The sequence below is a fragment of the Sneathiella sp. genome (genome assembly GCF_036844445.1).
Taxonomy (GTDB): domain Bacteria; phylum Pseudomonadota; class Alphaproteobacteria; order Sneathiellales; family Sneathiellaceae; genus Sneathiella.
The window spans coordinates 112055-169068 of sequence record NZ_DAIUFV010000005.1; the positions used below are offsets into that span (position 1 = coordinate 112055).

A 57014-nucleotide genomic window follows, 5' to 3' on the forward strand; every position below is an offset into this window, starting at 1 on the left:
TGGCCCGCTTGACGAACTCCTGCAAGCCGGGCAGTCGCTGATCGTGCTTGGCGATACGGCAACGCTGGCGGACAGCGCAACGCTCGCCCTCTCCGACTGGGTCAGGAAAGGCGGCGTGCTGATCCGTTTTGCGGGCCCAAAGCTCGCCCATGCGAGCGGGGAGCTGGTTCCCGTTGAACTCCGCTCCGGCAATCGCGATCTGCAGGGCGCGATGTCGTGGGACCAGCCGATGTCGCTCGGCCCGATCCCGCCGTCAAGTCCGTTCGCCGGCCTCACCATCCCGAAGGAAGTGACCGTCACCCGGCAGGTTCTCGCCAACCCCTCCCCCGATCTGATGGGCAAGACCTGGGCGCAGCTTGAAGATGGCACGCCGCTTGTCACGGCCGCCGCGACGGGCGCCGGCTGGATCGTGCTTTTTCATACGACGGCAACGCCCGACTGGTCGAACCTCGCGTTGTCGGGCCTGTTCGTTGAAATGCTCCGCGAAATCGGCAATTTCGGCCAGTATGTCGGCGGCAGTCTGGCGGAGCAGCGGCGGCTGCCCCCCTATCAGCTCATGACCGGCTTCGGCCGTCTGGGCGCGGAGATATCGCTCGCCGAGCCGCTGAATACCGCGGAAATCGCGACGCTCCCGCTTGATCGCTTTCATCCCGCCGGCTATTACGGCGATGAAAACTTCAATATCGCACTCAACATCGGCGCCTCCGATGCCAGCTACTCGCGCTTCGACCCCGCCGGCTGGCCCGGCACGCTGCGGACATTTGATGTTTCGGCCCTCGTCGATCTGATGCCGCCGCTGCTGCTGGCGGCGCTTGCGCTCGTGCTGATCGACCAGCTGATATCGCTCTATCTACAGGGCCGTCTTCCCACCTTCAGGCGGGCGGCGGCGGCCTCTGCTATTCTGCTCGCGGTCGGCCTCGTCTCGCTGGGGCATCCGGAGGTCACGGCCGCCCAGACGCGTACGCTTGAGAGCGACGAGCGGATACTCGCGGCGACGCTCGATACCCGCCTCGGCTACATACTGACGAAGGATTTCGAGATCGACACGATGAGCCATAACGGCCTTGTCGGGCTCAGCCGGCAACTTCGCAACCGCACCGCGGTTGAGGCGGAAGAGCCGCTTCCCGTCGATATCGAGCGCGATGAACTGATTTTCTATCCGTTCCTTTACTGGCCCGTGACGCCCGATTTTCCGGCACTGTCCGAGCAGGCGATCCGCAAGCTGAACGACTATCTGCGCGGCGGCGGCACCGTCCTTTTCGATACGCGCAACCAGAATACCACCAGCCTCTATGGCGATCTTTACAACAGCCCCGAAAATATCCGCCTGCGCGAGCTGACGGCGCGGCTCGATACCCCGCGCATCCATCAGGTGCCGGCCGATCACGTCCTCACCCGCGCCTTCTACCTGATGCAGACATTTCCCGGGCGCTATGACGGCGGCGATCTCTGGGTCGAGGATACGAGCGAAAATCAGGGCAACGACGGCGTCGCCTCCATCGTGATCGGCAGCAATGACTGGGCCGCCGCCTGGGCGGTCGATGCGGACGGGCGCTATCAGGCGGCAACCCTCCCCGGCAACGAACGCCAGCGCGAACTTGCCTATCGGTTCGGCATCAACCTTGTCATGTACACCCTGACCGGCAACTACAAAGCGGATCAGGTGCATGTCCCGGCGATACTCGAAAGACTTGGGCAATGAGAGAGGAAAGCTTCTTCTCGACCCTCACCTTCGATCCGTATCTGCCGGCCGGCTGGCTGCTGGCGCTCGCCCTCCTCTGCGCGCTTGTTGTTGTCTTTTCGCTGTGGCGGCGGGGGCGGGGCAGCCTGCTCCGCGGCGTCCTGATGGCGCTGCTGCTCCTGATGATCGCGAACCCCGTCCTGCTGACAGAGAAGCGCAAGTTTCTCGACGATATTGCGCTCATCATCCTTGATGAAACCGCAAGCCAGAAAATCGGCGGGCGGGCCGAGACCGCGCGCACGGCCTTCACCCAGCTACGCGACCGCCTGGAAGCGCTCGATCGCCTGCAGGTGGAGAGCGTCACGCTTCGCAACCAGACCACATCGCTGATCGGCGAGGAGGACGGCAGCAATGCCTTCGCCCGCCGCGACGAGGCGTTTCGCAATATCTCGCCCGACCGCGTCGCTGCGACCTTCTTCATCACCGACGGGCAGATCCATGATGTCCCCGCAAGCGGAGATATCCGGACCGGCGAAGGACCGCTCCATTTCCTGCTGACGGGGGAGCCCGATGAGAAGGATCGCGTACTGCGGGTCGTCACTGCGCCCTCCTTCGGGATCGTCGATCAGCCGGTCCAGATCGTCGTGAAAGTTGAGGATTTCGGCGTTTCGGAGGTCGCGGAGGGAACACGCGTCTCCATCAGCCTGAACGGCGAGCCGATCGGCGCAACGCTTGCCCGTCCGGGACAGGAGATCCCCGTCGATATCACCCTCCGTCACGGCGGCGCCAATTTTGTCGAGATATCAACCGAGCCGCTGCCGGGCGAGCTGACCGAGAAAAACAACACCGCCTATGTCACCATCAACGGCATCCGCGACCAGCTCAAGGTGCTGCTGGTCTCGGGCGAGCCGCATATGGGCGAGCGCGGCTGGCGGAATATCCTGAAATCGGACCCGTCGGTGCAGCTTGTGCATTTCACCATCCTCCGCCCGCCAGAGAAGCAGGACGGCACGCCGATCAATGAGCTGTCGCTGATCCCCTTTCCGATCCGCGATCTCTTCGAGAAAAAGCTGAACGAGTTCGATCTCATTATCTTCGATCGCTATCGGCGGCGCGGCGTGCTGCCAACCAGCTATCTCACCAATATTGTCAATTATGTGAAGGGCGGCGGCGCCCTTCTGGAAGCGGCGGGGCCGGCCTATGCGACCTCGCTCAGCCTCTATCAGACGCCGCTTGCCGATGTGCTGCCGGGGCGGCCGACGGGGACGGTTTTCACGCAAGGCTATGTCCCGGAAATCAGCGAGATCGGCTGGCGGCATCCGGTCACCGGTCTCCTGCGCGCCAATATGAAAGAGGATGAAACTTGGGGCCGCTGGTTTCGCATGATCGGAACGGAAGCCGATGGCGGCGAGATCCTGATGACCGGCCCGGAGCAGCAGCCACTGCTGATCCTCGAGCGTCAGGGTGACGGGCGCATCGCGCAGCTGCTTTCGGATCACGCCTGGCTTTGGGGGCGCGGTTTTGAAGGCGGCGGCCCGCAATCGGAACTGCTGCGCCGGATCGCCCACTGGCTGATGAAGGAGCCGGAGCTGGAGGAGGAACAGCTTAAAGGCACCGTCTCCGGCAGCCAGCTTGTCATTTCCCGCCGCTCGCTCACAACGGGGGTGGAGACGGTCCGCGTCACGGATCCGGACGGCAATGTGACGGACGTCCGCTTGAGTGAGGCAAATAAAGGCGTGCAGCGCGGCGTCATGGAACTTGGCGCAAGCGGCCTGCACACGCTCGATGATGGCACCCGGACGTCGCTCGTCGCGGTCGGCGCGCTTAACCCGAAAGAGCTGCATGACATCCGCGCGAGCGAGGAGAACGTCCGGCCGGCGGCCCGCGCGACCGATGGCGGCGTCCGCTGGATCAACCGCGACGGCCTGCCGGATCTTCGCCGCACCAAGCCCGACAACCGGCAGTCGAGCGCCTACTGGTTCGGCCTTCGCGCCAATGAGAATTACGAGGTCACCGGCTATAACCGTCAGGCCATGCTGCCGCCGCTGCTTGCCCTCGCCCTCCTGCTGCTCGTGCTATGTGCGACCTGGTGGCGGGAAGGACGATAGCGTCGCGATGAGCCTCGATGTCTCGGCCGCGCGGGCGACGCGCCCCGGCGCCTCTTTTGGGGCTTTCGCGCCGGCGACCATGCCGCTTACTGTCTGAAGCGCGCCCGGCACGCATTCCCTGACGAGAAAGCGCCGCGCCTCGACCGGGCCGGGGAGCGTGAAGCCGAGTTCGGCGGCATTCCTGAAACCGAACTGGACGTAATATTCCGGATCTCCCACCAGCACGATGAGACGGTGCCCCAGCTCTTCCGCGATCCGGATGCTCTCGCGGATCAGCCGCACGCCGATGCCCTTGCCCTGCAACTCGGGCTCGACCGCGATCGGCCCGAGCAGAATGGCCGGGGTTTGACCGCCGATGGTGATCGGCCAGTAGCGAATGGTCGCCACGAGCTGATCGCCGGCAAGCGTCACAAAGCTCAGTTCCGGGATGGGCTGGATGTTACGGCGCACTTCATACGCCGTTTTCTGAAACCGGTCGGGCCCGAAGCATTTATCGAGCAGCGGTTCAATAAACCGGTCATCGCCGGGCCGTTCGTGAAAAATCTGATACATGACGGGTTCCATTCAACATACAGAAAAACAGACATGCTTCTTGCCGAAGCCCTGTCCCGTCATGAAATCAGCTAGACCAAAACAAAGGCGAGTTAAGAAGCGGCGCACACAGAAGCGGCAGCTTGTCGTCGTCGGAGATTTTTGGTCATGGTTCTGGTCATAAGGCGCAGATAGCACAACATTACCGGCAGGGAAAGCGAATAAATCTTTCTTGCCCGGCAAATTGACTGCGCATAACGTGGATGACATGCTTCCGACCTCCTTTGCCTTGAAAATTACCTATCGGAGAAACTGGTATGTTTTATAAAGCGTCCGAACATCACGGCCTGAAACACAACCCGTTCAAGGCATTGGTCGCCCCCCGCCCGATCGGCTGGGTCAGCAGCCAGGCGAAAGACGGCACCATCAACCTTGCGCCGTTCAGCTTCTTCAACGCCATGGCGGATGCCCCGCCGATGGTCGTGCTTGGCATCAACGGCAGCCACCGCGAGGGCGGTCCCAAAGATTCGCTCGCAAATATCGAGGCGACGAAGGAATTTGTCTGCAACATGGTGACCTATGAGCTGCACCAGCAGATGAATTTGAGCGCCGCGATGCTGCCACGCGACGTCGATGAGTTCGACTATGCGGGCCTCACGAAGCAGCCCTCGGAGCTGGTCAAGCCGCCGCGCGTAAAAGAAAGTCTCGCGCATCTCGAATGCATCCATTTCGACACCATCGTGCTGCCCTCGACGCACCCCGAGGTCGTTAATTCGATGGTCATCGGCGAGGTGATTGGCATCCATATCAATGATTCGATCATCAAGGACGGGCGGGTCAATATGGAGAAATTCCGCCCCCTCGCCCGGCTCGGCTATATGGATTACTGCTACGTCGAGAGTGTTTTCGAGATGTTCCGTCCGAAAGTCTGAAAACACTCCCACAACGCTACACGCCTTGCCAGAGCCCGCGGATTTCGCGGGCCAGCTTCTCGGTGATGGCGCGGGCGAAATCCTCATAACTCTCGGCCGGCTCGACGAAGGAACCTATCCCCCCGACCACCTTTTCGCGGTAATAGACATCGAGCGCGGGCTCATCGGTCAGGATTGGCAGACCGTTAATGACCACGCCCGCCGCAACGATCCTGTCGCGCACCGCTTCCGGCGAGGGACCGATGGAGACAACGCCGTCCCCCGAAATGTCAATGACCTGCCGGCTCGACTGGTTGGGGTCGCGGGCAAACAGCGAGTAAGCATGTTCGAGCGCCCCGGCAATGGCGGTTCCGCCAAAGGGGAAGCTGCGCGGCGCCGCGTCGAGCAGGGAGGCGAAATTCTCCGCATCCGCCTCATTGGCGATTATCTGCCAGCCGATAATCGTCTGCTGTTCCTCGAACCCCGCCCAGTGGGTCGCGGCGACGCTGATGCGGCCGTTTTGCCCGGCCTCGATGGCCTCAATCACCATGGCATCGCGAAAGGCGGCCGCATAGCCGCGCATCTGCAGATTATACTCATCATAATTGACGCTTGAGGAAACGTCGATCGCGAGCACGAGCTGCATATCGATCTCTTCGGCCGCCGCGTGACCATCCGGCAGCAGATAAAGAACCATGACCAATGCGGATATCAGAAATTTCATCTGCTTTCTTCGCGCGCCCCGTTTTCATTCCTTTGCACTCTTATGATACTTCACGGCAAAAGTATGACCCTCGCCGGAAACACCCATGACCCCCGGCGGCAATTGTGGCATGATCAAAAAAATGCCGTAATATATCGGGAGACTAAGAGTATGAAAAAAGCAATCATCGCATTAATCGTTATTCTTGTCCTTCTCGTCGGAGCCGTTGTCGCGCTTCCGTTCCTTATTCCAACCGACCGCATCAAACAGGAACTGATTGCCGCAACGCGGGATGCGACGGGGCGGGAACTCACGATTGAAGGCGACTTCAGCCTGTCGATTTTCCCGACCCTCGGGGTGAAGGCGGAGACCGTCACCTTCTCGAATGCGGAGGGCGCCGCAACGCCTCATATGGCGACGCTGGACAGCCTTGCGATCAAGCTTGCCCTGCTGCCGCTGATCACCGGGAAAGTGCAGATCGACGAATTCGTGCTCAACAAGCCGATCATCAATCTCGAAGTTGACGAGGCGGGTAAGGGCAACTGGGTTTTTGAGGGCGCCGACGCCGCTGAAAAGCCGACCGAGAGCACGGCTGAAACCGCCGACGGCTCCGGCCTCGGGATTTCCGACCTCAATCTTGGCGACGTGCGGATCGTCGATGGCATCGTGAACTTTGTCGACGCGAAGGCCGGCACGACTATCAACCTTTCCGACATCGATGTCGTCCTCACCCTGCAGGGGCTGGACCAGCCCTTCACGGCGGACGGCAGTGCGATCTGGAACAATGAAACGGTCGAGGTCGACGTCAATGTGGCGACGCTCCGCGCACTTCTCGATAACACGGAGACGGGCGCAACGGTCAGCCTCGAATCGACCCATCTCAATGCCAAGTTTGAAGGCGCGGTCCAGAGCACGCAGCCACTCCGGCTTGGCGGAACGACAAGCGTCGATATCCCGTCTGTTCGCGAGCTTGCCGCCTGGACCGGCACCCCGCTTGAAGTGGAAGGCACCGGCTTTGGCCCCCTCTCCATCAGCGGGACACTCGGTGTCGATGATACGAAATACAGTTTCTCCAACGCGCAGATTTCTTTTGACGCCATCAAGGGCGTCGGCGATTTCAGCGTCGATCTCGGCAGCAAGGTGCCCGACATCAACGGCAAGCTGGCGCTTGAGGCCCTCGATCTCAACCCCTACCTGCCGCCTGAGCAGAGCGAGGCTGCAGGCAGTGGCGGCACAGCATCCGATAAACCCGCTTCCGCAGAGAAATGGGATACGACGCCCATTGACCTTGAAGTTCTGAAAACGGTGAACGCGAAGTTCGATCTCTCGGTCCAACAGATTCTTGTTCGCGACATCAAGATCGGCGCAAGCGCCCTCGCGCTGAATTTGCGCGATGCCATACTGAATGTCGATCTCACGGAGATGAACCTCTATGACGGCACCGGGGTTGCGAGCATCGCAGTGAATGCGCAGCAGCCCGTTCTGCAGTTCACCAAATCCGTCACCATAGAGAATATCCAGTTGAAGCCGCTTCTTTCCGATGCGGCGGATTTCGACAAGCTCGAAGGCAAGGGATTGATCCAGGCGAATGTTGCGAGCAGCGGCAAGTCGCAGGCCGAACTTGTGGGCGCGCTGGATGGCGAGGGCCAGATCCTGTTCCAGGACGGCTCCATTTCAGGCATCAATCTCGCCGCGATGGCCCGCAATCTGACGAGCGCCTTCACCGAAAGCGGGACATTGCAGAAAACCGATTTCGCGGAACTTTCCGGAACGTTCAATATTACGAACGGCATCGTTCAGAATAATGATCTGAAAATGCTGAACCCGTTTATCCGTCTCGCCGGCGCGGGTAAAGTTGATCTGCCCCAAAAGACCGTCGACTACCGGATTGAACCCGAACTCGTGGCGTCAACCGAAGGTCAGGGCGGGAGCGAGGCGGCCGGTATCGGCGTCCCCATTCTCGTCACGGGCCCGTGGGATAACCTCAGCTACGCACCCGATCTCGCCGGCGCCCTCAAGAATGTCGGCACCGAGGATGTCAAGAAAATCATCGACGATGCCAAGGGGGCCGGCGGCAATCTGAAAGATAGCCTCAAAGACAGCCTGAAAGGCGGTAAAAGCGAAGGGGGCAGCGAAGGCTCGGGCGATACGAAGAAAAACCTGCTGGATGCAGCCGGCGGCCTTCTTGGCGGGAAGAAGAACTGACCGGCCACACGCAGCTGGATTACTGAACTGAAGGCGCGGGAAGGTCAGCTTTCCCGCGCTTTGCGTTCCTCGACAGGCGCGCCGGATTTCTTCCAGGCGCCGAAACCGCCGTCGATATGGCAGACATTCTCAAGCCCCATATCCTGCACCGCTTTGGTGGCGAGTGCCGAACGCCAGCCTGCCGCACAGAAAAAGACGAAGCGGTTGCCGGTCGCGAACGCTTCCTTGTGATAGGGGCTGTCGGGATCGACCCAGAACTCCAGCATACCGCGCGGCGCATGGAGCGCGCCCGGCACCTGTCCATCGCGTTCCAGCTCTCGCACGTCGCGAATATCAACGAACGTGACGCCTTCTTTTCCGTGAAGCGCCCGCGCTTCGTCAACGGAGAGTGTTTTAATCTGGCTGTTTGCTTCCTCGACGAGTTGCTTGATGCCTTTTTTCATTTCAATTCATCCTTCCGATCCGTTATCGTGTAGAGAAAATCGTGTTCTATTCGCCCGTTAAGCTGATATCCCAGCATATCACAACGGCGAGGGCGCACGTTGGATAAATCAGGGAGCGGAACATGAATCTTTCTTTCACGGAGCAGGACATCGCCTTTCGCGATGAAGTCCGGCAGTTTATTGCCGCAGAGCTCGACGACGATCTGAAAAAGAAAATGGCGGAAAACCGCAATAACTACCTGCCGAAAGCGGATCATGTGCGCTGGCAGGATGCGCTCGCGAAGAAAGGCTGGCTGACCCCTAACTGGCCGGTGGAATATGGCGGGCCGGGCTGGTCGACGACGCAAAAATATATTTTTGAGACCGAGATGGCCAAGGCTAATGCCCCGAGCATCATGCCGTTTGGCGTCAGCATGGTCGCGCCTGTTATCATGAAATTCGGAACGGACGAACAGAAGCAGCGCTTTCTCCCCGATATCCGCGAGAATAAAGTGTGGTGGTGTCAGGGGTATTCCGAGCCCGGCTCCGGCTCCGATCTCGCCAGCCTGCAAATGAAAGCCGAGGACAAGGGCGATCATTTCCTCTGCAACGGATCGAAGATCTGGACCACCCTTGCCCAATATGCGGACTGGATTTTCTGCCTCGTACGCACCTCGACGAGTGGCAAGCCGCAGGAGGGCATTTCGTTCCTGCTGATCGATATGAAATCCGACGGCATCAGCGTCGATCCGATCCCGACGCTCGATCTCCCCATCAAGGGTGCGCAGGAAGTCAACCAGGTCTTTTTCAATGACGTGAAGGTGCCGAAAGAGAATCTCATCGGCGAGATGAACAAGGGCTGGACCTGCGCCAAATACCTGCTGGAATTTGAACGCGGCAATGCCTATGCCGGACGCCTGAAGCGCGGCATCGAGAAAGTCCGCGCCATTGCCGCGAAGGAAGTGGATGGCAACGCGCCGGTGATCGAAAACGCGGCCTTCCGCGCCAAACTCGCCCGGCTTGAGATTGCCATTCAGGCGCTTGAAATGACCGAGCTTCGCATTCTCTCCAAGCTCACCTCCGGCCAGAATATGGGCCCCGAATCATCGCTGATGAAATGCCGCGGCACCGATCTCTATCAGGAAGTCGCGGCGCTCGCGCTCGAGGCGGTTGGAACCTACGCCATGCCGTTCATCCCGCTTTATCCCGGCCAGAATGAGGAGCCGATCGGCGGCGACTATGCAAGCGGCGTTGCCCCCCGCTATTTCAATGCCCGCAAGGTATCGATTTACGGTGGCTCCAACGAAATTCAGCGCAACATTATGGCGAAGCTGATACTCGGCCTCTAGGACGCGGCCCGCGGGAGAGAGAAGTTTGGCGGAGACGGGAGAGACAGTCCGCATTTCCATGTGGTCGGGTCCGCGCAACATCTCGACGGCGATGATGCGCGCCTTCGCCCAACGGCCGGGCGCGCGCGTCGTTGATGAGCCCTTCTATGCCTATTACCTGACAGAAACCGGCCTGCCGCATCCGATGCATCGCGAAATTATTGCGAGCCAGCCGACCGATTGGCGCGTTGCCCTCGCCGATCTCAATGCGCCGCGCGCGGCGCGCGAGCTCTATATCAAGCATATGACCCACCATATTCTGGACGAGGTCGACATCGCGGCGTTCAGAACGCATCGCAACTGCTTTCTCATTCGCGATCCGCGGCGGGTCATCGCCTCCTACGCACAGAAGTGGGAGCGGATCACGACGGCCGATATCGGCATCCGGCGGCAGGTCGAGATATTCGCGGCACTGAGCGAGATCACCGGCATCGCCCCGCTCGTGATCGAGGCGGAAGATATCCTGAAAAACCCCGCCGCAGCGCTGGAAAAGCTCTGCGCGGCGCTCGGCATTGCCTGGCATCCCGAAATGCTCGCCTGGCCGAAAGGACGGCATCCGGATGATGGCGTCTGGGCGCCGCACTGGTATGCCGCCGTCGAGGCGTCGACCGGCTTTGCGCCTTATACCGAGCCCGCGATAAACCTGACGTCCGAGCTTGAGGATCTTGCCGCCCTGCAGCAGGCCGACTACGACCTTCTCCGCGCCCATAAGATTACTGTCTGACGCCGTGCTCCGGCGCGCACTAGCCGAGATCCGTTCAGAAAAATCCCGGCGGCGCTCTGGACTTTGCCGCTCTTTTTCGCCACCATCAGGGAGAGCCGCAACCGACGCCGAAGGGACATACCCCGTTGCGGCCGCGAAACCTGTGCGGAGAAGCGCAACAAAGATGCTGGTGCGAGAGGAACTGACCCGGGAACGGATCGACAAGCTGGTACGGGAGGCCGAGAAGCACGGCCTTTTCAAGGCCCTCAGCCATGACGAGCGGGAGGCGACCCGGCAGGCGTTTCTGCGTCAGATCGACCCCGCGAACGGGCTCTGGGTCTTTGGCTACGGATCGCTCCTCTGGAACCCGGCGTTTCATTATACCGAATGGCAGCCCGCGCGACTGCACGGCTTTCGCCGCCGCTTCTGCCTCAGCGCCTCGATCGGCCGTGGCAGCCCGGAAAAGCCCGGCCTGATGCTCGCGCTCGATCATGGCGGCTCCTGCAACGGGCGAGCGTTCCACATTGCGCCGGAGGAAATCGACAGCGAGACGGACATCCTCTGGATGCGGGAGATGATCTCGGGCGCCTATCATGCGCGGCTGGTCAATATCCATCTGCGCGGGCGCATTGTGAAAGGCCTCACCTTCGTCATCAATCGCCGCCATTCGCGCTATCTTCGCGACATCACGCTGGAGGAAAAGATCCGCCTTCTCTCCACCGGCGAGGGACATCTCGGAAGTTGCCGCGAATATCTCAACAACACCGTTGCCAACCTCGATGCGATGAATGTGAAGGATCGCTACCTTCATGAATTGCAGCAAAGACTACGCGCGCTTGATCGCGGCGGCGACTTGGCCTAACAATCCGCAGCAATGGAAACAACGCGCGGATGCAGCCAGTGACCCCTGACCAGAACAGCGCCCTGCCGCCGATTTTTGTGATCAACCGGCCGGTGGATACGGGCCGGCGCGCCGACATGACGGAGCGCCTCGGCAAAATCGGCCTCACCCCGCAATTTTTCCCTGCCGTTGATGGCTATCAGCTCGATATCGCAAGCCTCGCCGCCTATGATGGCCGGAAGCGCCGGCGATATTTCGGCAAGGATCTGAAGGCGGGCGAGATCGGCTGCCTGCTGTCGCATCGCGCTGTTTATGAAAAAATGCTGGCGGAGGATATTGCCGCCGCCGTCGTTCTGGAAGACGATGTATTCTTTTCCCCGGATTTTGGCGCCGTCCTCGAAGATCTGATGAGAACGGACGTCGCGTGGGATCTCGTCCGCTTCGTCGGCCACGGCAAGGTATTCGATCTTGGCTATCGCACGCTCGCACCGCTCCGTAACGGCTACAGCCTCACCCGCGTCCCGACCTCGCCGAGCGGCGCCTATGCCTATCTTCTGACAAAACGGGCGGCGGCGCGGCTGCTGTCGCTGATGCAGCGCAACTGGGTGCCCGTTGATATTGTACACAGCCGCGCCTGGGAGACCGGGCTCGAGACACTCCTGATCCATCCCTCTCCCGCGATCCCGGACCTTGACGGACCGTCAACCATCGGCGATGAGCGCTTTGAAAAAGGCCACGGGCTGTCCGGTCTCGACCGCGCGCTCCATCCCCTTTATCGCTTCTGGTACAAAGTGAGCAACAGCGCCGGAAAGCGCGCGCTTTATCTCAAGAGCTGGTTCCGCGACCGCAAGCACCCCCGCCCCTGATCCTGCAAACCGGGCTTTCGTGCGAATAAAGGCCAATACTCGCACTCGCACGTGATATGGCTTTTCACTTTTATTTACAGAAAACTAATTAATCTCAATTATTAAGCATAATATACGATCATAAAGTAATTTTATTCATTTATCATTTAATAAATTCGTAACAATATAATAATTTGTATATTTTTATTAATTACGTTACGAAGTAATTTTATTATTACTTTAATATTTTCTATTTTAATTTATAAGTTAACCATAATTTAAGAGAAATATATAATAATATCGCCATTATATCGGAAATCGACCTTAACAGGGACCAAGTCGATGTCGTTATTATTTCCGGTATCTGTTTAATCAAGGGAGAGATTGAATGGATTATCCAGGCACAGAAGTATTCTTCGATAAAAACGACCTGATCGTCAGCAAAACGGATCTCAAGGGTCGTATCACCTACGCAAATCACACCTTTCTCGAAATCGCCAACTATGACGAGAGCGAGGTGATGGGGAAGGCCCATAACATGATCCGCCATCGCAACATGCCGCGCGGCATCTTCGAGATGCTTTGGAACAGGATACCAAATGGCGATGAGGTCTTTGCCTATATCGTCAATTCGACGAAGGGCGGCGATCATTACTGGGTGCTCGGCCATGTGACGCCGAGCTATGAGAATGGCGAGATCACCGGCTATCATTCGACCCGGCGCGTTCCGTCCGCGCGCATCATCCGCGACGTGATCGAGCCGCTCTATTGCGAGCTCAACCATATCGAGGCGTCGACCGCCAATCGCAAGGAAGGCATACGCAAATCGGCAGAGCATCTCGACAATCTGCTGTCAGAGCGGGGGCTCAGCTATGACGAATTTATGGCATCACTGATGAGGGAGGCGTAAGTCCGATGGAAATACCTGTCACACCCACGACCGCGGAGGCCGGCGTCTCCATCGACCGGCTGAAGCAGATCCTTCAGGTCGCCATCGATGTCGGCCGCGGCAATTTTGAAAGCCGCCTCAAGAATATCCCGAGCGAGGCCGGGCTGGAGCGCGAGCTCTGCCTGCGCATCAATGAAATGATCGATCGAAGCGATGCATATTTGCGCGAATCCACAGCCTGCCTCGGCTTTATCGCGGAGAACCAGTATTTCCGACGCATCTCGCCTGAGGGGCTGCGCGGCGATTTCGGCACGGCGGTCACCCGGATCAATCGGGCCGCCGACGGGGTTGAGCGGAAAATCGCGCGGTTTCAGGAAGCGGTGAACGCCATCTCGGACGCGGCGACCCGGCTCAATGACAGCGCCCAGTCGATGGGCGATACAATCCGCCACACGCATGAGAAAACGGCGACGGTCGCCGCCGCCGCGGAGGAAGCGGGGCAGAACACCCAGACCGTCGCCTCGGCGGCGGAGGAACTCAATTCCTCGATCCAGGAGATCAATCGCCAGGTTGTCATCTCCACCGACATGTCGGAGGCGGCGGTCGGTCAGTCCCAGACAGCCAATGAGATGGTGGCGAACCTTTCGGCGGCGTCGACCGAGATCGGAAATGTCATCAAGCTGATCAACAATATCGCGGGGCAAACGAAACTGCTCGCGCTCAACGCGACGATCGAAGCCGCCCGCGCCGGCGATGCCGGCAAGGGGTTTGCGGTCGTGGCGAGCGAGGTGAAGTCACTCTCGGCCGAAACCGAAAGGGCAACGGAGGGCATTCGCCTGCAGATCGAGGCGATCCAGAAGGCCGCAGCGTCGGCCGTGGACTCGATCACCGGCATCGGCAAATCCATTTCCGCGATCAATGAAGTCTCCTCAGCGATTGCTTCTGCGGTTGAAGAACAGGGCGCTGCAACGCAGGAGATCAGCCGCAATGTCCAGGAAGCCGCGAGCGGCGTCAATAACGTCACGATCAATGTCGGGATCGTCAACGAGCATATGCAGACCGTGAATGATAACTCGGCGCAGCTCACGGACGTTGCCGGAGAGCTCGCGCGCCAGGCTGAAATCCTGACAGCGACATTGAACAGTTAAGTCCAGGCCTTCTCAGACGGCCGCGCGATCAGTCCGTTAAAAATCCGGTAATCAGCAGCATCACGCTGAGGAGCAGCCCCGCCGCGGGGACCCATATGGGGACGGCAAAAACGCCGCCTGAGGGGGCCGCCTCCGATCTCTTCATTCGGATCAGGGCAAGGTTGACCAGGCAGAAGACGACCAGAATAAGCGTCGAGGTCGCTTCTGCCAGTTCCGCGATCGGCAGCAAGGTCGCAAAGATGAGAACGAGCGCGACGACGACAACCGTCGCGACCACTGGCGTCCGCGTCACCGGATTAACCGCAGTAAGAAAGGCGGGCAGGTTCTTCTGCTTCGCAAGGCCATAGATCACCCGCGACGCCATGATGATCTGGATCAGGACACCGTTCGTTGTCGCGATAATAGAGATGCCGTGAAAAATCCCGCTGGTCGTCGACCCCGCCTCGTCGAACACGAAGGCGAGCGGCGCGGCGGTGTCCGCAAGCTGCGACATCGGCACGACAAGCACAACGACGGACACGACAAGAAAATAGAGAACGGCCGTGATCGCAAGGGTCAGCAGGATGCCGCGCGGCAGTGTCTTGTGCGGTTCAACCACCTCCTCGGCCACATTGGCGATATCCTCGAACCCCACAAAGGCAAAGAAGGCGAGCAGGCTGGCCGACAGGATCCCGCCCCAGACCGAAAGCTCCAGGGGCGGGAGCAGCGTCAGGGATTTGGCGAGAATGCCAGGATCGGCCTTGATGCCAAAGAAGATCACAAGACCCAGCCCGCCGATCTCGAGCAGCGTGAAAATCGCGGCAATCGTCACCGATTCCAGAATACCCCAGGCAGCGATTGCACCAATAATCAGGATCACGACAATCGCGAGGAAGGTTTGCGGCAGGGCGATAACGTCAGCGATATAGGCCGCCGCGCCGAGAGAGACCGCCGCCGAGGAGACGATGCCCGATGCCGCCACCAGCAAGCCGACAGTGAGCGTTAGAGGGGGAGACCTGAAGCCCGCATCCACATAGGCGGCCGCCCCGGCGCTAACCGGATGACGGGTGGCGAGCTCGGCATAGGAAAATCCGGTAAAGGCCACAACAACGGCCGCAACGAGAAAGGAGATGGGCGCGTATATTCCCGCCTCGGCAGCCGTCGCGCCCACCAGCACATAGATCCCTGCGCCGATCGTAACGCCGAGCCCGTAAAGCACGAGCAGCGGCAAGGTCAATTTTCGGGCGAGGTCAACCGGCTGCTGCGACATCATCGCACACTCGCTTTGCTGCCCGCAGGCATCCTGCCGCCGTCCGCACCGATCAATGCAGGAGCAGCAGCGGATGGCGGCTCGTCAGGAGCTGCTGCAGATTTTTGGGATCCCTCAGATAGAGGCCGTCCGCCGCCGCGATGACGAGCATTTCCTGGGCGAGGATCTCCTTGAGGAGATGTGCATTCTCCGCCGAGAGCGGCGGCAGGACACGCACCGTCTCACCTTCGCTCTCGCGGAGCGATGTTGCAAATTCCACAAGCCTCGCCCGCGCATCTTCCTCAAGGCCGAGCGGCAACAAGGTGATATTCGAAAGCGGGATCGAGAGCAGTTGCCTCGCCGTGCGCACACCGATCTCCGCCACAGATACGGAATCGCAGATAATCAGCGCCTCCGCGCTCAGGCTCTTCGCCCCCTTCAGAAGCAGTGTCGGCCGTGGCAGCTTGCTCGGGCCGCCGCGCCGGGCAATCTCGTCGCGCAGGTTTCTCGACTGAAGGCGTCCCGTTGTCTCAATGATCACGAGATCGGCATCGTCGAGGTCGCTTTCAGACGCCGGCCACGCGCCCCGTACCGCGCGAAATCCGACGGCGACCTGGCGCTGGCGGGCGGCCTGCTCGAGCTGGCGCTGCATGCTTCGCGCCATCGCCCGGAACTGCGCTTCCAGCGTCGGACGATCCAGCCGGTGCGCCCCCGGCGATAAAAACCGGTATTCGCGGACAAACCCGAGATCGCTTACCGTCGCGAGGTCGCTGTCTTCGACAAAAACACCCTGCAGTTCGCCGCCAAGGCGTGCCGCAATCTCGATGGCGGCGACCATCGTGTGACGGCTGTGCATTGACGAATCAATCTGCAACAGGATCCGGCGGTATTTTCGTCTCGGCGCGTCAGACATCGGCGTTCCCCGCGGATTTGTCATCGCGCCCCGATCGCGCATAGCGCACGGCCGCCTCGGCGTAGCTTTCAAGCCGCGCCTGCACCCGCCCATTGATGGTATCGCGCGGGAAGTTGCCATCGTCATCCGCCGTGCCTGCCGGCACGCCCGTCAGGATTTCAATTCCCTGATCGATGCTGGAAACGGCATAGATATGGAAGCGCCCTGTTTCGGCCGCTTTCACCACCTCGTCTTTCAGCATCAGGTTTTTCACGTTCGATTCCGGAACGAGAACGCCCTGATCGCCGGTCAGCCCGCGGTAATTGCAAAGATCGAAAAAGCCTTCGATCTTCTCATTCACCCCGCCGATCGCCTGCACCTCGCCGAACTGATTGACCGATCCGGTGACCGCCAGCGACTGGCGAATGGGCACGTCTGCGAGTGCGGAGAGGAGCGCATAAAGCTCGGTTGACGAGGCGCTGTCCCCGTCAACACCGCCATAGGACTGCTCGAAAACGAGGCTGGCGGTGAGAGAGAGCGGCTTGTCCCGGGTATAGCGCGCGGCAAGGAAATTCGAGAGGATCAGGACGCCCTTGGAATGGAGCGGCCCGCCAAGGTCGACCTCGCGCTCGATATCGATCACGCGGCCGCGGCCAAGATGCACCCGGGCGGTGATCCGGCTCGGCCGGCCGAAGGCGAAATTGCCGAGCTGCAAAACCGAGAGGGCGTTGATCTGGCCGATCCGCTCCCCAGAGGTGTCGAGAATCATCGTGCCGCGACGGAACTGCTCCTGCGTGCGTTCGCGCATCCGGTCGGAGCGGCGGATATGTGCGGCAATCGCCGTTTCCACATCCGCAGCCGTGATTGTCGCGCCGCCGCGCGCCGTCGCCCAGTGATCGGCCTCGCAGATCAGGTCGTTGAGCGCCCGGGAATGGCTGAGCAGCCGCTCCTTGTCGCTGGTCAGGCGCGTCATCCGCTCCATGACCTTTTCCACCGCGCCCCGCTCCAGCGGCAGCAGGTTCTTCTTGCGCGCCTGCGTCGCAATGAAGCGGGCGTAAAGCTGAATGGCGTCGTCGGTGACCGGCAGCAGGTCTTCAAAATCAACGGGCACCTTGAAGAGATTGAAAAAATCCGGATCATTCTGGCTCAGCAGGTAATAAACGACCGGCTCGCCGATCAGGATGACCTTGACATCGAGCGGAATGGGCTCCGGCTGCAAGGTGGTGATACTGCCAAGCGACATTATCTGCGACAGGCCTTCAATGCGGATCTCCCGCCCGCGGATCGAACGCTTCAGCGCTTCCCAGGCATAAGGCTGCATCAACAGCCGCCGGGCATCGAGCAGCAGGTAGCCGCCATTTGCCCGATGCATGGCACCCGGCTTGATCAGCCTGAAATCGGTGACGAGCGATCCGAATTCGGAGCGATGCTCGATCCGGCCGAGCAGATTTTCAACGGTCGGATTATCCTCGTAAACGATGGGCGCGCCGCCATTCACGTCATGCGTCACCAGAACATTCACCTGACAGTTATTGATGACCATTTCCTGCTGGCGGATGAAGTTCGCCGCCATCTGGGGCGGAATGGTCTCGACAGCTTCGTCCTTGGTCAGGCGGAAAACATCGCTGTGGTCGATCAGATATTCCTTCACCGCATCGAGAAATTCGAGCACCGCCGGGCAATCACGCCAACGCTCACGGTCCTCATCGATCAGGTGATCGACGGCGAAGCTGGTGATTTCGCGGTTCAGCTGAATGATTTCGCGGCGCTGCGCACGTTCGAGTTCGGGCATCGTGCGAACGACCGCCTGCAGTTCCCCTTCCAGCTCGCCAATATCCTTCTTGATCTGCTCCTGCTCCTCCACTGAGAGCTTGGAGAAGGTTTCCGGATCGATCACCCGCCCCTCGCGGGACGGCGCGAGCGCAAGGCCCGTCGGCGTGCGGACGAGCGCAATATTCTTCGCCTCCCCCTTCTTCTGGACGCCGTCGAACGCCTCTTCCTGTTTCAGCTTGTACTGCTCGACGATGACATCGAGCCGGGTGCGGTAATCCTCGCTTTCATAGGCCGCAGAAATAACGATCCGCACCTCCTCGCCGAGGCTTTCCATCTGCTTCGCCAGCTCCTGCCCGCGGCCCGCCGGCAGCTCCAGCATTTTCGGATGATCGGGCATGGCGAAGTTATTGACGTAACACCAGTCCTCGGGGCAGCATTTCGCCGCCGCTTCCGGCTCCAGGTAACGCAGGATCGTTTCGGTTTTCCCGCCGCCAGAGGCGCCGAACGCAAAGAGATTGAACCCCTCATGGCGCACGCCAATACCGAAACGGATTGCCTCAACCGCCCGCTCCTGCCCCAGCGGCTCGCGCAGATCCTCGATCTCTCTCGTGTCGGAAAAACCCAACGCGCCAAGATCATAGGTCCGGCGCAGCTCGGAAGCAGGGAGTGCCTTGTGGTCGGCCATTAACGCTTCTCCTTAAATCACACTGTTTTTCATCATAGTATCAATAGTGGGAGGGGAGGGAAATCCATGCGTCAAAGATTGCGAGAATTATTTTGCCTCCGCCTTGCCCTGACCTATCTCGAAAGTTACAGGGAACACTGGCAGTCGATCAGGCAGCATGACGGAATTATCAAGAAAAAGCCATGAGCAAAGGATCATCGCGTTTCTCTCCGACCCGGCGAGCTATCCGGATCGGCCGCTGAATATCGACATCCGCGAGACGCATGGCGCCCGCGTGTTTCTTGCCGGCGACTATGCCTACAAGGTCAAGAAGCCCATCCGGCTCCCCTATCTCGACTTCTCGACGCTGGAGAAGCGGGCTGAATTCTGCCGGCGCGAGCTTGAGATCAATCGCCCGGCCGCGCCCGATCTTTATCTCGGCGTGATCCCGATTACCCGCGAGGGCGACGGACGCCTTGCGTTCGCGGGCGCCGGACCGGTCATTGAGTGGGTCCTGCAGATGAAGCGTTTCCCGCAGGAGATGCTTTTCGATCAGCTGCCGCGCGAAATCATCGGCGAGAGAGCGACGATAGAAAGCCTCGCGGACGCCGTTATATCCAGCCACCTGGCCGCAACGCCTGTGAAAACCGGCGACGGGCCACGCCGGATCGAGATGCTGATCCGTCAGCTTTCGGCAAGCTTCACCGCCGCGCCCGATATATTTGACGCGGCGGATGCAGACCGCTTCACGTTTGAGGCGAGCGCGCAGCTCACGGCGGCGCGCCTTTGCCTCAGATTTCGCGGCCGCGCCGGCTATATCCGCCGCTGCCACGGTGATCTGCACCTTCGCAATATCCTGCTGCTCGATGGGCGCGCGGTACTTTTCGATGCGCTCGAGTTTGATGAGGAGCTTGCGACCATCGACACGCTTTATGATCTCGCCTTCCTTCTGATGGATTTTCATCATCGGGACATGGCGGCGATCGCCGTGCGCCTGCTCAACCGCTATCTGTATCTTTCGGGCGCGAAAGCGGACATTTACGGGCTGAAAGCGCTCGCGCTCTTTCTCGCGCTCCGCGCCGGGATCCGGGCGATGGTGAACGCCGATCTCGCCCGCCAGAAAACGGGGGATGAGCGGGAGGCGGCGGTTGATCGAGCGCGCGGCTATTTTCAGGCTGCACTTCAATATCTCCACCCGCCCGCACCCTTTCTTATCGCAGTCGGCGGCTTTTCCGGCACCGGCAAGACGACCCTCGCGGCCGCGCTTGCCGAACGCCTTGCCCTCCCCTTCGGCTGCCTCCACTTCCGGACCGATCTTGAGCGCAAAGCGATGTTCAATGTCACGGAGACCGAAAGGCTGCCGGCCGACAGCTACACGCAGGAGACAAGCGATAAGGTCTATGCCCGCGTCTTTGACAAGGCCCGCATCGCGCTGAAATCGGGCCAGCGGGTGGTGGTCGATGCGGTCTTTTCCACCGAAGCGGAGCGCGAGGCCGTTGAAAAGATCGCCCGTCGTCTCAACATCCCTTTTACGGGCCTTTGGCTTGACGCCGATGAAGCGACGCTCGCAGCGCGCGTCACCGGGCGGCGAAATGATGCCTCCGATGCGACCGCCGATGTCGTCCGCCAACAACTCGCGCGGGGTGCCGGGACGATGCAGTGGCGCAAAATCAACGCCGGCGGCTCACCGCAGCATACGCTCGATCAGGCGCTGAGCGCGCCGTTCCGCTGATTTGATGCAGGTCAATGCCTGCACTTCCCGCTCCTGCTATAAGGGGAGCGGCATTATAGCTCGAAAGGACAGAGGATGAGTGGCAAAAGCACAGAGACGCGAAACGCCCCCCCGTTTCGCTATATGTATCCCAGCGATATCGAAACAGTTATCGAACAGAATGAAAAATTCGCCCAGTTGATCCAGAACTGGGGTGAAGAGATGCTGAGTTTCGGCACCTGCCGCCTGAAAGAGAACATCGCCGTTCCGCGCCAGCTCGCGGGCTGCACCACGCCCGAAGAGGTCGTGAATGTTTATATGAATTTCTTCAACACGGCGTTTCGGCAGTATTCGGAGGAAGCGGTACGGCTCGGCGGTCTCTATGACTTCGATCCGGCCGACGGGAAGCGGGTCGCGGTGAAGCCGGAGAAAGGGAACGGCGCGGAGTAAGCTCCGTCCGTTACGCGCTCAGGCGGGCAGCTGGATGCCGTCAAGCCCGCTTTTCTCCGCGGCGGAAAGCTCAACGAGCGGGGGAAGGACGCGCTCCCATTCGCGATCGCCAAAGCGCCGGGCGACAAGATATTTGACGGCCGCAATAAGCGGGACAGCGGATGCCGCACTTCGGATGCGGGCGACTTCTGCCGCATCGCCGGGCTGCGCCGCGCCGTTCCAGATTTTTCCGCAAAGCGGCGCGGAAATATTTACCGTTGCCGAAATGCAACCCGCAAACCCGTCGCCCCGCGCGCCTTCAAGAACTGTTTCACTGCTCGGGAAGACTTTAAATCCGGGGATCGCCGCGACAATCTCGCGGCAGTAGGGAATATCCCCGGACGAATCCTTGATGCCGCAAATCCGCCCCGCCGTCTCCTCGGCAAGCCGGCGGACCAGATCAACCGAAAAGGGCACGCCCGTCAGCGCCGGGAAATTATAAAGATAAATCGGGATCGGAGTATCATCTGTCGCACCGGCAAGCGCAGTGAAATAGCGGAGAAGCCCCGCATCGCTCACCCCTTTGTAGTAGAAAGGCGGCAGGACAAGCGCTGCGCCATAGCCAAGCTCCGCCGCGCTATTAGTGAGCGCCGCCGTGGTCTCAAGATCGGGTGTTCCGGTTCCCACCATCAGCTTTTGGCCGGGCAGCGCGGCGGTGGCCGCAGCCATGATCTGCCGGCGCGCCGCCGCCGAAAAGGAATTCGCCTCCCCGGTCGTGCCGAGGATATTGAGCCCGTCGCAGCCATTCGCCAGCGCCCATTCGGAGTGCCTTAGAACCCGCGCGAGATCGGGCGCGCCCATCCGGCCAACCGGTGTTGGAACCGCAGCAATCACGCCCTGCAACGCGCTATCCCCGCGCGGTGTCTCAGTCATCGGCTAACGCCTCCATCGCATCGGCGGCGATCTCTAGCGCACGCAGCCGGGCCTTGTGGTCATAAATCTGCGCGCTGAGGATAATTTCATCCGCCGCCGTTTCCTTCTTGAATTTCAGCAGGCTGTCGCGAACATCCGTCCGATCGCCAAGCGCAATACAGGTCATGAAGCGGGAAATCGCCGCATGCTCCTGCGGGCTCAAGCCGTCGGCGAAGCCTTTCACGGGCGGCGGCAGCTTGACCGGCGCGCCCCGCACCAGCGCCAGCACCGTCTGCATCATCGAGGTGGCGATCAGCTCCGCTTCCTCGCGCGTGTCGGCGGCCATAAGGTTCATCGCCACCATCACATAGGGCCGGTCGAGTTGCGCGGACGGCCTGAAATTCTGCCGGTAGACGAAGAGCGCCTGGCGCAGATCGGCGGGCGCGAAATGCGATGCGAAGGCGTAAGGCAGGCCGAAATGCGCCGCCAGCTCCGCCCCGTAAAGGCTGGAGCCGAGTATCCAGATCGGCACATTGAGACCGGCGCCCGGCACCGCCACCACCTTCTGCCCCGGCGCCGGATCGGCGAAATACTGCTGCAATTCCATCACGTCGCGGGGGAACATATCGACGCTGCCGCTCAATGTCCGGCGCAGCGCCTGCGCCGTCAGGCCATCGGTCCCCGGCGCGCGGCCAAGACCGAGGTCGATCCGGCCGGGATAAAGCGAGGCAAGCGTGCCAAACTGTTCGGCAATGATCAGCGGGGCATGGTTCGGCAGCATGACGCCGCCCGAGCCGATCCGGATGGAGCGCGTATGGGCGCCGACATGGGCGAGCAGAACCGCCGTCGCCGCGCTCGCAATTCCCGGAATATTGTGATGTTCCGCCAGCCAGTAACGCTCATAGCCGAGCTTCTCTGCCGTTTGCGCCACCTCAACTGAATTTTTAAAGGACTGCCCGGCATCGCTTCCCTCGGTTATCGGGGCGAGATCCAGCACGGATAGTTTTGTCATAAAAATACTGCTCCTGTTGTTGCATGCGCCCGCAAGCTGCGGCCGAAGGCAGGGGGAAACGCACGCCTCCACCGTCCGGCCGATAACCCGGGCAGCTTAGCAACAAGCTGCTCCCGCATGCCAACAAATTCTCCGCTGACCGCTTGCCGCTTTCAGCGTCTTGCAGGTCGCGCATTATTCTGTTGCGATTATCTGCATATGCAGATATATAGGGGCATGTCACAGACACCGCAGCGCAATTTCCGCTCGACCTGCAGCGCCCTTCGCTTTCGCAAGGCCGCACGACGGGTGACGCAGATCTACGATCATGAGCTAGAACCCTTCGGCCTGACAATCACCCAGTATGGCATCCTCGGGCATCTCTTTCACTTCGGTGGCATCAATGTCGGCGCCCTCGCGCGAAAGCTGGTGATGGACCCGACGACGCTGACCCGCAACCTTCGCCCGCTGGAGCGACAGGGCTATGTGACGCTCACCCCCGACAACGACGACCGGCGCGGCCGCAAGCTCGATCTTACGGAGGCGGGCAGAGCCCGCTATAAAGCCGCCCGTCCCGGCTGGCAGGCGGCGCAGGATCGCATCGCAGCGACACTCGGCCCGGAGAATGGCGCCATTCTGGCAGACATCATTGACGGCATGATCGAGAATCTTCGTGACTGATTTTTCTCCCAGATAGCTGTATATACATATAATAAGGAATAATAATCAATGACCGAGCTGTCTTCTGCGCCTGCCGCGCCTCCGTCCGATCCGCTGCTCACCGCGCCAATCTTCGGAACACTGCTACGCCTCAGCCTGCCGAACGCCGTTGCGATGGTTGCGGCCGCCCTCGTCGCGATTGCGGAGACGGGCTATGTCGGCCAGATCGGCATTTCCGCGCTCGCCGGTCTTGCGCTCGTCTTTCCGATGGTGATGCTGCAACAGATGATGTCGGCGGGCGCCATGGGCGGCGGCGTCTCCTCTTCCATCAGCCGCGCGCTCGGGGCGGGAAACAGCGTCCGGGCGCGGCAGCTTGCCATTCATGCGCTGGTTATCGGCGCACTCGCCGGAGTCTTTTTCTGTGTCTTTTTCCGGCTTCTCGGGGACAGCATTTACACTCTTCTTGGCGGGTCGGGAGACGTCCTGAAGGAAGCCCTGGCCTATTCCGATATCGCCTTCACAGGGGCGATCGGAATCTGGCTGACGAATACGCTTGCCTCCATCATTCGCGGCTGCGGCGAGATGAAGATCCCATCGGTCACCCTCCTTGTCATCGCGGTTGCCCAGTTCCTGCTCGCCGGCCTCTTCGGGCTGGGATGGGGCCCCATGCCCGCCCTCGGCATGGCCGGCGTCGCGCTTGGTTTCGTCATCGCCTATAGCTCGGGGGCAATTTTTCTCTTTCTCTACCTGATTTCAGGACGCGCGCGCCTCACCCTCACCTTCCGGGGGATCCGCCTGAACGGGGAAATGTTCCGCGACATCCTCAAAGTCGGCGCCGTCTCCTGCGCGTCTCCGCTGCAGACTGTGCTGACCGTCCTGATCCTGACACGCGTGGTTTCCGAGTTTGGCGTCACCGCCCTCGCCGGCTACGGGATCGGCGCGCGGCTTGAGTTTCTCCTGATCCCCATCGTATTTGCCATTGGCGTCGCCTGCGTTCCCATGGTTGGCATGGCGATCGGCGCCCGCAATCTGGAGCGGGCGCGGAAAATTGCCTGGACGGGCAGCTTTACCGCCGCCGCCTTTCTCGGCGTTATCGGCGTTATCGCCTCTCTCTTCCCCAATCTCTGGTCCGGCATGTTCACGGCGGATCCGGCGGTCCTTCATGCCAGCGCCCTCTATTTCGCCTGGGTTGGTCCCTTCTACGGCTTCTTCGGCCTCGGGCTATGCCTTTATTTCTCGTCGCAAGGGTCGGGCAAAATGATTGGCCCGGTGCTGGCCGCAACGGCGCGGCTGGTGGTTGTTGCGATCGGCGGCTGGATCCTGACGGTCTACAGCGCGCCCGACTGGACAGTGTTTGCCCTTATCGGCGGCGCCATGGCGGTTTACGGAATTGCCACCGCGCTCGCGGTCTATCGCGTCCGCTGGTAGAGACAGGCGCGGCGGCCGTGCCCCCTCAAAGGGGATCAGAGCCAGCGCGCGCATCGGAACAGGCGCGCAAAATAGCGGCGCGGACATCCTCATGTTGCGTCTCGATGGCCCGGGCCAGCGACTTCAGCTCGAACCTGAGGCCGTGGATCTGGTCGATCAGCGAGAGAACGATGGGAATCGCTTCGTTATTGACGGCAAGATCGACCTTGAGCTGGCGGATCAGTTCGAGGCGCGCCATGTCGATTTCCCGGAAATGATAGCCGGCTTCGGTTTCTTCCGGGATCACCCAGCCGCGTTTCACCCAGATGCGAAGCCGCGTCAGGCTGACGCCGGTCAGCTGACGGAGAACTTCCTGCTCACTGATCATCCCCTCGCTCCTTCCACTTCCTGCCGGACCTCGTAGCTGTTCTTCGCCCGCCACTTCTCCATGAATTCCTTGAGGTCGGGATCAATTTTCTTTGGCAGAACGACTTTGAGCCGCACCAGCTGATCGCCGGCGGGAGCCGACTTTCCGCCCGCAATCCCCTTCCCCTTCAGCCGCAGGGTCTGGCCCGAACTGGCGCCGGCAGGGACGCTCATGTTGATTTTACCGTGGATCGTCGGTACCGCCACCTTGCCGCCGAGCACCGCTTCATCAAGCGTGATCGGCAGATCGATCAGTATATCCCTGCCCTCGCGGCGGAAGAGGGGGTGCGGCCGGACCTCGATGCGGACATAGGCATCGCCCGCGGGCCCGCCATTCAACCCCGGGCTGCCCTTGCCCTTCAGCCGGATATTCTGCCCGTCGCGGATGCCGACGGGCACGGTGACGTCAAGCGTGGCCCCGTCCGGCATCGTGAGGCGCTTCTTCGCGCCGCACGCCGCTTCCAGGAAATCGATGGCCAGGTGATAATGCGCATCCTCCCCGCGGATGGGGCCTGAGAAGCCGCGCCCGCCACCGCCGAAATCGGTGCGCGTTCGGCGAAAAAGCTCCGCGAACAGGTCGCTTTCATCGGCGAAATCATCAAAGCCGCCGCTGGAATAGTAATGCGTCCGCGGCCCTTCCCCGGCATAGGAGCGATAATATTGCTCCGTCGGTCGCTCCTGCCCGGTGGCGTCGATCTCACCGCGATCGAATCGCGCCCGCTGGTCCTTGTCGCCAAGGATGGCATAGGCGGCCGAAACCGCCTTGAAGCGCTCTTCCGCCGATGCATCGCCGGGGTTCAGATCCGGGTGCAGTTCCTTCGCGAGCTTGCGGTACGCCGACTTGATTTCCTTGTCCGTCGCGGTCGGCTCCACGCCGAGAATTTTATATGGATTGTCAGTAGTCACCATCCGACCCATCCTTCAGTCAATGTCACGGCAGATGCACCAGCCGTCAGTTACGTCCACCCCGTTTAAATATGGAAATAATTTTCTGCGGCTGCAAGCCCCGCCCCCGCACTCGAACGGCCATCAATACAGCCCTGAAACTCTTTTCCCTGCCGTCAGTTGCAGTATTTTCTAATATACACTTCCCGCCACAGTCGCGAATGCCGGCTATTATCCCTTTTTTAACTACCTCCGCCTAGACTGCCCCGCAGTGAGAGGCAATATTGGAAAGAGCTGATATTAGCACTTTGCAAATAAAGCAAAGTATTCAGTACCGGTCGCAAGGTCAGTTCTACACCAGAATATTCTGGAGAGATAAAAATGGAAGTAAATCCAATACCTGTAGATGAAGAAATAAAGTTCTCGACGGACGAGATCATCGTCTCCAAGACCGACCTGAAAGGCCGTATCACCTACGCCAACGACGTTTTCTGTCGGGTCGCCGAACGAACAACCGCCGAAACGATCGGCAAATCGCACAATATCATCCGGCATCCTGATATGCCGCGCGCCATCTTCAAGCTGCTCTGGACAACCTTGCAGCGCGGCGAGGAAATGTTCGTCTATATCAAGAACATGTCGGCGACCGGAAAATACTATTGGGTCCTCGCTCATGTGACGCCGTCCTATGACAGCGCGAACAATATCATCGGCTATCACTCCAACCGCCGCCTTCCCGACATGGCGGGCGTGCGAAGCGTCCTGCCGCTTTATGAGCGCTTGAAGGCGGAAGAGCAGCGCCATGCAAGCCCGAAGGAGGCGCTCGAGAAAGGCGTCGCGCTGCTTGAGAATATGATCCGCGAGAGCGGCAGAAGCTATGACGAGTTCATTTGGGGACTGGTAAATAAAAATGCTTAAGTTTTTCAGAAACAAGGACGCCGCCGCAACGGAGCCCGGCGGAAAATCCGCGCCCGACGAGCTAGCGGCGCTGCGCGAAGAGCTGGCCGTTTACAAAACCGCCTTCGCCGCGCTTTCGGAAGTGACGGCGCGCGTCAATCGGGGCGACATGGAAGCGCGCATCATTGATTGGGATCAGCATGGGCCGTTGAGCGAGTCCCTCGCGGGTCTCAACCGCGCGCTCGATCTGACAGATTCCTTTATCCGCGAATCAACCGCATCGCTGAGCGCCGCGACCTCCGGCCGCTTCTATCGCAAGTTTCTGACAACCGGAATGGCCGGCAGCTTTGCCGATGGCGCCCGCTTCATAAACAGAACAAGCGAGGAGCTGCAACGGCGCGAGGAAGAGCGGGTCGCCGCCCGCCTCGCCATCGCGCGCACCTTCGAAGCCAATGTCGGCGAAGTCGTCTCGGCGCTTGGCGACGCGCTTCACAAGGTTGCGGACATTTCCGTTCAGCTCAAAAGCTATGCCGCCAACAACCAGAGCCTTGCCGCGACGGTCGCGGCGGCGGCGGAGCAGGCAACGGTCAATGTGCAGACCGTCAGCACCGCGGCCGAGCAGCTTTATGCGTCCGTGCAGGAGATTACCCGTCAGGTCACCTCCTCCACGGCGATGACCATTGAAGCCTCGGGCGAAGCCGAGACGACGACACACACCATCCTGTCGCTGAAGGAAGCCTCAGACACCATCGGGCAGGTTGTCGACCTCATCAAGGACATTGCGGGCAAGACGAACCTGCTCGCTCTCAACGCGACGATCGAGGCCGCGCGCGCGGGCGAAGCCGGCAAGGGGTTCGCGGTTGTCGCCTCGGAGGTGAAGTCGCTTGCGCTGCAAACAACGAATGCGACCGGAGAAATCGGATCGCAGGTCGAATCGATCCAGCTCAGCACCGATACCACCGTCCAGGCTGCCGCGCGCATCACCCAGACGATTAACCAGCTCAACGAAGTTTCTTCGGCCATCGCCTCGGCAACGGAGGAACAGGCTGCGGCGACCATGGAGATCAGCCGCAACATCCAGGAAGCCTCGCAAGGCACCCAAGAGGTCGCCTCCAGCATCAACAAGGTGAATGAAACCTCGCTGCAAACCGTAAAATCGGCGGATGATCTCGACCACTCCGTACAGGAGCTGACCGCCATGGTGCAGAAACTGCGCTCGGAAGCCGACACTTTTGTTACGGCCGTAAAGACCGGCTGATCCTCCGCCTCTTGCAAAGCCCGTCTGTCCCGGACAGCCGGGCTTTTTATCCGCAGCGCGCAAAAGCAAGGGGACCTTCGCGATGCGGCCCCGTCCGTCCTTCCGCAAACGGCGCCCACCGCGCTCTCGCGCCTCATTCCGCTTTATCGTCCTGGCGCTTGTACCCGCAGCTCACAAGCGCCGCCAGATGAATCATTCCGGCTATTCAATCACTGACAAAAGGTCAGCATTTCTGCGCCATCCATGATGAGGGCGCTTTGGCGTAACATATCGATTTTTTTACGCTTTTTTGATGCCAGAATGAAATCGATGCCAAAATTTTGCCCTATTTCAGTCGCTAATTATGCGCCGTGCGAGCGCGTACCAATTTCGCCACATTCGATACCTAGTTCTTTCATATCCTTTTAGAAACGTTTCAACATGTCTCCGTCGAGGAGGTGAAGTCGAATGCATGTAGCGGTTCTCTGGGGCGATTGGACAGTCTCGTCGTAGCAGTAGATGAAAATATAGGCAGATGGACAAAAAATTCTATTCGACTCTTCCGGCGAATGTTGTCGCCCTCTTCGGATTTCTCGTACTGACCCCCGCCCTCGCCTGGGGGGAACAACCATCGGCCCAGAGCAATGTGGCGACGGAAGTTCCTGCTGAGCCTGCGCCCGAGGCGGCTGCGGAAACAGTGACGCCCGACGCGCTATTCAGCGCCGTCGTCGAAAAGGCGCGCGCTCTTGCAAGCGAAGCTTATCTCCCGCCGCAGCAGATCGCCGAGGATAAACTCAATACCCTCAGCTATGAGGATTTTCAGAAGATCAGGTTCCGCAAAGAAGCGGCACTTTGGCACGACGAAGCACTCTTTGAAGTGCAATTTTTTCATCCCGGCTTTCTGTTCAACGCGCCGGTCGCGATCAACGTCCTTGAAGACGGCAAGGTCACGCATCTGCCGTTTGACAAGTCATCCTTCCGCTATGATGGCCACGGGGTGGAGGACAAGGTGCCGGGCGACCTCGGCTATGCCGGGTTTCGCATCCATTTCCCGCTCAATAATCCGGAATACAAGGACGAACTCGCCGTGTTCCTCGGCGCCTCCTACTTCCGCCTGCTCGCGCGCGACCAGTTTTATGGCCTCTCCGCGCGCGGCCTTGCTGTTGACACCGCGCTTCCCAAAGGCGAGGAATTCCCGTCCTTTCGCGAATTCTGGCTGGTCAAGCCGGCCGCCGACGCCACCAGCATGACGCTGTTCGCACTTCTTGACAGCCCATCGATCGCGGGCGCCTACCAGTTCGTCATCACGCCCGGCACGCGCACAGTGGTGGATGTGGCGACCGTGCTGTTTCCGCGCGAAAGCGGCCATCAGATCGGCATAGCCCCGCTGACCAGCATGTTTCTCTACGGCGAGAACAGCACGCAGCATTACGATGATTTCCGCCCCGAAGTGCATGATTCGGATGGTCTTTTGATGCACACCGGCAGCGGCGAATGGATCTGGCGGCCGATCAACAATCCCCGTCAGCTCAGCGTCAGCGCCTTCATCGATGAGAACCCGAAGGGGTTTGGCCTGATGCAGCGCGATCGCGACTACAACAACTACATGGATTTCGAAACCCATTATCACCAGCGCCCGAGCCTTTGGATCGAACCGCTGGGCGGCGGATGGGGCAAGGGCAGCGTCCGGCTTGTCGAAATTCCCTCGGCTGAAGAGGTAAACGACAACATCGTTGCGTTCTGGGTATTCGACGCGCCCTTCGAAAAAGGCACCCCGATGCATCTCGCGTATCGGATGACCAGCCTGAACAATCTCGACCCGGCCGATCACCTGGCGCAGGTTCTGCGCACGCGGACCGGCTGGGGCGGCATTCCCGGGGCCGTACCGCCCCAACCAAAAAGCGTAAGACGTTTCATGATTGATTTCCGGGGCGGGGATCTCTCCACCCTGCATCCGGAGCAGCCTGTAGAAGCCGATGTACAAACGACACGGGGCAAGATTGACGATCTGGTGCTGCATAAGCTGCCGGGTTCCGATATCTGGCGCTTGTCCTTTCGGCTGCAAGGCGCCGGCGACCAACCCGCAGACATGCGCGTGTTCCTCACCCTGCGAGGGCAGCGTCTGACAGAAACCTGGAGTTATCTCTATGAGCCGACTGATGCCCGATAAGCTGAAAATGCGCCGCGCCGCCGCAACGGCGGAAAGACGGCGCGGCCGCTTCTCCACCCCCTTGAGCTGGGAGCGCCGACTCGTGTTTTTTGCACTGGTGGTGCTCACCGCTGGCCTCGCCTGTGACATGATGTTCGATATTCTCGTCGCGAACGGCATGACGAAGGTCGAACTGATGATCCTTGGCCTCTTTACGATCACCTTCTCGTGGCTGGTGATTTCTTTCTGGTCAGCGGTTGCAGGGTTTCTCTGCCATGTGTTCAACCTCGATCCGCTCTCGCTGCGCCGTCGCATCCGGGCGGAAGATCTCGACAACCGGCCCCTCACAAGCCGCACCGCCGTCGTCATGCCCGTCTATAACGAGGATCCCGAGCGCGTGCTCGCAGGATTGGAGGCAACCTATCGCTCGATCATGGCGACGGGCGAAGGCAAGGCGTTTCATTTCTTTCTTCTCAGCGACACGCGAAACGACGAGATCGCCCGCGAGGAGGAAGCCGGCATCGCCCGCCTCATTGTGCGCCTTGGCGGCGAAGGGCGAATTTTCTACCGCCGCCGCGAGGACAACAGCGGCAAGAAGGCCGGCAATATCGCCGACTTCTGCCGCCGCTGGGGCCGCGCCTATGACCACATGCTGGTGCTTGATGCCGACAGCCTGATGAGCGGAGAGACCGTTGTCACCCTCGCACGCGCAATGGATGCAAACCCGGAAGCGGGAATTATCCAGACTGTGCCGATGCCGGTGCGCCAGAAGACTTTCTTCGGCCGCTACGTCCAGTTCGCCTCGCGCCTTTACAGCCCGATGCTGGCAAGTGGTCTCAGCTTCTGGCAGATGGGCGAATGCAACTACTGGGGCCATAACGCGATTATTCGCCTGCAGGCCTTCATCAACCATTGCGCCCTCCCCGCACTGCCCGGCAAGGCGCCGCTCGGCGGGGATATTCTCTCCCATGACTTTGTCGAAGCCGCCTTTATCCGCCGCGGCAACTGGCGCGTCTATCTGATGCCGGAACTGCTCGGCTCCTATGAAGAGCTGCCCGGCAACCTCCTGGACTACGCCAAGCGGGACAAGCGCTGGGCGCAGGGCAATCTGCAGCACCTCAAGCTGCTCGGCGTTCGCGGCCTGCATGGCATCAACCGCCTGCATTTCATCCTGGGCGCGCTCGCCTATGTGTCATCGCTGCTCTGGCTGCTGCTTCTGGTGCTGACCACGATTGACGGCGTGATGCGCGCGGTGATCCCGCATAATTTCTTCGGCAACGGGCCGCAGCTTTTCCCCGACTGGCCGGTGATCGAATATAACAAGATCGTCTCGCTCTTTACGCTGACGGTGATCATGCTGGTCGGGCCGAAGGTGTTCGGACTGCTGCTGACGCTCTTCAACGGCCAGGAACGCCGCGGCTTTGGCGGCGGCATCCGCCTCGTCCTCAGCGCCGTACTGGAGACCGCCTTCTCGATCTTCCTCGCGCCGGTCATGATGTGTCTGCACGCCTATTTCGTGCTGACCACCCTGTCGGGCCATGTGGTGACGTGGGATGCGCAAAATCGCGACAGTCTCTATCTGCCGATAAAAGATGCGGCGGCGAGCCTCTGGGTCCCGACCGTCGCCGGTATCATCTGGGCGGCGATAACCTGGGTCTGGGTGCCGAGCCTTTTCTACTGGCTACTGCCGGTGACGCTTGGCATGACGATCGCTGTTCCCCTTGCCGTCGGATCCTCCTGTGTCTGGCTTGGTAACGGCCTTCGCCGCCTCGGCTTTCTGGTGACGCCCGAGGAGACGGATCCGCCCGCGGTTCTCAACGCACTGGAACGCGCGCTTGGCGATCCGGTCGCTGACACCGACTATGACACGGTGCCTGCGCTCGCCGCGCCGCCGGAGACGCAAGGCGAGATGGTGCCGCAGCCGCTCGCCTACTACAGCCGCGATTTCATCAACTGGATGGCGCAGCTCGTCCCCGGCCACCGTCGCGGCCAGACAGGCTAGCACAACTTCTCAATATCCCGCCCGGACGCTGCGTTTCGGGCGGGATCAGAAGTGCAGGCCCGCCCCGAGTGCGGCAAGCGCCGCTTCCTGAAACGCCTCACCCTGCGTTGGATGCGCATGGATGGTCGCCGCGATATCTTCGGCGGTGCTGCCCATTTCAAGGGCGAGGGAAAAGGCGGCGGAAAGCTCCGAGACTTCATGGCCAACCGCCTGGATGCCGACGATCTCGCCGCTCTCCGCAACCGACAAAAGGCGCACAAAGCCGTCCTCACGTTCCCGCGTCATGGCGCGACCGTTTGCCGCCAGCGGAAAGGTCGAGACTTTGACCGATAGCCCTGCCTCCTTCGCCTGCTCCGGCGACAGCCCGACGCTCACGATCTCAGGGTCGGTAAAGCAGATTGCCGGGATCGCGCGGTTGTCCCAGTGACGCTTCCTGCCGGCAAGTATCTCGGCGACCAGCACCCCTTGCGCCATGGCCCGGTGCGCAAGCATGGGCTCCCCCGTCACATCGCCGATGGCATAGACGCCCCGCATCGACGTGCGGCAATGCTCATCGATGGCGATAAAGAGCTCGGCACGATCAAGGCCGAGTTCAGCGATGCCAATGGCGTCGACACGGGGGCGGCGGCCAACGGTGACGAGCACGCGCGAAACCTCCAGCCGCTCCGTCCCGCCGTCCTGCGACGTCAGAACAAGCTCGGCGCGCTCATCCGCCGCGCCGGGATCCTGCCCGAGGCGCGCGGTCGTCGAGGTTACAATCTTCACGCCAAGCGCTTTCAGGCGGTCCACGACCGGCTTCACCAGTGCCGTATCATACTGCGGCAGGACGCGATCGGCCGCCTCGACAATCGTCACGCGAGAGCCGAGTTTCGCGAATGCCGTGCCGAGTTCGAGGCCGATGTAGCCACCGCCGACTACCGCCAGCGTTTCGGGAACATGGCGCAGCGCAAGCGCCCCTGTCGAGGAGAGGACCGGCCCGCCGAAGGGGAGTGAGGGGAGTTCCACCGGCGCCGACCCGGTCGCGATCACGACATTATCGGCATGGATGCGAAACGGCTCGCCGTCGCCTTCGACGGTGACGGTCTTGCCATCCAGGAACCGCGCCCGCCCCTTGACGACGCGCACACCAGATTTTTTAAGCAGGCTTGCGACGCCGCGATTGAGACGCCCAACAATGCCGTCCCGCCACGCCGCGCTTTTCGCAAAATCGAGATCAACGCCACTGACCGAAAGGCCGATCGCCGAGCCATTAGCGGCGGCGTGAAGATCATGAAACTTCTCGGCGACATGTATCAGGGCTTTCGATGGGATGCAGCCGACATTGAGGCAGGTCCCGCCAAGCGCATCGGCTTCGACAAGGATGGTATCAATCCCAAGCTGGCCCGCCCGAATGGCGCACACATAGCCCCCCGGGCCGCCGCCAATAACAAGCAGGGCAGAGTTCAAATCCGTCATTCTTCCATTCCCGCGAAAAGCAGCGCCGGCTCCTCGAGCTGCTGTTTGAGATGTTGCACGAAAACCGCCGCGTTCCAGCCGTCGATCACGCGATGATCGAAGCTGCAGGAGATATTCATCATCTTGCGCGGCTCAAACATACTACCGTTCCAGTGCGGACGGACCGCCATCCGGTTGATGCCGACAATTGCCACCTCGGGATGGTTGATGATCGGCGTCGTGGCAAGGGCGCCGAGCGCGCCGAGCGAGCTGATGGTGATGGTCGATCCCGTAAGCTCATCCCGCGTCGCCGAGCCGTCCCGCGCCGCGTCGGCAAGCCGTTTCACCTCGGCCGCCGCCGCCCAGATGGAGAGCGCTTCCGCATGACGGACGACCGGCGCCATCAGGCCGCTCTCTGTCTGCGTCGCAATACCGATGTGAACACCGCCCGAGCGCGTGATGACCCCGGCCGCGTCATCAAAAGTCGCGTTCATCTCTGGTTGCTCACGGACGGCAAGGACGATCGAGCGGATAATGAAGGGCAGGATCGTCAGCTTCACCTGCCCGCGATGACGGTTGCCGTTCATGCTGGCGCGAAGCTCTTCGAGCTTTGTGACGTCCACCTCCTCGACGATGGTGATATGCGGAATATGCGACCAGCTTAGCGACATCTTTTCGGAGATGCGGCGGCGAAGGCCGGTGACTTTCACCGTCTGCGAGGTGAGATTGCGGACGGGCCGCGCGCCGGCCTTCTGTTCCGCACCCCTCGCCAACAGCTTCTCGACATCCGCGCGCAAGACGCGGCCCGCAGGGCCTGTTCCGCGAATTTCGCCAAGATCGATCCCCGCTTCCATGGCGAGACGGCGCACAGACGGCGCGGCGAGAACCCGGCGCGACGACGTCGTAGAACGCGGCGTCTCAGGTTGCGCGACTTTGTCTTCCGGCGGCGCGGGCTTTTCCTCTGGCCGGGCAGGCGGCGGCGCGGCGCGGCGCTCTTCGGCAGGCTTTTGGCTGGGCGGCGGCGCGGCTTCCTCCGCCGGAGACGCTGCCGCCTCCTCACCCGCCACCTCGATATGCACAAGTTCCGCCCCGACGGGGAGAACGTCGCCAACCTCACCGCCGAGCCAGGTGATGCGGCCCGCAACGGCGGAGGGGATTTCGACCGTCGCCTTGTCTGTCATGACGGCGGCAAGGACGTCATCTTCCGCCACATAATCACCGACCTTCACCGACCACTCGACAAGCTCGGCTTCGGCAACCCCTTCCCCGACATCGGGAAGCTTGAGGATATAGCGTCCCATCACACCGTCTCCATGATATTTTTGAGCGCTTCACCAACCCGCACCGGGCCCGGGAAATAATACCACTCCTGCGCATGCGGATAGGGCGTATCCCAGCCGGTCACGCGCTGGATCGGCGCTTCCAGATGATAGAAGCACGCCTCCTGCACAAGCGCGGCAAGCTCCGCCCCAAAGCCTGAGGTCAGCGTCGCCTCATGCACGATCACACAGCGACCGGTACGGCGGACGGAGGCGAAGATCGTCTCGGTATCAAGTGGCAGCAGCGTGCGAAGATCGATGATTTCCGCGTCTATCCCCGTCTCCTCTGCGGCTTTAAGCGCAACGTGAACCATTGTGCCATAGGCGAGAACCGTGACATCACTCCCGGCGCGAACGATCTTCGCTTTGCCGAGCGGGATTTCCTCCGCCACCTCCGGCATTTCGCCAAGCTCGTGCTTCTTCCACGAAACAACCGGGCGGTCGTGATGCCCGTCAAACGGGCCGTTATAAAGCCGCTTCGGCTCAAGAAATATTACCGGGTCCGGATCGGCGATCGCCGCCATCAGAAGGCCGCGCGCATCCGCCGGGGTCGACGGGATCACGGTTTTAAGGCCGGTCACATGGGTGAAGAGCGCTTCCGGGCTCTGGCTGTGGGTCTGCGCTCCGAAAATGCCGCCGCCGGTCGGCATACGGATGACCATCGGACAGGTGAATTCCCCGGCCGAACGATAGCGCAAGCGCGCCGCTTCCGAGACGATCTGGTCATAGGCCGGATACATGTAATCGGCGAACTGGATCTCGACGCAGGGACGCAGACCCGCCGCCGCCATGCCGATGCCGGCGCCGACGATACCGGATTCGCTGATCGGCGTATCGAAGCAGCGGCTTTTGCCGTATTTCTTCTGAAGCCCTGCCGTGCAACGGAAGACGCCCCCGAAATAGCCGACATCCTGGCCGAACACGATGACGGTTGGATCCCGCTCCATCATGATATCAAGCGCGTTCTGCACCGCTTCGATCATCGTCATTTTTGCCATGATCAGAACCCCGCCTGCTGACGCTGCCGCATCAGATGCGGCGGCATGGTGGCGTATACATCTTCAAACATGTCGCGCGGCGAGGGGCGGCGGCCGTCATGCAGCGTGCCGATTGCCTCGGCCTCCTTCTGCGCCTCGACAACCCGCGCGGTGATTTCCGCCTCGGCCTGCGCATGACGCTCCTCCGACCAGATGCCTTTGGCGATAAGATGCCCCTTCAGCCGCAGGATCGGATCGCCGAGCGGCCAGACGCTGCTTTCCTCCTTCGGGCGGTACGCGGAGGGATCGTCCGAGGTGGAATGGCCGCCCGCCCGGTAGGTTACATATTCAACGATCGTCGGGCCGAGATTGCGCCGCGCCCGCTCCGCCGCCCATTTCGCGACCGCATAGACAGCGAGGTAATCATTGCCATCGACCCGGAGCGAGGGTAGCCCGAAGCCGAGCCCACGCGCCGCGAAGGTACCGGAGCCGCCGCGGGCGATCCCCTGAAAGGTCGAGATAGCCCACTGATTATTGACGATGTTGAGGACGACCGGCGCGCGGTAGGTGGAGGCAAAGACAAGCGCCGCGTGAAAATCGCTCTCCGCCGTAGAGCCATCGCCGATCCACGCCGCTGAAATGGAGGTCTCTCCCTTGATCGCCGAGGCCATTGCCCAGCCGACAGCCTGGATGTATTGCGTCGCAAGGTTGCCGGAGATCGAGAAGAAGCCATGTTCTTTCGACGAATAAAAGACCGGAAGCTGACGTCCGCGCACCGGATCGCCGTCGTTGGAATAGACCTGGCACATCATCGTTTTCAGCGGATAACCGGCCGCGATCAGCAATCCCGCCTGACGATAGGTCGGGAAGTTCATATCGCCCTTCTGAAGCGCTTTTTGGAACGCGCAGGAAATCGCTTCCTCGCCAAGATGCTGCATGTAGAAGGAGGTTTTGCCCTGCCGTTGCGCCATCATCATCCGCGCATCATAGGTGCGGAGCGTCATCATATGACGCAGGCCGTCACGGAGCTCGTCATCGCTGAGCGCCTCTGCCCACGGGCCCACCGCATTGCCGGAGCGGTCGAGCACGCGAATGATCGAAAAGGCAAGCTCGCGCATCGCTTCGGGATCCTCATCAATCTCCGGGCGGCGAACGGAGCCTGCTTTCGGAACCTTTACATTCGAGAAATCCGGTATGTCTCCGGGCCGGACTTCGGGTTCGGGGACATGCAGGGACAATGGCAATATCTCGGTCATTCTTCCTCCCATTCTTCGCAGGCGGATTGCGCTCAGGCCCGCTGCTCAACAGCGATCGGATCCTCCGCCGTCTGCACCAGCACAACAGCCGGCATCTGCGATATCTTATCGATCAGGTTCCGCACCTTTCCGTCGCTCTCCGACGCAATCACCAGCTTCACCGCAAAGCCATCGTCCGCGGCGGGCGTCAGTGTCAGGGAGCCAAGCGGAATGGACATCCGGCGCATCAGGTCGAGAACCAGAGCGACACCCGAATGCGGGTCTGCAGCCAGGAAATTTACATGTAGCATCGATCCACCTTCCAATAAGGGATATGATGCCTCAAAATTCGCAGAATTTTTTGTTTTTGTTTTGCAATTTTGTAAGATTATCGGATGATAATTCGACCATAATTATATTTTGCAGAATATTATTTTGAACGACAAATGGACGCACCGAAACCCCTCGACCGCACCGATATCAAGATCCTGCGCGCCTTGCTGGCGGACTGCCGGCAAACCATGTCACAGCTCGCCGAAAAAGTCGGGCTCTCCACCAGCCCCTGCTGGCAGCGGGTGAAGCGGCTTGAGAAGGATGGGTATATTCTGGGCTATACGGCCCTGCTCGATCATGCGCTCTTCGGCGCGACGGAAACGGTGATTATCGAGGTGACGCTCGATCGCCACGATGACGAAACGCTGGAGATGTTCGGCCAGGCGATGGCGGATATGCCGGAGGTTCTGGAAGTCTATCTCACGACCGGCGAATATGACTATCTGATCAAGGTCGCGGTTAACGGAACGCGCGGCTACGAGGAGTTTCTGCGCCACAAGCTTTACAAGGTGCCGGGTATCCGCCACTCCCGCTCAAGCTTCGCGCTTCGCTGCCTCAAGCAGCGCTATTCCATCGTTCCTTAAGGCGCCGCCGCCCGATCAGCCGCTTGTGACGCTTATCGGGGCGGCGGTTTCGGCCATGATGGACTCGGGCGTGCGGTAGCGCTCCGCCATTTTCCGCTCCTGCTCGCTTCTGAGCTGCGCCTGCATATAGGCACCGAGGGAGCGGGCATGGGCGACGATCTGCCGGCCGGCGAGAAGGCGCTCCGCCTCATATTTTTCAAGGGCCGTTTCGATCGTGGAAGCATTGCCGAGCGCGCTCACGAGAGCTTGCGCATCTTCCGCCGCCTTGGTGACGCCCATCCCGCAATGCGGACGGGCAACGAAAGCGCAGTCGCCGAGCAGCGCGATGCGGCCGAAGGCAAGGGCCGTGCTCTCCAGGTCATAGATCGGCTGGAAAAAGAGGCTCTCCGCCTTGTTCACCACTTCCAGAAACTGCGGCGCAAGGGTCTCTTCCGCCGCCTTTCGCGCCGCCTCGAGAATATCGCGCCGGATCAGCGGCGGCGGAATGCCGTCCTCCCAGACCCGACCCGTCTCATCGGTCAGCATATCGCGAAGCTCGCTCGCCTCATCGGCGGGGCGATACCAGACGAAATTATAGCGCCGCCTGCCCGCTTCTGTCGCATTGCCCTGCCCTGCGACGGGATAGGCGATCATCTGTTCGCGCGGCGGCAGGCCAAAGGAAAAATAGGGGAAAAGATCGCGCAGCACGGCATCAGAAAGAACCTTCTCATCGACGAGACCGCGCCAGGCGATGTAGCCCGCATATTGCGGCGCGAGCGTCGGCAGCAGCATCTGCCGCACGGTTGAGCGGATGCCGTCGGCGGCGATGAGAAGATCGCCAGCGACCGTCTCGCCATTCTCAAACGTCGCCTCGACGCCGCCCGCGACGTTCCGGCAGTGTGTCAGGTTCCAGCCGTTGAAATACTGCGTATCCGGCAGCGCCTCGCGGAGAAGCTGATAGAGCCGCGACCAGGAGGTGAGGATCTGTGGGAAGTCCCGCGAGGCTTCGCGCTTTCCGCTCCGGCCGAGAATAACCCGCTCATCAACCTTGATGCCGAGCGTCTCATCGATGCGCACGCCGGCCGCTTTCAGGATCGCGATCAGGCTGGGATGTGTGACGATACCCGCTCCGCGCCCCTCAAGCTCCTCGGCGCTTCTCTCGAACACCTTGACGTTCCAGCCGGCAAGATGGAGCAGATTGGCCGCGCAAAGTCCCCCTAAAGATCCGCCGATAATAATTGCTGTTGGCGTCTTTGACATTGCTGCCTCCCTCACTCCTGCCCGCGGGATGAACCGGACGCCGCCTCGCCCGAAGCTTCTGCGGCGGGAAAATTAAGCTCGAGCGTAATGCCCGACGGATCCTCGACAAACAGCTGATGCAGGCCGAGATCGGGGACCGTCCGCTCTTTGAAATCTATGGAATGCTCCGCCAGCTTGCTGCGGATCGCGCTGAGGCCGGTCACCAGAAAAGCGATGTGATCGACGGCCCCGCCGCCCTGCAGGCTGTCAAGCGGCTTGTCGCCGAGATAGGCCTTGAGACCCTCGGAGTCCGTCATATCGACACCGATGATATGGACGGCGCCGAAGTCCGCCTCGTCGCCGCCGAGATAGAGCCACAGGCCCGGAAAGTCGAAGGACGGCCGATAGCCTTCCTTGAAACCGAGAACATCGCAATAAAATTTCCTCGATGCCTCAAGATCCGTTGTCCGGACAGAAAAATGCGCCAGCTTCTGAATAGCCACTCTGACCTCTCAACAGTCATAAAATTATCAATTAATCGGCAAATGAAAGAGGGTCGTCGCCCCCGCCCGCGCCGCAATCGATACGTCCCGCAGGATATCTAAAACCAATATTTACCAAGCTTGTTCTGCCTGAGATTGACGGCGGCAGGGCCGTGCCCCCGATTGCCGAAGGCGGCCGGTACTGCCCGGAGCGGGAGCTCCGGGCAGGGCGGTAGCAATCAGAGCAGGTCCTGGCAGGCCTGATGCACAACCTCATCCCGCGCAGGAAGCGTCGCATCCTTCGGCAGCAGGATTTCCTGCTTGGCGTAGGAGGCTTCGTCAATAACGCCGGTCGGCCAGGTGCCGTTATACTGGTTCCAGAACGCCGTCGCGGTGGCTTCATCGAGGCTCATGATCGACTGGATGGTCTTGATCACCTGCTCGCGGTTCGCCGGATCGTTGACAAAGCGGTAGGAATCGCCGGACGCCTTGCAGAAGGCGGCAATGACGTCGGGGTTCTTTTCGGCATAGTCACAGGACGTCGCGGAGAAAACCTGCGTCAGGTTGAAGATCGGGTTCCCCCCCTCGATATCCATCAGGCGGGAGAGATCCTTATACTCTCCCGGCTGCAGCAGCTGCTCGGAAATCGGATAGGCCATCATGACGTCGACCTGGCCGGCTCGGAAAGCGGCAACGGCATTCGCGGCCGGGCCGCCCGTCGCGATCAAGGTCACGTCTTCAGGCTGCAATCCCGCTTCCGCGAGCAGCGCGTTGATCATCGATTCCAACGCCGTGCCACGCGCGTTGAGGGCAATTTTCTTGCCCTTCAGGTCAACGAGATTCTCCGGGAACGGCTTGTCCGCATTCGGCAGATCGAGATCTGGCTGCGCCAGCAGGTTGTAATAGGTGCGCGGGCCCGAGGTCAGGTAAGTGATGCACTGGCCGGATTTCATGAGCGGCGCCGTCACGGTGGTCGTCATGACGCCGACCTCGGCACTGCCGCCAAGCAGGGCGGCCGCCATCTGCTGACCGCTGCCGGCACCGGTGAAGGTGACCTTGAGGCCGTGCTTTTCAAACAGCCCCTGATCAATCGCCACCTGCTCGATCAAGTTGAGCGGCGCGCCGTGATAGCCGATATAGGTGATTTCGCCGACGGATTCGGCCGCTGTCGCTGCCGGGTTTAGCAGCAGCATTGACGCAATCGCCGTTGCGGCGAGTGAAAAGACGTGTTTGCAGTTCATGATGTTTCCTTCTCCCTAGCTGTTGTTCTGTTATTACTATTGATGCGGTGGCATATGTTTAGCTGTCGCCTTTGGCACGACACGCCGCGAGCTGGGCCGCTGCCGCGCTCATGAAAAGATGAAAATCGGTGTTGCAGCAGGCAATTTTATGCCCCCTGCCGAGCGCAACGCCATATTCATCGGGCGATCCCACGACCGGGATCACCGGGATTGAGCGGGCGGCGCAGGCCGCTTCTATTTTCTCCATCGCCCTCTCGACCTCGTCCGGGACCACGTTCGAGACGCTCGATCCATAATCAATGGTATGCCCCATGGACATGGCGAGATCGACATGCCCCGGCATCACCGCATCGATCCCCGCGACATCAAGGATTTCATCGATCCGCTCAACGGCCTCAAAATGCTCGATCTGGATGATGCAGGTGACGTCATCATTGGAGCGCCGCATATAATCCTTGCCGCGCTCAAGTACGTTGCGAAGCGCCGCGACGCTCCGCCGCCCCGTTGGCGGATAACGGCAGGCATCAGCCGCAAGGCGGGCATCGGCGGCGGAATTGACCATCGGCATGACGATGCCCTGCGCGCCGAGATCAAGCGCCCATTCAATCTGGTCGGCACGGCGCGGATGCACCCGCACCAGCGGCGTGCAGGCCGTCTCCTTGGTGGCGCCGATCGACGCCTGCAACCCGGCAAGATCGATGGCGGCATGCTGCCGGTCAATGACAATGAAGTCATAGCCAAGATGCGCGAGGATCCCGGCGGACGCGCCGTTATCCATCATCACATAGGAGCCGATGGCCGCGCTCCCGGCGTCGAGAGCCGCCCTTAGAGCACGGGGTTTCATGCGCCGGCCCGCCTGATGCGCGGAATACGCGGAGACTCCGCAAACTTGTCGCCCGATTTCATGCCGAACTGGTCGAAGTGCCGGTGCGGCGCGCCCGTGTAGATCACGTCCGTCGGCATGTAACGCAGGGTATAGGCCGCGCGGTCGCGCCCGGTCGTATTCGCGTTCGCGCCATGGATCGAGAGATCGAGATGCACCGTCGCATCGCCGGCGCGAAGCGCCTTGCCCGCCGCCTTGCCATAGCGCTCAAGCAGGCCCGGATTGGCTGCGCACACATCATCGCCGGCCCGGTGGCTGTAGCGGCCGAGCGGCCCTTCGCGGTGTGAGCCCGGCAGGAAATAGAGCGGCCCCATATCCTCGTCGATATCGGTGAGCGCGATCCAGATGGTGAAGGCCCCGGTCCGGTCGAACGGCCAGTGGCAGAAATCCTGATGATGCGGCGTCGGCTCACTCTCCGTCCCCGGCTTGAAGAAGGACATATCATGAATAAAAAGGCCCTCCTCCTTGCGCATCAGCTTCAACGCAAGCGAGGAGAGACGCGGAGAAAGCGCAATATCCTTGAACCAGTCATCCTTCCACGCCATGCCGTCGTGCATCCGCAGCACGCGGGCATACTCGTTGTCCGTCATCCATTTTTCGGTCGAGGAGGGATTGACGAGATTATCCGAGCCGTTCAGGCGGTCAAGAATTTCCCTGGCAAGTGCGGGGTCGATCAGGCCCGGCAGCGGCGCCCAGCCCTCCGCATGAAAGCGCTCAACCGCGTCGTCTGAAATCTCGTATAGCTGATCAAGTCCAAATCCGTTAGTCATTCCGAATACCTCTCCTGTTCGAACGGGCCGATACCGCCTGATTGCGCGGCCCGCAGAATTATCCAAAACCTGCGGCGCCAACGGATATCCACTCTACCCGCCGATTTTGCCCCGCATCGTCCATATCCCGCGCAAATTTCCCCGCCCTGCCTCACCCCTGCCATCGCCGGGATAGAAGCTGCAGAGGGCGCGCAGGACAGCCAATTATAATGATCAATCGACCATCTATTTCACAAACCTCATAATCTCAATATCCGGGATCGAATTGCCATTCCAACGCCCGGCTCGAAAAAATATTGAAATATCAGGCCAGTTTCATTCACTCTAGATATTTTTGGAGACCCTATCTCATAAAGATATCGTCCCCTTCGCCCCCAACTTACTTATTTATCGTTAGATCAATAATAGCAAGAGACAAAAAATCTGGCAAGCCCGGTTTTGAGCAAAATAGAACAATCTCGGAGAATAGTTAGCGGCGCTGCGCCTTCAGCACGGCGGGAACGCCATGCACGAAGCTGTCGACACGCATATCGATCAGCCGATCGAGTTTTTTGGGCGTGGACAACTCATAAATCCATTTGCGCACGCCGATATAGAAGATGCTGGAATGCATCGCCCAGATCAGCTCGATCTCATCATCCTCCGCCTCTTTATCGGCCGGCTCGGGAATTTCATATTCATATCTCATTTCGCGGGCGATCAGTTCAAAATGGCGCTCGCGCAGGCGTTTCAGATATTTCTGGTTGATGCCGCCCTTGCTGAGACCGGCATAGATAAAAATGCGCACCCACGTGCTTTGCAGGATAAAGCGGGCGTAGTCCTTGAAGTAGCGCTTCAGCCGGTCCGCCATCGGCTGCGAGCGATCGGCCAGCCACTCCTCCCACTCCGGGTTCCAGCGGCGCACGAACACCTCTTCATAGACGCTGTCGATAAGCGCTTCCTTGGTCGGGAAATAGCGATAGAGCAGTGGCTGCGAGATACCGAGCTCGCGCGCGAGATCGCGCGTACTCGCGTCAAATCCGTGGCGGGCATAGAAGCTGATCGCCGCCTGGATGATCTGGTACTGGCGCGCTTCCGGGCTGAGACGCTGGCGCGTCTTGACAGCCTTTCCCGTTGTCTGATTGTCTAAAGGCATAAAATTCCCGGCACCGCTCGAATGACCACCCCGTTTTTTATTCCCATCATATGATCATAAACCCGCTTCGCAAGTCCATGTGATAATTGATTAATGCCGGCCCGCCTCCTAAACCGTCTCCGCAAGCAGGCCGTGCAGCCGCCGCTCGAGCAGCCGGAACTCGTCGGTAAAGGGCAGCTCCGCCGGATCGCGCGGGCGCGTGAACGGGAGGGCGATATTCTCAAGGATCTTACCCTTCGGCCCCATGATGATCACCCGATCGCCGAGCAGCAGCGCTTCGGTCAGATCGTGGGTCACGAACACGATGCTGCTCTTGCGCTTCTCCCAAAGTTCGATGAACTGCTCGCGCGCCGTCTCACGCGTTTGCGCATCGAGCGCCGCGAAGGGCTCGTCCATCAGGATCAGATCCGGCTCCAGCGCCCAGGTACGGGCGAGCGCGACCCGCTGGCGCATGCCTTGCGACAGTTGCCACGGATAGCGGGATTCGGCCCCGGCAAGCCCGAGGATCTCCATGAGTTTAAGTGCCCGTTCGCGCCGCTCCCTGCGATCAACGCCGCGCACCTCAAGACCGATCTCGACATTGGCAAGCGCCGTGCGCGAGGGGACCAGCGCATCGCGCGCGAACATGTAGCCGAGATGACGGCGCGCCGCGCGCGGCATCTTGCCCATCACTTCGATGTCTCCCGCCTGCGGATCAAGCAGTCCGGCGAGGAGATTGAGTACGGTCGTCTTACCGCAGCCGCTCCGCCCGACGATCACCACGAATTCACCCTGCCGGATCTCCATCGAGAGGTTGTCTAGCACAGTATTCGGCGCCGCCTGCCCCTGCCCCGTGAAGGTGACGGAGACATTCTCAAGCCGGGCCATAGTCGAATTCATCGCGTTTTCCATGAATAAAAGTCCTTGAAATATCGATGGGCCGGGATCAGCGCGTCTCGGGCGGCTGCCAGCGGAGCAGGAGCCGGCCGACAATCTCGCTGCCGGCATTGAGCAGCACCGCAGTAATCATCAGAAGAAGCAGCACCGCATAGACCGTAGCAAGGTCGAAGACCCCCGCACTGCCTGCGATCATCTGGCCAAGCCCGTCCTGCGACGCGATCAGCTCCGATGCGATAACGCCAAGCAGCGAATAGATGAGACTGAGCCTGATCCCGACAAGAATGGAGGGCATGGCGGCGGGCAGCACGACTTTCCGAAGGATCTGCGAGCGGGTCGCACCGAGCGTGCGCATCATCCGGAGCGCTTCGGAGTCCGCCGCGCTGACGCCCGCCATGCCGTTCAGCATCATGATAAAGACACAGAGACTGACCGAGAGGGCGACCTTCGCCCACATATCGATGCCGAAAACGATGATGAAGACCGGCGCGAGGGCGATACGCGGCATCGAGTTGATGGCGCTGATAAAGGGCGCCATTACCCGCTGCACGCTTTGCACAATGCCGAGGAAAAGCCCGATCGGCGTGCCGATTACGACGGCAATGAGCAGCCCGATAATGGTTGCCTTCAGCGTCGCCCAATAGTTCGGCCAGAGCAGATCGCCCTGCGCGAGTTCGACGAGGGTGTTCAGGACCGCAACCGGGCTCTGCACGACGATCGGCACGCCCCATTTCATCTCGTGCGCGAGCTGCCAGAAGCCGACAATGGCGAAAACCACGAAGAGCTGCCACAAAAGGGTTACCAGCCATTCCGGCATTGCCCGCCGGGATGAGGATGCCGGCCCCGCCTCCCGCCGCGCAGGGATGGGCTTGTTCATTTCCATCTTGCTGTTCACCTCAACCACATCAGTCATTATGTACGAAGACCTCCCGCATCCTGTCGGGCTTATTCGGCAGGAGCGACTTTCATGCGCCTCTTGCTGCCTTGCTCCCGATCCGTTTACGCTTCTCGCCCGATCGCGCTCGCACGCCTTGTTGTTTCGGAAAGCTATAGCGTTAATTTATCGATAGATCAATATAATTGAACACGAGAGAAACAAGAGAACAATTCCCGGAAAAAGGGGATGATCCGGGATTGCCAGTTTACGGCGCGCCCGGTGTCTGTTCCGGGCGTAGCGAACGATAGTTCAGATGTCGCCAGACCCAGCACATTTCTGCAGTTACCGCGGGTGATTGCCGCATTCAGACGCTCAGCAACGGGCGATTCCCGCGCTGCGGCGACGGGGATCGTCTCCGCTGTGCGGCGCGCCTCTCCTCCCTGTTCAGATGCCCGGATCAAATGAGCAGATGATCACCTGAATGGAATCGGCGTCGCGAGAGTGGCCGTCGCCCCGTAAAGCTGTTGCCCAGTATAAAGCCGGCGCCCCGAAGGCGCCGGCTTTACCTTGCGGGCGCGGGCCGGCGCTTGCCCGGTCGCCTTCTCGAGCGTTACTGCTCTATCGGGAAGTGGCAGGCGACCATATGGCCCGGCTCGATCTCCCGCAGCAGCGGCTTTTCCATCGCGCATTTCTCGCTGGCGCGTTTGCAGCGGGTACGGAAGCGGCAGCCGCTCGGCGGGTTGATCGGGCTTGGCAGCTCCCCCTTGTCAAGCTCCTCTTCCCGCACCACGGGCTTGCGCGGATCGGGCATGGGAAATGCCTTCAGCAGCAGCTCGGTATAGTGATGCCGCGGCCTCTCGAAAATCGCCTCGCAATCGGCAATCTCGACGATATTGCCAAGATACATCACCGCGACCCGGTCGGCGATATGGTTGACCACCGAGAGATCGTGCGAGATGAAGAGATAGGTCAGGTTGAACTCTTCCTTCAGATCGAGCAGGAGATTGAGCACCTGCGCCTGAATGGAGACATCGAGCGCCGAGACCGGCTCATCGCAGATCACCATGTCGGGATTGAGCGCGATGGCGCGGGCGATGCCGATGCGCTGGCGCTGCCCGCCGGAGAATTCATGCGGCATCCGATCCGCCATCTCGGCACTCATGCCGACCTTTTCAAGCAGCCATCGGACCTTCTCCTTGCGTTCCTTCTTATCCCCCATCTTGTGGACAATCAGCGGCTCCTCGAGGATCCGCCCGACCGAGGTCCGGGGGTTGAGAGAGGAGAAGGGATCCTGAAAGATCATCTGGAAGCGCCGGCGCAGGCCGTGCAACTCCGCTTTCGAGCATGTCGCGAGATCCACGTCATCGAAGGTGAGCCGCCCGGAATCGAGCGTCAGCAACTGCATAATCACGCGCGCCAGCGACGATTTCCCGCAGCCGCTCTCACCGACGAGGCCAAGAATTTCACCGCGTTTCAACTCGAAACTGACATCGTCGAGAGCCGAAACGGAGCCGCCTCTGACCTCATAAGTTTTGACGAGATTCTGGGCGGAGAGTAAAGGGGCTTCGGACATATCTATATCTCATCCAGCTTTGCGTTGATACAGGCGACGCTCCGGGTCTGACCCGCGAAGGCGCGCAGTTCCGGAACGCCGGCTTGACAGGCATCCGTTGCGAAGGAGCATCGCGGCGCGAAGGCGCATCCGGGCGGCAGCGCATTCAGCGGCGGCACCCGCCCGGGGATCTCGTAAAGCCGCTTGCCCTGCACGCCCTTGTGGGTGATCGAGGCGAGCAGCCCCTGCGTATAGGGATGCTGCGGCGTCTCGAAGATGGAATAGACATCCGCCTCCTCGACCTTCTTGCCCGCATACATGACCGCGACGCGATCGGTATATTGGGCGACAACGCCAAGGTCATGGGTGATCAGCAGGATCGTCATGCCAAGCTCTTTGCGCAGGTCACCGATCAGATCCATGATCTGCGCCTGCACCGTCACATCGAGTGCCGTCGTCGGCTCGTCGGCGATCAGGAGTTCCGGATCACAGGCGAGCGCCATGGCGATCATCACGCGCTGACGCATCCCCCCGGAGAGACGATGCGGATATTCATTCAGCCGCTTCGCCGGCTCGCTGATGCGGACAAGTTCGAGCAGTTCCTGGGCGCGGCCGAGCGCCTCCTTCTTGCTCATCTTCTTGTGCTTGCGGAGCGATTCCGTGATCTGGTCGCCGACGGTGAAGAGCGGGTTCAGGGACGTCATCGGCTCCTGAAAGATCATCGCGATGCGATTGCCGCGGATCGTCTGCCACTGGCGCTCGTTATAGGTCGTCAGATCCTCGCCGTTAAAGAGGATCTTCCCGCTCGTCACCCGTCCCGGCTGACGGATCAGCCCCATGACAGACATGGCGGTGACGGATTTACCGCTGCCGCTCTCGCCAACAAGCGCCATCACCTCGCCCCGGTTGATGGTCAGATCAAGGTGATTGACGGCCTTTACCGGCCCGTTCACGGTCGGAAACTCGGTGCAGAGCCCGGACAGTTCGAGTAGCTTCGTTGTAGTGCTCATCTTTCCCTCAACCTCGGGTTCAACGCATCGTTCAAACCTTCGCCAACCAGATTAAGAGAAATCACTGTCAGCATGATTGCGACCCCCGGAATGATCGTCAGATACTGCGCCTGGTTGAGCGCATCGCGCCCGGCGCCGATGATCGTCCCCCACGTCATCACATTGGGATCCGAAAGGCCAAGGAACGAAAGGCCGGCTTCCGTCAGGATGGCCGTTGCGATCATGAAGGAGCTCATCACAATCACGGGCGGCATCGCGGCGGGCAGGATCTGGGTCAGAATGATCCGTCCATCACCCATTCCGACGGTGCGCGCCGCATAGACGAAGTCGCGTTCGCGCAAGGTGAGGACTTCGCCGCGCACGAGACGGGCGACCGGCGGCCAGGAGGAGATCGCGATGGAAATGATGATCGTCATCATCGTCGGATCGAAAACGACAACGACCACAATCGTCTGCAGGAAGGCCGGGATCGTCTGGAAAAGCTCCGTCACCCGGACAAGCGCGGCGTCCACCTTGCCGCGGTAAAATCCGCCGATCGCGCCGACCGCCGTTCCGATCAGGATCGATGCGAGCGCGGCGGCGATACCGACGAGCAGGGAGACTTGCGCACCGTACAGCATGCCGCTCAGCACATCGCGTCCGAGCAGATCGGTTCCGAGCGGGAACTCCGCCTCTTCACCCGGCGCGGTCAGCGGCATCCCCATCATATCCCACGGGCTCACCTGCCAGAGATGAGGACCGAGGATAGCGGTCAGGAAAATGAGGAGCAGGAAAACGGCTCCAAGCAGCGCCGATCGCCGCCGCAGGAATCGGCGGATAGCTCCGGGGGGTCGTTTCGACTTCATTTCGAGATCTCCACTCGTGGATCAACCAGAACATAGGCGATATCGACAAGAATATTCGCCACCAGGACGACGACAGAACTGATGAACAGAATGCCGAGAAGAACGTTTACGTCCCGCTGAAAAACCGCCTCATAGGCCAGACGCCCGATACCCGGCCAGGAGAACACCGTCTCGACCAGAACCGACCCGCCGATCAGCGCGCCCATCTGCAAGCCGATCATCGTGATGACCGGGAGCAAAGCATTGCGCAGCGCATGCTTGAAAATGACAATCTTCTCGCTGAGCCCCTTCGCCCGCGCGGTCGTGATAAAATCCTGCCCCAGAACCTCGAGCATGGAGGCCCGCATCAGGCGCGTGTAGACGGCGGTGAAATAGAGGACCAGCGACATCACCGGCATAACCATATGCTTGCCGACGTCGAGCACCCGGTCCCAGCCCGTGTAATTGGCGCCAATTGTCTCGATCCCGCCGGAGGGCAGCCAGCCGAGTGTTGCCGAAAAGAGAATGATCGCCATAAGACCGCTCCAGAAGAGAGGGGTGGCGAATGCGACCAGCGCCAGCACGGCGACGATACTGTCAAACCAGCCGTTGATCTTCCGTGCGCTCAGAATGCCGAGGATATTGCCGAGCAGAATGGCCAGAAACAGCGCAACGCCCATCAGCAGCAGCGTCGAGAGCAGCCTGTCGAGGAGCAGCTCGGAGACCGGCATGTTATAACGGAACGAATAGCCGAGATCGAACTGCATCAGCTGCGTGATATAGCTGATGAGCTGCATATAGACCGGCTTGTCGAGACCGTAGAGCTCGCGGAGCTGCTGCATATATTCAGGGGTCGCCGCGCCCGCCTCGCCCGCGATCACATCCACCGCGTCGCCGGGGACAAGCTGCAACAGCAAGAAGTTTGCTGTTGCGATTGCCAGGGCGGAGAAGACCACGAGCATGATCTTCTTGGCTATAAAGATGAGCCATTCATGTGCTTTCATGACCCTTCGGTCTCCTTTTTTGCCCTCATATCGGCATAAAATCCGCTCAGGATATTCTGATCGGCATCCCCAAAGCTGGCGGCGCGGAAGTTTGCTCCTGCGGCTGCGTTGATGGCTTCCTTGATCATCCGCACCGGCACCGGATCGAACTCGGCGATGCGTTCGGCGAGCTTCATGGCGCCCGCGACCGCCTGCTGCGGCTCCGACACGCGATCGACGAGGCCCCAATCAAGCGCCTCGGCGGCCGTCATCCGCTCACAGAGCAGCGATGCCTGCTTGGCCCGCGCCGGACCGACGAGCGAGACCAGCCGCGGCATCGTCCCCCACTGGATGTTCCAGCCATGACGGACTTCCGGAACGAAGAAATAGGCGTCGTTATCCATGACGCGCCAGTCGAGCGCGATGGCGAAGGCGACGCCCGCGCCAACGGCAAGACCGTTGATTGCGGCAATGGTCACCTGCGGCAGATCTTCCCAGATCCGGCAAAGACGCACCCCGGCCGAGCGCATGTGGCGCGCTTCCACCGGCGACATGTCTTTCGTATAGTCCCGCGCCTTCAGATCAGCGCCAGAGGAAAAGGCGTTGTCCGCACCCGTGACGATGATCGCGCGCGTCTCGAAATCATCCTGAAACGACTTGCCCGCCTCGATCATCTCGGCGACCAGGGCGTGGTCGAAGGCATTCAGTCGCTCCTTGCGATCAAACTTCACAATGGCAATATGCCCGGAACGGGTGATAGTTACTGACTTACTCATGGCTGATCCTTTTTGTTAGACTTTTATGTTCAAGCTGTACGTTCATAAAATAACGCCTCTGCGACCCGCGGATGCAACCGCAAAGCCTGCCGTTACGTAAATGCACTAAATCCCCGCCCGCGTAATCCTTGCGGGTGACTTCACGCAAGACAGTCAGGCGTTATTCCTGGCGCTTCGCCGCCTGCGCCGCATACAGGACGCTCAACGCATTCTGGTCGGCATCGGCGTGGCTGACGGCGCGGAAGTTCGCCCCCGCTGCGGCATTGATCGCGTCCTTGATCATCCGCACCGGCACAGGATCAAACTCCGCGATTGTCTCCGCGAGCTTCATCGCCTCGGCAACGGCCTGCCCCGGCGCCGACATCCGATCAATGAGGCCCCAGTCAAGGGCCTGGCTCGCGCCCATTTTCTCACAAAGCAGCGCCGCCTCTTTCGCCCGCGCCGGGCCGACGAGAGAGACGAGGCGGGGGATTGCGCCCCACTGCAAATGCCATCCGTGACGTACTTCCGGAACATAGAAATACGCGTCGCTGTCCATGACGCGCCAGTCGAGGGCGATCGAGAAGGCAACGCCCGCGCCGACGGCAAGTCCGTTGATTGCCGCGATCGTCACCTGCGGCAGGTCTTCCCAGATCCGGCACAGCCGAACCCCGGCCTGACGGGCGTGGCGCGCCTCGACCGGCGACATGTTTTCAGTAAAGTTGATCGCCTTCAGGTCAGCGCCAGAGGAAAACGCATTATCCGCGCCCGTAACGATGATTGCGCGTGTTTCGAAATCGTCCTGAAATGACCGACCGACGTCGATCATCTCATAGACAAGGGCGCGGTCGAACGCATTCAGCCGTTCCCCGCGATCGAATTTCACGATGGCAACATGTCCCTTACGAGTGACGGTTGCAGATTTCCTCATGGCGTCTGATCCCTTTCAGCGGTGGTCCTTAGTCGAGATAAACATCACTCAACGACGAGAAGGACGCATAGGCCGTCGTCGAGAAGTTCTTCACCTTGCTGCTGCCAACGGTGACCGACTGATATTCAAAGAGATTGAGGATCGGCAGGTCGCGCTGCGCAATCTCCTGGATCTTGAAGAAGGCCTCGCGGCGCTTCTCATCGTCGACTTCCGTCTGCACCAGCTCCCAGAGCGCATCCATCTCCGGGTTGCTGTAGCCGCTTGCGTTGCCGTAGGGAACGCCCGGCGAGATATTCTCCGACCAGTACAGCCGCTGCACGCCGAGAACCGGATCCGGCATCGTGCTGAGATAGACGTTGGTCATATCGAAGTCATAGTCGGTGTAAATCCGCCGCATGTAGGAGGCGTAGTCCTGCGCCCGGATGTCAACCTTGATACCGACCTGGCCGAGCTGCTGCTTGGTGTATTCGGCCGAGCGCTGCAGCGTGCTGCCGAATGGCAGGAAGTCATGCGTCATCGTGAAGCGGACGCCGTCCTTGCCGCGCGGATAGCCGGCCTCATCGAGAAGCTCCTCCGCCCGCTTCGGATCATACGGATACTGCACGGTGTTCGGGTTGAAGAACTGCGTATTGGTGCTCGGGATCGGGCCGGCGGCGACCTTGCCGTAACCACCCCAGACGACGCGAATCAGGCCTTCGCGGTTGATCGCATGCAGCATTGCCTGGCGCACCTTGACGTTATCGAACGGCGCGCGTCGGAGGTTGAGCTCGTGCAGGAACATCGGCGCGGTATATTCACCGCCGATTGTCGTCACGAAGAAGTCATCAGATTTGCTGAGGTTCTTCAGTTCGTTGACCGGGATCGGGCTCGCAAAGCCGAGCTGCACCTCGCCGCTCTGGAAAGCGACCAGACGCGTTGCGGCATCGGGCATGAAGCGGAAAATCACGCCGTCGAGATAGGGCTCATCTTCGCGCCAGTAATCGTCATTGCGCTCAAGCGCGACGTGGCTGCCCTGCACCCATTCCTTGAATTTGAACGGCCCGGTGCCGATGGGCGCATTGTTGTACGGATTGGCGCGGATATCCGTGCCCTCGTAAAGATGCGCGGGGAGGATCTGCGAGATGTAGGGGGAGAAAACACCCATCATATATTTCGCCGGCGCCGAGAGACGGAGGATTGCGGTATGCTCATCGGGCGTATCAACGGCGGTGACATTGCTGAAGGCCGGGCGGCCATAGGCATGCAGCTCTTTCCAGACATTCATCAGGGTGAAGGCAACGTCCTTCGAGGTGAAGGGAACGCCGTCATGCCATTTGACATTCTCCTGCAGATGGAAGGTCAGCGACAGCCCATCATCGCTCCACTCCCAGGATTTCGCGAGATAGGGGTGCATGTTGAGTTCGGTGTCATAGGCAATCAGCCCTTCCAGGATCTTGGTCGAGACAATGCCGTTCGACTGGCCGCTGTGGAAAGCGGACACGAGAAGCGGCGGCTCGGGATTGACCGCGATGGTGAGCGTGCCTCCCCGCTTCGCATTCTTCTTGACATCCTCCGATGCTGCGAAGACGAAGTTTCCGATAAACGGAAGCGTCGACAGTCCCGCCGCGGCAGCTATAAAGTTTCTTCGATTAAGCATTTTCTTTCTTCCTTATTCAAGTTTCTCGGCCATGCCCCGCCTGCCGGGCCATGGCGCGAATTTTATCGACGCTTGGAACATTTTTGCGTCTTCGCGCCTTCTAAATAGCGCCCCGAGGATGACTTTTCCCCGAAGGCGCCAATTAAATGATCAGCCTCCCAGATACATGTCGCTCAACGACATAAACGGCGTGCGGGCCGTCGTCGACAAGTTCTTCGCCTTGCTGCTTCTCGCGTTCTCAATGCGGGAGGAAAACGCAAGCCCCGGCATTGCCGCAACCCGGACAGGCCGGATTGCCTCAAAAACGTTGATGTGATGCGTTTTCCTCATGCTCATTCTCCCCTGGTTACGCTTCCAGATACACCACGCCCATAGAGGTGTATGGGGAATAGGCAGTCGTTGAAAAATTCTTCACTTTGGCGCTCGCGACCGTCACCGTTTTCTTTTCAAACAGGTCGAGCACAGGCAGATCGCGCTGCGCAATGTCCTGGATCTCGAAGAAGGCGTCGCGCCGTTTGCCGTCGTCCACTTCCGTTTGTGCTATCTCCCAGAGCGCATCCATCTCCGGATTGTTATAGCCGCTCGCGTTGCTGTAGGGCACGCCCGGGACGATGCTCTTGGACCAGTATACGCGCTGCACGCCAAGAACCGGATCCGGCATGGTGCTCATATATGTGTTGGTCATATCGAAATCGTAATCGGTATAAACCCGCCGCATGTAGGAGGCATAATCCTGCGCCCGGACTTCCACCTTGATCCCGACCTTGGACAGCTCCTGCTTGGTGAATTCGGCAGACCGTTGCAGATCGCTTCCGAAGGGCAGGAAATCATGGGTCATCGTGAAACGGATCCCGTCCTTGCCGCGTGGATACCCCGCCTCATCGAGCAGCTCCTCCGCCCGTTTCGGATCATAGGGATATTGCACCGTGTCGGCTTTGTAATATTGCGGCGTCGTCTTCGGGATCGGTCCGGTCGCGACATCGCCATGCCCGCCCCAGACAATCCTGACCAGCGCTTCGCGGTTAATGGCATGCAGGATGGCCCGACGCACCTTGACATTGTCGAACGGCGCACGGCGCAGATTGAGCTCATGCATAAATATCGGCGCGGTATATTCGCCTCCGTCCGTCGTCACGACATAATCGGCCGACTCGTCCATGCTCTTCAACTCATTGATCGGGACCGCATTGTTATAGCCGATATGGACCTCGCCGCTCTTGAACGCGACCAGCCGGGCCCCGGCGTCCGGAATGAAGCGGCAGATGATCCCGTCGAGATAGGGCTCGTCCTCGCGCCAGTAATCGTCGTTGCGAACAAGGCTGACGTGACTGCCCTTCACCCATTCCTTGAATTTGAAGGGGCCGGTGCCGATGGGGGTGTTGTTATGGGGGTTGGTGCGAACGTCTGTCCCCTCATAAAGATGCGCCGGCAGGAGCTGGCAGTGGATCGCCGAGAACATGCCCATGATATATTTTGCGGGCGCCGAGAGGCGGAGGATCGCCGTATGATCATCGGGCGTATCGACGGCTGTGACATTGGCGAATGCCGTCCGGCCGTAGGAGTGCAGTTCACGCCAGACCTGCATCAGCGTGAAAGCGACGTCTTTCGAGGTAAAGGGGACGCCGTCATGCCATTTGACATTTTCCTGAAGGTGGAAGGTGAGAGAGAGGCCGTCATCACTCCATTCCCACGCCTTCGCGAGGTAGGGATGCATATTAAGCTGCTGGTCATAGGCGATCAGCCCTTCCATCACCTTCGTGGAGACGATGGCCGTCGATCCCGCGCTGTTGAAGGCGGAAACAAGCAGGTTCGGCTCCGGCGTGACCACCACGCTCAGGGTCCCTCCCCTTTTCGCATTTTTTCGCGCATCGTCGCCCGCGGCATAGGCGAAGTGGCCGATAAACGGTAATGTCGACAGTCCGGCCGCACCGGCAATAAAAGCTCTACGATCAAGCATATTCATTCTCCCTTTTCATATCCCTGTGAAGAGTGATTTGCCGGACATGACGCACCTTTATCGGCGAAAGAATTGTTTTTATCGTGCACTCGCGCCTTCAAATCAGTGCCCGGGGACCCCGCGCCACACGGCTTTGCCGCGACCCGGCCAGGCCGGGTCGTTGCAAAGAGGGCGATGTGATGCGGGGTCCTCATGGCTGCTTTCGCTCCTTATTTATATGTCGAGATAAACATCGTTCATGGGGTGTGCAGGGCGCAGACTGGCGGCGAATTTCTTCGCGTTGCTGCTCAGCTGAACCTTTCTTTTTTGAGAATTATTCCTGCCTTTTCGCGGTCCCAGGCGCCGTCTGCGGTGACTGTCTGGCGCAATACGCTCTTCTGCACCTTTCCGGTTTCCGTTTTGGGCAGCGCCTTCTCGACGCGTACGAAGCGCGGCACCATGAAGTAGGGCAGCTGCTCGATCAGGAATTCGGTCAGCGCCTTGGGGTCGATGGTGGCGCCGGGGCGCTCCGTGACCAGGATCAGGACCTCCTCTTCACCGTCCGGGCTCTTGGCCGGCAGCGCCGCCGCGTCCTCCACCGCCGGGAATTTGCTGACGGCGACCTCGACTTCGCGGGACGAGATATTCTCGCCCTTGCGACGGATCGAATCCTTCAGCCGATCGAGGAAAAAGAAGTTGCCGTCCGCATCCTTCTTCAGCAGGTCCCCCGTGTGGAACCAGCCGTTGCGCCAGGTTTTCGCGGTCGCTTCGGGGTTGTTCGCATAACCGTGGCTGAACATCCACGGGCGGCGCGTTCTCATGATCAGCTCGCCGGGCTCGCCGACCGGCACTTCATTGTCAAATTCATCGACGAGGCGCGCTTCGATCCCGTCGCGCACCTTGCCGCAGCTCTTGCCGACAAATTCATTCCTGTTGGAGCGGATCGGCGTGCAGACCTCGCTCATATTGAAGATCGAATAAATATCGACATCGAAACGCTCCCGGAAGGCGGGGCCGGTATCTTCGGAAATGATCGCGACCCGGAGCGGGTTGTCCTTGTCCGTCGGCAGGGGCGGATATTTCAGGAGCAGCCCCGGCAGGCCGATCACGACATAGGCAACGGTCGTGTTGGTCTTTCGGATGAGATCCCAGAACTCGTCGAGCTTGAACTTGTCGAACACCGAGACGGCGCCGCCGTTCGCCATCGCAATCCCGACCGGAATGGTGCCGCCGCAATGGAACATCGGCAGGTTGATCATGAAGGTGTCATCGCCATTGATGAAATCAAACGCCTCGGCGCCCTGCGCGTAAAGATGCGCATAGGAGGAAAGCACGGCCTTCGAGGGGCCTGTGGTGCCGGAGGTGAAGATGATCGACTGCGTATC

General features: G+C 60.3%; 52 protein-coding genes (2 of these 52 running past the window's edge). 19 read left to right on the top strand and 33 right to left on the bottom strand.

Annotation, left to right across the window (positions count from 1 at the left end; translation table 11 throughout):
* Positions 1 to 1702, top strand: the 3' portion of a protein-coding gene (locus tag V7Z56_RS11370; RefSeq protein WP_334129575.1) for a DUF4159 domain-containing protein. The gene continues 1064 nt to the left of window position 1, outside the view; the window shows 1702 of its 2766 coding nt (coding positions 1065-2766); the start codon falls outside the window, past its left edge; it ends in the stop codon at positions 1700 to 1702.
* Positions 1699 to 3789, top strand: coding sequence for a hypothetical protein (locus V7Z56_RS11375; RefSeq protein ID WP_334129576.1), 2091 nt, complete (start codon positions 1699 to 1701; stop codon positions 3787 to 3789). Before V7Z56_RS11370 ends, V7Z56_RS11375 begins: the two co-directional genes overlap by 4 nt.
* On the opposite strand, the gene V7Z56_RS11380 is transcribed toward V7Z56_RS11375, so the two are convergent.
* Positions 3757 to 4341, bottom strand: coding sequence for a GNAT family N-acetyltransferase (locus V7Z56_RS11380; protein WP_334129577.1), 585 nt, complete (start codon positions 4339 to 4341; stop codon positions 3757 to 3759). The two genes, V7Z56_RS11375 and V7Z56_RS11380, sit on opposite strands and share 33 nt — an antisense overlap.
* A gap of 296 nt (positions 4342 to 4637) precedes the next feature.
* Between V7Z56_RS11380 and V7Z56_RS11385 the strand changes: the two genes are divergently transcribed.
* Positions 4638 to 5252, top strand: a complete 615-nt coding sequence (locus V7Z56_RS11385) for a flavin reductase family protein (RefSeq protein ID WP_334129578.1) — start codon at positions 4638 to 4640, stop codon at positions 5250 to 5252.
* Between the two features lie 16 nt (positions 5253 to 5268).
* On the opposite strand, the gene V7Z56_RS11390 is transcribed toward V7Z56_RS11385, so the two are convergent.
* Positions 5269 to 5955 (bottom strand): DUF1194 domain-containing protein, encoded by a 687-nt coding sequence (locus V7Z56_RS11390; protein WP_334129579.1) that lies wholly within the window; start codon positions 5953 to 5955, stop codon positions 5269 to 5271.
* Between the two features lie 63 nt (positions 5956 to 6018).
* Here V7Z56_RS11390 and V7Z56_RS11395 point away from each other — a divergent pair, with 63 nt between their 5' ends.
* Positions 6019 to 8139, top strand: coding sequence for an AsmA family protein (locus V7Z56_RS11395; RefSeq protein ID WP_443023797.1), 2121 nt, complete (start codon positions 6019 to 6021; stop codon positions 8137 to 8139).
* 44 nt (positions 8140 to 8183) lie between these two features.
* Here the strand turns inward: V7Z56_RS11395 and V7Z56_RS11400 are convergent, their stop codons facing one another.
* A complete protein-coding gene (locus V7Z56_RS11400; RefSeq protein WP_334129581.1) occupies positions 8184 to 8582 on the bottom strand; it encodes a rhodanese-like domain-containing protein in 399 nt (132 codons plus the stop codon).
* 122 nt (positions 8583 to 8704) lie between these two features.
* Here V7Z56_RS11400 and V7Z56_RS11405 point away from each other — a divergent pair, with 122 nt between their 5' ends.
* The 6 genes from V7Z56_RS11405 to V7Z56_RS11430 all read left to right on the top strand — a co-directional run bounded on the left by V7Z56_RS11405 (position 8705) and on the right by V7Z56_RS11430 (position 14375).
* Positions 8705 to 9910, top strand: a complete 1206-nt coding sequence (locus V7Z56_RS11405) for an acyl-CoA dehydrogenase family protein (RefSeq protein ID WP_334129583.1) — start codon at positions 8705 to 8707, stop codon at positions 9908 to 9910.
* Between the two features lie 25 nt (positions 9911 to 9935).
* Entirely contained in the window at positions 9936 to 10673 is a 738-nt protein-coding gene (locus tag V7Z56_RS11410; protein ID WP_334129584.1) for a hypothetical protein, read from the top strand.
* A 163-nt stretch (positions 10674 to 10836) separates the two neighbouring features.
* Positions 10837 to 11514: a gamma-glutamylcyclotransferase gene (locus tag V7Z56_RS11415; protein ID WP_334129586.1), complete on the top strand. Its 678-nt coding sequence runs from the start codon at positions 10837 to 10839 to the stop codon at positions 11512 to 11514.
* Between the two features lie 38 nt (positions 11515 to 11552).
* Positions 11553 to 12359: a glycosyltransferase family 25 protein gene (locus tag V7Z56_RS11420; protein ID WP_334129587.1), complete on the top strand. Its 807-nt coding sequence runs from the start codon at positions 11553 to 11555 to the stop codon at positions 12357 to 12359.
* A 367-nt stretch (positions 12360 to 12726) separates the two neighbouring features.
* A complete protein-coding gene (locus V7Z56_RS11425; RefSeq protein WP_334129589.1) occupies positions 12727 to 13248 on the top strand; it encodes a PAS domain S-box protein in 522 nt (173 codons plus the stop codon).
* Positions 13249 to 13253: 5 nt separating this feature from the next.
* Complete coding sequence (locus V7Z56_RS11430) at positions 13254 to 14375, top strand: methyl-accepting chemotaxis protein (protein WP_334129591.1); 1122 nt, start codon at positions 13254 to 13256, stop codon at positions 14373 to 14375.
* Positions 14376 to 14403: 28 nt separating this feature from the next.
* Here V7Z56_RS11430 and V7Z56_RS11435 read toward each other — a convergent pair whose 3' ends face one another.
* From V7Z56_RS11435 to V7Z56_RS11445, 3 genes are read right to left on the bottom strand one after another with little or no spacing between them, the layout of a single operon-like run.
* Positions 14404 to 15627 (bottom strand): APC family permease, encoded by a 1224-nt coding sequence (locus tag V7Z56_RS11435; protein WP_334129593.1) that lies wholly within the window; start codon positions 15625 to 15627, stop codon positions 14404 to 14406.
* Between the two features lie 49 nt (positions 15628 to 15676).
* Positions 15677 to 16516 (bottom strand): hypothetical protein, encoded by an 840-nt coding sequence (locus V7Z56_RS11440; protein ID WP_334129595.1) that lies wholly within the window; start codon positions 16514 to 16516, stop codon positions 15677 to 15679.
* A complete protein-coding gene (locus V7Z56_RS11445) occupies positions 16509 to 18953 on the bottom strand; it encodes a Lon protease family protein (RefSeq protein ID WP_334129597.1) in 2445 nt (814 codons plus the stop codon). Before V7Z56_RS11445 ends, V7Z56_RS11440 begins: the two co-directional genes overlap by 8 nt.
* 157 nt (positions 18954 to 19110) lie before the next feature.
* Between V7Z56_RS11445 and V7Z56_RS11450 the strand changes: the two genes are divergently transcribed.
* Together V7Z56_RS11450 and V7Z56_RS11455 are read left to right on the top strand one after the other, a co-directional pair.
* Positions 19111 to 20664 carry a bifunctional aminoglycoside phosphotransferase/ATP-binding protein gene (locus tag V7Z56_RS11450; RefSeq protein WP_334129598.1) on the top strand — a complete coding sequence of 518 codons (1554 nt, stop codon included), beginning with the start codon at positions 19111 to 19113 and terminating at the stop codon, positions 20662 to 20664.
* Between the two features lie 75 nt (positions 20665 to 20739).
* Complete coding sequence (locus V7Z56_RS11455) at positions 20740 to 21093, top strand: phasin family protein (RefSeq protein ID WP_334129599.1); 354 nt, start codon at positions 20740 to 20742, stop codon at positions 21091 to 21093.
* 18 nt (positions 21094 to 21111) lie between these two features.
* Here V7Z56_RS11455 and V7Z56_RS11460 read toward each other — a convergent pair whose 3' ends face one another.
* Positions 21112 to 22005: a dihydrodipicolinate synthase family protein gene (locus V7Z56_RS11460; protein WP_334129600.1), complete on the bottom strand. Its 894-nt coding sequence runs from the start codon at positions 22003 to 22005 to the stop codon at positions 21112 to 21114.
* Entirely contained in the window at positions 21998 to 22996 is a 999-nt protein-coding gene (locus tag V7Z56_RS11465) for an LLM class flavin-dependent oxidoreductase (protein WP_334129601.1), read from the bottom strand. Before V7Z56_RS11465 ends, V7Z56_RS11460 begins: the two co-directional genes overlap by 8 nt.
* 216 nt (positions 22997 to 23212) lie before the next feature.
* Here V7Z56_RS11465 and V7Z56_RS11470 point away from each other — a divergent pair, with 216 nt between their 5' ends.
* Together V7Z56_RS11470 and V7Z56_RS11475 are read left to right on the top strand one after the other, a co-directional pair.
* On the top strand, positions 23213 to 23656 hold the full coding sequence (locus V7Z56_RS11470) for a MarR family winged helix-turn-helix transcriptional regulator (protein WP_334129602.1): 444 nt from the start codon (positions 23213 to 23215) through the stop codon (positions 23654 to 23656).
* Between the two features lie 48 nt (positions 23657 to 23704).
* Positions 23705 to 25063: an MATE family efflux transporter gene (locus tag V7Z56_RS11475; protein ID WP_334129603.1), complete on the top strand. Its 1359-nt coding sequence runs from the start codon at positions 23705 to 23707 to the stop codon at positions 25061 to 25063.
* A 25-nt stretch (positions 25064 to 25088) separates the two neighbouring features.
* Here the strand turns inward: V7Z56_RS11475 and V7Z56_RS11480 are convergent, their stop codons facing one another.
* Entirely contained in the window at positions 25089 to 25430 is a 342-nt protein-coding gene (locus V7Z56_RS11480; protein WP_334129604.1) for a chaperone modulator CbpM, read from the bottom strand.
* Positions 25427 to 26377, bottom strand: a complete 951-nt coding sequence (locus V7Z56_RS11485) for a DnaJ C-terminal domain-containing protein (RefSeq protein ID WP_334129605.1) — start codon at positions 26375 to 26377, stop codon at positions 25427 to 25429. The genes V7Z56_RS11480 and V7Z56_RS11485 overlap by 4 nt, the downstream gene beginning before the upstream one ends.
* Before the next feature lie 357 nt (positions 26378 to 26734).
* Here V7Z56_RS11485 and V7Z56_RS11490 point away from each other — a divergent pair, with 357 nt between their 5' ends.
* The 4 genes from V7Z56_RS11490 (at position 26735) to mdoH (ending at position 32638) form a co-directional block, all read left to right on the top strand.
* Positions 26735 to 27271 carry a PAS domain-containing protein gene (locus V7Z56_RS11490; RefSeq protein ID WP_334129606.1) on the top strand — a complete coding sequence of 179 codons (537 nt, stop codon included), beginning with the start codon at positions 26735 to 26737 and terminating at the stop codon, positions 27269 to 27271.
* On the top strand, positions 27264 to 28508 hold the full coding sequence (locus V7Z56_RS11495; RefSeq protein ID WP_334129608.1) for a methyl-accepting chemotaxis protein: 1245 nt from the start codon (positions 27264 to 27266) through the stop codon (positions 28506 to 28508). Before V7Z56_RS11490 ends, V7Z56_RS11495 begins: the two co-directional genes overlap by 8 nt.
* A gap of 514 nt (positions 28509 to 29022) precedes the next feature.
* On the top strand, positions 29023 to 30657 hold the full coding sequence (locus V7Z56_RS11500) for a glucan biosynthesis protein (RefSeq protein ID WP_334129610.1): 1635 nt from the start codon (positions 29023 to 29025) through the stop codon (positions 30655 to 30657).
* A complete protein-coding gene (gene mdoH / locus V7Z56_RS11505; RefSeq protein ID WP_334129611.1) occupies positions 30635 to 32638 on the top strand; it encodes a glucans biosynthesis glucosyltransferase MdoH in 2004 nt (667 codons plus the stop codon). The genes V7Z56_RS11500 and mdoH overlap by 23 nt, the downstream gene beginning before the upstream one ends.
* Before the next feature lie 45 nt (positions 32639 to 32683).
* On the opposite strand, the gene lpdA is transcribed toward mdoH, so the two are convergent.
* Genes lpdA through V7Z56_RS11530 form a run of 5 tightly spaced genes read right to left on the bottom strand, consistent with a single transcriptional unit; the run spans position 32684 to position 37914 of the window.
* Entirely contained in the window at positions 32684 to 34093 is a 1410-nt protein-coding gene (gene lpdA, locus V7Z56_RS11510; RefSeq protein ID WP_334129612.1) for a dihydrolipoyl dehydrogenase, read from the bottom strand.
* On the bottom strand, positions 34090 to 35373 hold the full coding sequence (locus V7Z56_RS11515) for a dihydrolipoamide acetyltransferase family protein (protein WP_334129613.1): 1284 nt from the start codon (positions 35371 to 35373) through the stop codon (positions 34090 to 34092). Before V7Z56_RS11515 ends, lpdA begins: the two co-directional genes overlap by 4 nt.
* Positions 35373 to 36389 (bottom strand): alpha-ketoacid dehydrogenase subunit beta, encoded by a 1017-nt coding sequence (locus tag V7Z56_RS11520; protein ID WP_334129614.1) that lies wholly within the window; start codon positions 36387 to 36389, stop codon positions 35373 to 35375. The genes V7Z56_RS11515 and V7Z56_RS11520 overlap by 1 nt, the downstream gene beginning before the upstream one ends.
* Before the next feature lie 2 nt (positions 36390 to 36391).
* Entirely contained in the window at positions 36392 to 37624 is a 1233-nt protein-coding gene (locus tag V7Z56_RS11525) for a 3-methyl-2-oxobutanoate dehydrogenase (2-methylpropanoyl-transferring) subunit alpha (RefSeq protein WP_334129615.1), read from the bottom strand.
* Positions 37625 to 37656: 32 nt separating this feature from the next.
* Entirely contained in the window at positions 37657 to 37914 is a 258-nt protein-coding gene (locus V7Z56_RS11530) for a hypothetical protein (RefSeq protein WP_334129616.1), read from the bottom strand.
* A gap of 135 nt (positions 37915 to 38049) precedes the next feature.
* On the opposite strand from V7Z56_RS11530, the gene V7Z56_RS11535 reads away from it, so the two are divergent.
* On the top strand, positions 38050 to 38520 hold the full coding sequence (locus tag V7Z56_RS11535) for an Lrp/AsnC family transcriptional regulator (protein WP_334129618.1): 471 nt from the start codon (positions 38050 to 38052) through the stop codon (positions 38518 to 38520).
* Positions 38521 to 38535: 15 nt separating this feature from the next.
* Here the strand turns inward: V7Z56_RS11535 and V7Z56_RS11540 are convergent, their stop codons facing one another.
* The 18 genes from V7Z56_RS11540 to V7Z56_RS11625 all read right to left on the bottom strand — a co-directional run.
* Entirely contained in the window at positions 38536 to 39759 is a 1224-nt protein-coding gene (locus V7Z56_RS11540; RefSeq protein ID WP_334129619.1) for an FAD binding domain-containing protein, read from the bottom strand.
* Between the two features lie 11 nt (positions 39760 to 39770).
* A complete protein-coding gene (locus V7Z56_RS11545; RefSeq protein WP_334129620.1) occupies positions 39771 to 40241 on the bottom strand; it encodes a VOC family protein in 471 nt (156 codons plus the stop codon).
* Positions 40242 to 40459: 218 nt separating this feature from the next.
* Positions 40460 to 41461, bottom strand: a complete 1002-nt coding sequence (locus V7Z56_RS11550) for an ABC transporter substrate-binding protein (RefSeq protein ID WP_334129621.1) — start codon at positions 41459 to 41461, stop codon at positions 40460 to 40462.
* A 58-nt stretch (positions 41462 to 41519) separates the two neighbouring features.
* A complete protein-coding gene (locus V7Z56_RS11555; RefSeq protein ID WP_334129622.1) occupies positions 41520 to 42305 on the bottom strand; it encodes an HpcH/HpaI aldolase family protein in 786 nt (261 codons plus the stop codon).
* A complete protein-coding gene (locus V7Z56_RS11560) occupies positions 42302 to 43114 on the bottom strand; it encodes a phytanoyl-CoA dioxygenase family protein (protein WP_334129624.1) in 813 nt (270 codons plus the stop codon). Before V7Z56_RS11560 ends, V7Z56_RS11555 begins: the two co-directional genes overlap by 4 nt.
* A gap of 469 nt (positions 43115 to 43583) precedes the next feature.
* On the bottom strand, positions 43584 to 44249 hold the full coding sequence (locus V7Z56_RS11565; protein ID WP_334129625.1) for a TetR/AcrR family transcriptional regulator: 666 nt from the start codon (positions 44247 to 44249) through the stop codon (positions 43584 to 43586).
* A gap of 108 nt (positions 44250 to 44357) precedes the next feature.
* The gene (locus V7Z56_RS11570; RefSeq protein WP_334129626.1) at positions 44358 to 45128 is read right to left on the bottom strand and encodes an ABC transporter ATP-binding protein; all 771 of its coding nucleotides are present in this window, start codon (positions 45126 to 45128) and stop codon (positions 44358 to 44360) included.
* Positions 45129 to 45174: 46 nt separating this feature from the next.
* Positions 45175 to 46038, bottom strand: a complete 864-nt coding sequence (locus tag V7Z56_RS11575) for an ABC transporter permease (protein WP_334129627.1) — start codon at positions 46036 to 46038, stop codon at positions 45175 to 45177.
* Positions 46039 to 46612: 574 nt separating this feature from the next.
* Entirely contained in the window at positions 46613 to 47575 is a 963-nt protein-coding gene (locus V7Z56_RS11580; RefSeq protein WP_334129628.1) for an ABC transporter ATP-binding protein, read from the bottom strand.
* A gap of 2 nt (positions 47576 to 47577) precedes the next feature.
* A complete protein-coding gene (locus V7Z56_RS11585) occupies positions 47578 to 48564 on the bottom strand; it encodes an ABC transporter ATP-binding protein (protein WP_334129629.1) in 987 nt (328 codons plus the stop codon).
* Entirely contained in the window at positions 48561 to 49409 is an 849-nt protein-coding gene (locus V7Z56_RS11590) for an ABC transporter permease (protein ID WP_334129630.1), read from the bottom strand. The genes V7Z56_RS11585 and V7Z56_RS11590 overlap by 4 nt, the downstream gene beginning before the upstream one ends.
* On the bottom strand, positions 49406 to 50392 hold the full coding sequence (locus V7Z56_RS11595; RefSeq protein WP_334129631.1) for an ABC transporter permease: 987 nt from the start codon (positions 50390 to 50392) through the stop codon (positions 49406 to 49408). The genes V7Z56_RS11590 and V7Z56_RS11595 overlap by 4 nt, the downstream gene beginning before the upstream one ends.
* Positions 50389 to 51147, bottom strand: coding sequence for an enoyl-CoA hydratase/isomerase family protein (locus V7Z56_RS11600; RefSeq protein ID WP_334129632.1), 759 nt, complete (start codon positions 51145 to 51147; stop codon positions 50389 to 50391). Before V7Z56_RS11600 ends, V7Z56_RS11595 begins: the two co-directional genes overlap by 4 nt.
* Positions 51148 to 51307: 160 nt before the next feature.
* The gene (locus V7Z56_RS11605; RefSeq protein ID WP_334129633.1) at positions 51308 to 52057 is read right to left on the bottom strand and encodes an enoyl-CoA hydratase/isomerase family protein; all 750 of its coding nucleotides are present in this window, start codon (positions 52055 to 52057) and stop codon (positions 51308 to 51310) included.
* 28 nt (positions 52058 to 52085) lie between these two features.
* Positions 52086 to 53693 (bottom strand): ABC transporter substrate-binding protein, encoded by a 1608-nt coding sequence (locus V7Z56_RS11610; RefSeq protein ID WP_334129634.1) that lies wholly within the window; start codon positions 53691 to 53693, stop codon positions 52086 to 52088.
* A gap of 150 nt (positions 53694 to 53843) precedes the next feature.
* Complete coding sequence (locus tag V7Z56_RS11615; protein WP_334129635.1) at positions 53844 to 54023, bottom strand: hypothetical protein; 180 nt, start codon at positions 54021 to 54023, stop codon at positions 53844 to 53846.
* 16 nt (positions 54024 to 54039) lie between these two features.
* A complete protein-coding gene (locus tag V7Z56_RS11620) occupies positions 54040 to 55650 on the bottom strand; it encodes an ABC transporter substrate-binding protein (protein WP_334129636.1) in 1611 nt (536 codons plus the stop codon).
* A gap of 287 nt (positions 55651 to 55937) precedes the next feature.
* On the bottom strand, positions 55938 to 57014 hold the 3' portion of the coding sequence (locus V7Z56_RS11625) for an AMP-binding protein (RefSeq protein ID WP_334129637.1). The gene runs 513 nt beyond the window's last position; 1077 of the gene's 1590 nt are visible here — the last part of the coding sequence; its start codon lies off the right edge, out of view; the stop codon is at positions 55938 to 55940.

Bases quoted from the DNA above. Each gene is read 5' to 3' on its own strand.
- V7Z56_RS11375 (WP_334129576.1), top strand. From the start codon at position 1,699: ATGAGAGAGGAAAGCTTCTTCTCGACCCTCACCTTCGATCCGTATCTG.
- V7Z56_RS11610 (WP_334129634.1), bottom strand. From the start codon at position 53,693: ATGCTTAATCGAAGAAACTTTATAGCTGCCGCGGCGGGACTGTCGACG.
- V7Z56_RS11445 (WP_334129597.1), bottom strand. From the start codon at position 18,953: ATGGCCGACCACAAGGCACTCCCTGCTTCCGAGCTGCGCCGGACCTAT.
- V7Z56_RS11580 (WP_334129628.1), bottom strand. From the start codon at position 47,575: ATGTCCGAAGCCCCTTTACTCTCCGCCCAGAATCTCGTCAAAACTTAT.
- V7Z56_RS11475 (WP_334129603.1), top strand. From the start codon at position 23,705: ATGACCGAGCTGTCTTCTGCGCCTGCCGCGCCTCCGTCCGATCCGCTG.
- V7Z56_RS11430 (WP_334129591.1), top strand. From the start codon at position 13,254: ATGGAAATACCTGTCACACCCACGACCGCGGAGGCCGGCGTCTCCATC.
- lpdA (WP_334129612.1), bottom strand. From the start codon at position 34,093: ATGACGGATTTGAACTCTGCCCTGCTTGTTATTGGCGGCGGCCCGGGG.
- V7Z56_RS11530 (WP_334129616.1), bottom strand. From the start codon at position 37,914: ATGCTACATGTAAATTTCCTGGCTGCAGACCCGCATTCGGGTGTCGCT.
- V7Z56_RS11540 (WP_334129619.1), bottom strand. From the start codon at position 39,759: ATGTCAAAGACGCCAACAGCAATTATTATCGGCGGATCTTTAGGGGGA.
- V7Z56_RS11535 (WP_334129618.1), top strand. From the start codon at position 38,050: ATGGACGCACCGAAACCCCTCGACCGCACCGATATCAAGATCCTGCGC.
- mdoH (WP_334129611.1), top strand. From the start codon at position 30,635: ATGAGCCGACTGATGCCCGATAAGCTGAAAATGCGCCGCGCCGCCGCA.
- V7Z56_RS11490 (WP_334129606.1), top strand. From the start codon at position 26,735: ATGGAAGTAAATCCAATACCTGTAGATGAAGAAATAAAGTTCTCGACG.
- V7Z56_RS11595 (WP_334129631.1), bottom strand. From the start codon at position 50,392: ATGAAAGCACATGAATGGCTCATCTTTATAGCCAAGAAGATCATGCTC.
- V7Z56_RS11495 (WP_334129608.1), top strand. From the start codon at position 27,264: ATGCTTAAGTTTTTCAGAAACAAGGACGCCGCCGCAACGGAGCCCGGC.
- V7Z56_RS11620 (WP_334129636.1), bottom strand. From the start codon at position 55,650: ATGCTTGATCGTAGAGCTTTTATTGCCGGTGCGGCCGGACTGTCGACA.
- V7Z56_RS11615 (WP_334129635.1), bottom strand. From the start codon at position 54,023: ATGAGGAAAACGCATCACATCAACGTTTTTGAGGCAATCCGGCCTGTC.
- V7Z56_RS11400 (WP_334129581.1), bottom strand. From the start codon at position 8,582: ATGAAAAAAGGCATCAAGCAACTCGTCGAGGAAGCAAACAGCCAGATT.
- V7Z56_RS11405 (WP_334129583.1), top strand. From the start codon at position 8,705: ATGAATCTTTCTTTCACGGAGCAGGACATCGCCTTTCGCGATGAAGTC.
- V7Z56_RS11555 (WP_334129622.1), bottom strand. From the start codon at position 42,305: ATGAAACCCCGTGCTCTAAGGGCGGCTCTCGACGCCGGGAGCGCGGCC.
- V7Z56_RS11605 (WP_334129633.1), bottom strand. From the start codon at position 52,057: ATGAGGAAATCTGCAACCGTCACTCGTAAGGGACATGTTGCCATCGTG.
- V7Z56_RS11550 (WP_334129621.1), bottom strand. From the start codon at position 41,461: ATGAACTGCAAACACGTCTTTTCACTCGCCGCAACGGCGATTGCGTCA.
- V7Z56_RS11470 (WP_334129602.1), top strand. From the start codon at position 23,213: ATGTCACAGACACCGCAGCGCAATTTCCGCTCGACCTGCAGCGCCCTT.
- V7Z56_RS11575 (WP_334129627.1), bottom strand. From the start codon at position 46,038: ATGACTGATGTGGTTGAGGTGAACAGCAAGATGGAAATGAACAAGCCC.
- V7Z56_RS11525 (WP_334129615.1), bottom strand. From the start codon at position 37,624: ATGACCGAGATATTGCCATTGTCCCTGCATGTCCCCGAACCCGAAGTC.
- V7Z56_RS11590 (WP_334129630.1), bottom strand. From the start codon at position 49,409: ATGAAGTCGAAACGACCCCCCGGAGCTATCCGCCGATTCCTGCGGCGG.
- V7Z56_RS11485 (WP_334129605.1), bottom strand. From the start codon at position 26,377: ATGGTGACTACTGACAATCCATATAAAATTCTCGGCGTGGAGCCGACC.
- V7Z56_RS11600 (WP_334129632.1), bottom strand. From the start codon at position 51,147: ATGAGTAAGTCAGTAACTATCACCCGTTCCGGGCATATTGCCATTGTG.
- V7Z56_RS11560 (WP_334129624.1), bottom strand. From the start codon at position 43,114: ATGACTAACGGATTTGGACTTGATCAGCTATACGAGATTTCAGACGAC.
- V7Z56_RS11425 (WP_334129589.1), top strand. From the start codon at position 12,727: ATGGATTATCCAGGCACAGAAGTATTCTTCGATAAAAACGACCTGATC.
- V7Z56_RS11390 (WP_334129579.1), bottom strand. From the start codon at position 5,955: ATGAAATTTCTGATATCCGCATTGGTCATGGTTCTTTATCTGCTGCCG.
- V7Z56_RS11380 (WP_334129577.1), bottom strand. From the start codon at position 4,341: ATGTATCAGATTTTTCACGAACGGCCCGGCGATGACCGGTTTATTGAA.
- V7Z56_RS11455 (WP_334129599.1), top strand. From the start codon at position 20,740: ATGAGTGGCAAAAGCACAGAGACGCGAAACGCCCCCCCGTTTCGCTAT.
- V7Z56_RS11435 (WP_334129593.1), bottom strand. From the start codon at position 15,627: ATGATGTCGCAGCAGCCGGTTGACCTCGCCCGAAAATTGACCTTGCCG.
- V7Z56_RS11515 (WP_334129613.1), bottom strand. From the start codon at position 35,373: ATGGGACGCTATATCCTCAAGCTTCCCGATGTCGGGGAAGGGGTTGCC.
- V7Z56_RS11585 (WP_334129629.1), bottom strand. From the start codon at position 48,564: ATGAGCACTACAACGAAGCTACTCGAACTGTCCGGGCTCTGCACCGAG.
- V7Z56_RS11520 (WP_334129614.1), bottom strand. From the start codon at position 36,389: ATGGCAAAAATGACGATGATCGAAGCGGTGCAGAACGCGCTTGATATC.
- V7Z56_RS11440 (WP_334129595.1), bottom strand. From the start codon at position 16,516: ATGTCTGACGCGCCGAGACGAAAATACCGCCGGATCCTGTTGCAGATT.
- V7Z56_RS11415 (WP_334129586.1), top strand. From the start codon at position 10,837: ATGCTGGTGCGAGAGGAACTGACCCGGGAACGGATCGACAAGCTGGTA.
- V7Z56_RS11565 (WP_334129625.1), bottom strand. From the start codon at position 44,249: ATGCCTTTAGACAATCAGACAACGGGAAAGGCTGTCAAGACGCGCCAG.
- V7Z56_RS11450 (WP_334129598.1), top strand. From the start codon at position 19,111: ATGACGGAATTATCAAGAAAAAGCCATGAGCAAAGGATCATCGCGTTT.
- V7Z56_RS11500 (WP_334129610.1), top strand. From the start codon at position 29,023: ATGGACAAAAAATTCTATTCGACTCTTCCGGCGAATGTTGTCGCCCTC.
- V7Z56_RS11465 (WP_334129601.1), bottom strand. From the start codon at position 22,996: ATGACAAAACTATCCGTGCTGGATCTCGCCCCGATAACCGAGGGAAGC.
- V7Z56_RS11460 (WP_334129600.1), bottom strand. From the start codon at position 22,005: ATGACTGAGACACCGCGCGGGGATAGCGCGTTGCAGGGCGTGATTGCT.
- V7Z56_RS11480 (WP_334129604.1), bottom strand. From the start codon at position 25,430: ATGATCAGTGAGCAGGAAGTTCTCCGTCAGCTGACCGGCGTCAGCCTG.
- V7Z56_RS11395 (WP_443023797.1), top strand. From the start codon at position 6,019: ATGACCCTCGCCGGAAACACCCATGACCCCCGGCGGCAATTGTGGCAT.
- V7Z56_RS11385 (WP_334129578.1), top strand. From the start codon at position 4,638: ATGTTTTATAAAGCGTCCGAACATCACGGCCTGAAACACAACCCGTTC.
- V7Z56_RS11570 (WP_334129626.1), bottom strand. From the start codon at position 45,128: ATGAATTCGACTATGGCCCGGCTTGAGAATGTCTCCGTCACCTTCACG.